49 protein-coding genes and 1 pseudogene (1 of these 50 running past the window's edge) are annotated in these 57671 nt (G+C 59.9%); 13 read left to right on the top strand and 37 right to left on the bottom strand.

All coding sequences use genetic code 11. The annotated features are described in order from the left end of the window. On the bottom strand, positions 1–470 hold the start of the coding sequence (locus BGE01nite_RS15730) for an excinuclease ABC subunit UvrA (RefSeq protein WP_146851439.1). Its footprint begins 2095 nt before the window's first position; only the first 470 of its 2565 coding nucleotides appear in the window; the start codon lies at positions 468–470; its stop codon lies beyond the left edge, outside the window. A 227-nt stretch (positions 471–697) separates the two neighbouring features. Here BGE01nite_RS15730 and BGE01nite_RS29815 point away from each other — a divergent pair, with 227 nt between their 5' ends. Beyond that, positions 698–895 (top strand): hypothetical protein, encoded by a 198-nt coding sequence (locus tag BGE01nite_RS29815; protein ID WP_146851438.1) that lies wholly within the window; start codon positions 698–700, stop codon positions 893–895. Here BGE01nite_RS29815 and BGE01nite_RS29015 read toward each other — a convergent pair. Beyond that, a complete protein-coding gene (locus BGE01nite_RS29015) occupies positions 815–1057 on the bottom strand; it encodes a hypothetical protein (protein ID WP_170266813.1) in 243 nt (80 codons plus the stop codon). The two genes, BGE01nite_RS29815 and BGE01nite_RS29015, sit on opposite strands and share 81 nt — an antisense overlap. A gap of 13 nt (positions 1058–1070) precedes the next feature. On the opposite strand from BGE01nite_RS29015, the gene BGE01nite_RS15720 reads away from it, so the two are divergent. Continuing rightward, positions 1071–1520 carry a PHP domain-containing protein gene (locus BGE01nite_RS15720; RefSeq protein WP_146851437.1) on the top strand — a complete coding sequence of 150 codons (450 nt, stop codon included), beginning with the start codon at positions 1071–1073 and terminating at the stop codon, positions 1518–1520. Here the strand turns inward: BGE01nite_RS15720 and BGE01nite_RS15715 are convergent. Then, the gene (locus tag BGE01nite_RS15715; RefSeq protein ID WP_246145734.1) at positions 1467–1781 is read right to left on the bottom strand and encodes an endonuclease/exonuclease/phosphatase family protein; all 315 of its coding nucleotides are present in this window, start codon (positions 1779–1781) and stop codon (positions 1467–1469) included. The genes BGE01nite_RS15720 and BGE01nite_RS15715 overlap by 54 nt on opposite strands. 2163 nt (positions 1782–3944) lie before the next feature. On the opposite strand from BGE01nite_RS15715, the gene BGE01nite_RS15710 reads away from it, so the two are divergent. After that, a complete protein-coding gene (locus BGE01nite_RS15710) occupies positions 3945–4175 on the top strand; it encodes a hypothetical protein (RefSeq protein WP_170266816.1) in 231 nt (76 codons plus the stop codon). A 4-nt stretch (positions 4176–4179) separates the two neighbouring features. Here BGE01nite_RS15710 and BGE01nite_RS15705 read toward each other — a convergent pair whose 3' ends face one another. From BGE01nite_RS15705 to BGE01nite_RS15675, 7 genes are all read right to left on the bottom strand, one after another. Continuing rightward, positions 4180–4581, bottom strand: a complete 402-nt coding sequence (locus BGE01nite_RS15705) for a hypothetical protein (RefSeq protein ID WP_146851435.1) — start codon at positions 4579–4581, stop codon at positions 4180–4182. A gap of 202 nt (positions 4582–4783) precedes the next feature. Continuing rightward, positions 4784–5578, bottom strand: coding sequence for a hypothetical protein (locus BGE01nite_RS15700; protein ID WP_146851434.1), 795 nt, complete (start codon positions 5576–5578; stop codon positions 4784–4786). Positions 5579–6224: 646 nt separating this feature from the next. Beyond that, positions 6225–7601, bottom strand: coding sequence for a 3-phosphoshikimate 1-carboxyvinyltransferase (gene aroA / locus BGE01nite_RS15695; protein WP_146851433.1), 1377 nt, complete (start codon positions 7599–7601; stop codon positions 6225–6227). A 337-nt stretch (positions 7602–7938) separates the two neighbouring features. Then, positions 7939–8223 (bottom strand): 30S ribosomal protein S6, encoded by a 285-nt coding sequence (locus BGE01nite_RS15690; RefSeq protein WP_146851432.1) that lies wholly within the window; start codon positions 8221–8223, stop codon positions 7939–7941. A 29-nt stretch (positions 8224–8252) separates the two neighbouring features. Beyond that, positions 8253–8849 carry an aminoacyl-tRNA hydrolase gene (pth, locus tag BGE01nite_RS15685; RefSeq protein WP_146851431.1) on the bottom strand — a complete coding sequence of 199 codons (597 nt, stop codon included), beginning with the start codon at positions 8847–8849 and terminating at the stop codon, positions 8253–8255. 45 nt (positions 8850–8894) lie between these two features. Continuing rightward, complete coding sequence (locus BGE01nite_RS15680; RefSeq protein WP_146851430.1) at positions 8895–9560, bottom strand: 50S ribosomal protein L25; 666 nt, start codon at positions 9558–9560, stop codon at positions 8895–8897. Between the two features lie 95 nt (positions 9561–9655). Next, entirely contained in the window at positions 9656–10588 is a 933-nt protein-coding gene (locus BGE01nite_RS15675) for a ribose-phosphate diphosphokinase (RefSeq protein ID WP_146851429.1), read from the bottom strand. A 210-nt stretch (positions 10589–10798) separates the two neighbouring features. On the opposite strand from BGE01nite_RS15675, the gene BGE01nite_RS15670 reads away from it, so the two are divergent. The 4 genes from BGE01nite_RS15670 to BGE01nite_RS15655 all read left to right on the top strand — a co-directional run bounded on the left by BGE01nite_RS15670 (position 10799) and on the right by BGE01nite_RS15655 (position 16277). Then, positions 10799–12895 carry a beta strand repeat-containing protein gene (locus BGE01nite_RS15670; RefSeq protein ID WP_146851428.1) on the top strand — a complete coding sequence of 699 codons (2097 nt, stop codon included), beginning with the start codon at positions 10799–10801 and terminating at the stop codon, positions 12893–12895. Positions 12896–13050: 155 nt separating this feature from the next. After that, positions 13051–15645: a glycosyltransferase gene (locus BGE01nite_RS15665; RefSeq protein ID WP_146851427.1), complete on the top strand. Its 2595-nt coding sequence runs from the start codon at positions 13051–13053 to the stop codon at positions 15643–15645. A 40-nt stretch (positions 15646–15685) separates the two neighbouring features. After that, positions 15686–15997 carry a hypothetical protein gene (locus tag BGE01nite_RS15660; RefSeq protein WP_146851426.1) on the top strand — a complete coding sequence of 104 codons (312 nt, stop codon included), beginning with the start codon at positions 15686–15688 and terminating at the stop codon, positions 15995–15997. A gap of 1 nt (position 15998) precedes the next feature. Beyond that, positions 15999–16277, top strand: coding sequence for a hypothetical protein (locus BGE01nite_RS15655; protein WP_146851425.1), 279 nt, complete (start codon positions 15999–16001; stop codon positions 16275–16277). A 163-nt stretch (positions 16278–16440) separates the two neighbouring features. Here the strand turns inward: BGE01nite_RS15655 and BGE01nite_RS15650 are convergent, their stop codons facing one another. After that, entirely contained in the window at positions 16441–19029 is a 2589-nt protein-coding gene (locus tag BGE01nite_RS15650; protein ID WP_170266815.1) for a M16 family metallopeptidase, read from the bottom strand. Between the two features lie 293 nt (positions 19030–19322). On the opposite strand from BGE01nite_RS15650, the gene BGE01nite_RS15645 reads away from it, so the two are divergent. Both BGE01nite_RS15645 and BGE01nite_RS29810 read left to right on the top strand, forming a co-directional pair. After that, positions 19323–22253, top strand: a complete 2931-nt coding sequence (locus tag BGE01nite_RS15645) for an FtsK/SpoIIIE family DNA translocase (RefSeq protein ID WP_146851423.1) — start codon at positions 19323–19325, stop codon at positions 22251–22253. A gap of 71 nt (positions 22254–22324) precedes the next feature. Beyond that, positions 22325–22660: a DUF2185 domain-containing protein gene (locus tag BGE01nite_RS29810; protein ID WP_146851422.1), complete on the top strand. Its 336-nt coding sequence runs from the start codon at positions 22325–22327 to the stop codon at positions 22658–22660. 384 nt (positions 22661–23044) lie between these two features. On the opposite strand, the gene BGE01nite_RS15635 is transcribed toward BGE01nite_RS29810, so the two are convergent. The 25 genes and pseudogenes from BGE01nite_RS15635 to BGE01nite_RS15515 all read right to left on the bottom strand — a co-directional run bounded on the left by BGE01nite_RS15635 (position 23045) and on the right by BGE01nite_RS15515 (position 49907). Next, positions 23045–23437 carry a hypothetical protein gene (locus BGE01nite_RS15635; RefSeq protein WP_146851421.1) on the bottom strand — a complete coding sequence of 131 codons (393 nt, stop codon included), beginning with the start codon at positions 23435–23437 and terminating at the stop codon, positions 23045–23047. A 62-nt stretch (positions 23438–23499) separates the two neighbouring features. Further along, positions 23500–24990, bottom strand: a complete 1491-nt coding sequence (locus BGE01nite_RS15630; RefSeq protein ID WP_146851420.1) for an Hsp70 family protein — start codon at positions 24988–24990, stop codon at positions 23500–23502. A gap of 77 nt (positions 24991–25067) precedes the next feature. Continuing rightward, a complete protein-coding gene (grpE, locus tag BGE01nite_RS15625; RefSeq protein ID WP_146851419.1) occupies positions 25068–31328 on the bottom strand; it encodes a nucleotide exchange factor GrpE in 6261 nt (2086 codons plus the stop codon). A gap of 285 nt (positions 31329–31613) precedes the next feature. Further along, positions 31614–32210 carry a bifunctional nicotinamidase/pyrazinamidase gene (gene pncA / locus BGE01nite_RS15620; protein ID WP_146851418.1) on the bottom strand — a complete coding sequence of 199 codons (597 nt, stop codon included), beginning with the start codon at positions 32208–32210 and terminating at the stop codon, positions 31614–31616. 61 nt (positions 32211–32271) lie between these two features. Further along, positions 32272–33129 carry a PIG-L deacetylase family protein gene (locus BGE01nite_RS15615; protein ID WP_146851417.1) on the bottom strand — a complete coding sequence of 286 codons (858 nt, stop codon included), beginning with the start codon at positions 33127–33129 and terminating at the stop codon, positions 32272–32274. Next, positions 33126–33932: an ROK family protein gene (locus BGE01nite_RS15610; RefSeq protein WP_146851416.1), complete on the bottom strand. Its 807-nt coding sequence runs from the start codon at positions 33930–33932 to the stop codon at positions 33126–33128. Before BGE01nite_RS15610 ends, BGE01nite_RS15615 begins: the two co-directional genes overlap by 4 nt. After that, positions 33929–34885 carry a glycosyltransferase family 2 protein gene (locus BGE01nite_RS15605; RefSeq protein WP_146851415.1) on the bottom strand — a complete coding sequence of 319 codons (957 nt, stop codon included), beginning with the start codon at positions 34883–34885 and terminating at the stop codon, positions 33929–33931. The genes BGE01nite_RS15610 and BGE01nite_RS15605 overlap by 4 nt, the downstream gene beginning before the upstream one ends. After that, a complete protein-coding gene (locus tag BGE01nite_RS15600) occupies positions 34882–36057 on the bottom strand; it encodes a glycosyltransferase (protein ID WP_146851414.1) in 1176 nt (391 codons plus the stop codon). The genes BGE01nite_RS15605 and BGE01nite_RS15600 overlap by 4 nt, the downstream gene beginning before the upstream one ends. Beyond that, entirely contained in the window at positions 36054–37835 is a 1782-nt protein-coding gene (asnB, locus tag BGE01nite_RS15595) for an asparagine synthase (glutamine-hydrolyzing) (RefSeq protein ID WP_146851413.1), read from the bottom strand. Before asnB ends, BGE01nite_RS15600 begins: the two co-directional genes overlap by 4 nt. Next, complete coding sequence (locus tag BGE01nite_RS15590; protein WP_146851412.1) at positions 37835–38803, bottom strand: asparagine synthase-related protein; 969 nt, start codon at positions 38801–38803, stop codon at positions 37835–37837. Before BGE01nite_RS15590 ends, asnB begins: the two co-directional genes overlap by 1 nt. Continuing rightward, positions 38800–39600 carry a radical SAM protein gene (locus tag BGE01nite_RS15585; protein ID WP_146851411.1) on the bottom strand — a complete coding sequence of 267 codons (801 nt, stop codon included), beginning with the start codon at positions 39598–39600 and terminating at the stop codon, positions 38800–38802. Before BGE01nite_RS15585 ends, BGE01nite_RS15590 begins: the two co-directional genes overlap by 4 nt. Next, positions 39597–41048 carry a nicotinate phosphoribosyltransferase gene (locus BGE01nite_RS15580; protein ID WP_146851410.1) on the bottom strand — a complete coding sequence of 484 codons (1452 nt, stop codon included), beginning with the start codon at positions 41046–41048 and terminating at the stop codon, positions 39597–39599. Before BGE01nite_RS15580 ends, BGE01nite_RS15585 begins: the two co-directional genes overlap by 4 nt. 6 nt (positions 41049–41054) lie before the next feature. After that, positions 41055–41450 carry a hypothetical protein gene (locus tag BGE01nite_RS15575; protein WP_146851409.1) on the bottom strand — a complete coding sequence of 132 codons (396 nt, stop codon included), beginning with the start codon at positions 41448–41450 and terminating at the stop codon, positions 41055–41057. Positions 41451–41454: 4 nt separating this feature from the next. Further along, positions 41455–42486, bottom strand: coding sequence for an ADP-ribosylglycohydrolase family protein (locus BGE01nite_RS15570; RefSeq protein WP_170266814.1), 1032 nt, complete (start codon positions 42484–42486; stop codon positions 41455–41457). Between the two features lie 5 nt (positions 42487–42491). Beyond that, the gene (locus BGE01nite_RS15565; RefSeq protein ID WP_146851407.1) at positions 42492–43013 is read right to left on the bottom strand and encodes an O-acetyl-ADP-ribose deacetylase; all 522 of its coding nucleotides are present in this window, start codon (positions 43011–43013) and stop codon (positions 42492–42494) included. A 34-nt stretch (positions 43014–43047) separates the two neighbouring features. Further along, complete coding sequence (locus BGE01nite_RS15560; protein ID WP_146851406.1) at positions 43048–43536, bottom strand: macro domain-containing protein; 489 nt, start codon at positions 43534–43536, stop codon at positions 43048–43050. A 2-nt stretch (positions 43537–43538) separates the two neighbouring features. Continuing rightward, positions 43539–44084: an RNA 2'-phosphotransferase gene (locus tag BGE01nite_RS15555; RefSeq protein WP_146851405.1), complete on the bottom strand. Its 546-nt coding sequence runs from the start codon at positions 44082–44084 to the stop codon at positions 43539–43541. A 49-nt stretch (positions 44085–44133) separates the two neighbouring features. Next, complete coding sequence (locus tag BGE01nite_RS15550) at positions 44134–45069, bottom strand: ADP-ribosylglycohydrolase family protein (protein ID WP_146851404.1); 936 nt, start codon at positions 45067–45069, stop codon at positions 44134–44136. 49 nt (positions 45070–45118) lie between these two features. Next, positions 45119–45754: a DUF4291 domain-containing protein gene (locus tag BGE01nite_RS15545; protein WP_146851403.1), complete on the bottom strand. Its 636-nt coding sequence runs from the start codon at positions 45752–45754 to the stop codon at positions 45119–45121. After that, complete coding sequence (locus BGE01nite_RS15540) at positions 45751–46098, bottom strand: hypothetical protein (protein ID WP_146851402.1); 348 nt, start codon at positions 46096–46098, stop codon at positions 45751–45753. Before BGE01nite_RS15540 ends, BGE01nite_RS15545 begins: the two co-directional genes overlap by 4 nt. A gap of 38 nt (positions 46099–46136) precedes the next feature. Next, on the bottom strand, positions 46137–46736 hold the full coding sequence (locus BGE01nite_RS15535) for a DUF4291 domain-containing protein (protein ID WP_146851401.1): 600 nt from the start codon (positions 46734–46736) through the stop codon (positions 46137–46139). 29 nt (positions 46737–46765) lie between these two features. Then, positions 46766–47602 (bottom strand): TIGR02452 family protein, encoded by an 837-nt coding sequence (locus BGE01nite_RS15530; RefSeq protein WP_146851400.1) that lies wholly within the window; start codon positions 47600–47602, stop codon positions 46766–46768. A 7-nt stretch (positions 47603–47609) separates the two neighbouring features. Continuing rightward, positions 47610–48133 (bottom strand): annotated as a pseudogene (gene ybiA / locus BGE01nite_RS15525) (riboflavin biosynthesis intermediates N-glycosidase). Then, on the bottom strand, positions 48130–48819 hold the full coding sequence (locus tag BGE01nite_RS15520; protein WP_146851399.1) for an NUDIX hydrolase: 690 nt from the start codon (positions 48817–48819) through the stop codon (positions 48130–48132). The pseudogene ybiA and the gene BGE01nite_RS15520 overlap by 4 nt, the downstream one beginning before the upstream one ends. 260 nt (positions 48820–49079) lie before the next feature. Next, positions 49080–49907 carry a zinc metalloprotease gene (locus BGE01nite_RS15515; RefSeq protein ID WP_146851398.1) on the bottom strand — a complete coding sequence of 276 codons (828 nt, stop codon included), beginning with the start codon at positions 49905–49907 and terminating at the stop codon, positions 49080–49082. Positions 49908–50732: 825 nt separating this feature from the next. Between BGE01nite_RS15515 and BGE01nite_RS15510 the strand changes: the two genes are divergently transcribed. The 4 genes from BGE01nite_RS15510 (at position 50733) to BGE01nite_RS15495 (ending at position 56374) form a co-directional block, all read left to right on the top strand. Then, a complete protein-coding gene (locus BGE01nite_RS15510) occupies positions 50733–52070 on the top strand; it encodes a tetratricopeptide repeat protein (protein WP_146851397.1) in 1338 nt (445 codons plus the stop codon). Between the two features lie 118 nt (positions 52071–52188). Further along, complete coding sequence (lptE, locus tag BGE01nite_RS15505) at positions 52189–52692, top strand: LPS assembly lipoprotein LptE (protein WP_146851396.1); 504 nt, start codon at positions 52189–52191, stop codon at positions 52690–52692. A 168-nt stretch (positions 52693–52860) separates the two neighbouring features. Continuing rightward, on the top strand, positions 52861–53652 hold the full coding sequence (rsmI, locus tag BGE01nite_RS15500; RefSeq protein ID WP_246145733.1) for a 16S rRNA (cytidine(1402)-2'-O)-methyltransferase: 792 nt from the start codon (positions 52861–52863) through the stop codon (positions 53650–53652). 259 nt (positions 53653–53911) lie between these two features. Then, the gene (locus tag BGE01nite_RS15495; RefSeq protein ID WP_146851395.1) at positions 53912–56374 is read left to right on the top strand and encodes a glycogen/starch/alpha-glucan phosphorylase; all 2463 of its coding nucleotides are present in this window, start codon (positions 53912–53914) and stop codon (positions 56372–56374) included. Between the two features lie 110 nt (positions 56375–56484). On the opposite strand, the gene BGE01nite_RS15490 is transcribed toward BGE01nite_RS15495, so the two are convergent. Then, positions 56485–57621: a lactonase family protein gene (locus BGE01nite_RS15490; protein ID WP_146851394.1), complete on the bottom strand. Its 1137-nt coding sequence runs from the start codon at positions 57619–57621 to the stop codon at positions 56485–56487. Positions 57622–57671: the final 50 nt, after the last annotated feature.

Raw genomic sequence — 57671 nt, 5'->3', positions numbered from 1 at the left:
GGGCATGCACCTTCCGGCGTGTTGGGTGAAAAGGATTCAGCGTAGAGCAGAGGTTGACCGAAAGGGTAATCGCCAGCCCGGGAATAAAGCATGCGCAACAGATTCGACAGGGTGGTCACGCTGCCAACTGAAGAGCGGGTGGTGGGTGAACTTCGTTGCTGTTGCAAAGCCACAGCGGGAGGCAGGCCATCAATCTCATCCACCTGGGGCGCGTTCATTTGGTGAAAGAGCCGTCGAGCGTAGGGTGCCACGGACTCCAGGTAACGGCGCTGTGCTTCCGCGTAGAGTGTGCCAAAAGCCAGTGAGGATTTGCCAGACCCTGAGACGCCCGTAAAAACCACGAGGGCATCGCGGGGCACATCAACATCCACGCTTTTTAGATTATGTTCGCGCGCACCACGCACACGAACGAATCCACCGCTGCCTTGAAGCGGTGTTGGTGGCTTGAGTTTTTGGACCTCTCCTTTCATGGTCACAGTTCGTGCACGTGACGGCCGGTGCGGCCCCACGATGCTCTCACAATCGGTTGCGGGGCGATTTCACGTTTGCTTTTGTCATTTTTCCCTCAAATACAGCAGCATAAGGCGGGAATGAAAGACACCGGCTACCTGCGTGATGCCATCTTAAAGCTCCAGTCTGGGAGGCTAAAAGGTAGATCTTTCCATCCAAACAACGTGTGGAACTCGATTCCAAGAGTATGAGCACTAACAAATCCGACAGCAAACGTGAGCTCATTGAGCCACATCCAGGAGACAAGCGCTTCGTCCGCCGTGATGATCAGGGCCAGTTCAAGGAAAGCGACGATGTCGGTCGATCACTCGCACAGGATCAACAGCAGCATTCCAAAACGGATGCGGGGAAAGGCCAAGGCGACAAAGGCGATAGGAAGAAATAGGCGCTTCAGTGCTATGGGAAGACCGTCGAAGCTAACAAACTCAGACATCTCCAGATTGCTGAGCCAAAGAGCTGACGAGGAAACCGGCCATCTTGCTCGAGCGTTCAGACGTGCGGCCAGAAGTGCCTTGAGATGGCCGGTGGAAGCCTCGACGTTGGTCAAGAGTCCTGGAGATATGACCCAGCTTGATTCTATCGGTCCCTATCTGGCCGGCGTGGTGGCAGACTGGCTTAAAACGCCACCAAAATTGGAGATGTCAGGGACACCACATGCGGAATTCCTCACACATGCGCAGGCAGCAGACGTGCTTTCTAAACATCCTACATGGGTCAAAATGGTCCGAGGCGACCTCCAGATGCATACCCAGTGGAGCGACGGTTCGGGCACGATCCTCGACATGGCCAGACAAGGAGCAAAGCGAGGCTACACTTACATCAGCATCACAGATCATACCAAAGACCTGAAGATTGCGAACGGTTTGGACGAGTGTCGGCTAGCCAGACAGGCAAAGGAAATTGCTGGGGTGAATGACACTCTTGGTGAAGAAGGTATCAAGCTAACTGTCCTTCGCTCAGCCGAGGTCAATCTGTCTCCACTTGGGCAGGTAGACATGGAACCCAGCTAGGAATCGGGAAAGAATGGCTATCTGCTGTTCTCCTTTTGCACCGTTGAAGCTGTCCTTGAAACGGCTGGTGACATGGACAGAGAAACCTGGAAGCAGTCTAGCCAAACGTTCCGCAGCATTAGCGTTCCGGACTTCCTGAAGAATAATGACATCTGCACGAAACTGAGGCAGAACCGCGGAAACCTCGGCCACATGAGCATCACGTTCAGCTTGTGTCGCACCTGGCTTTTTTCCTGGGTACCATTCAAGATTCCAGGTCACGACGCATACAACCTCCTCTGCAGCGACATGGCCAGCAGCGAACAAGCCAAGCGCCACTAACAGTGCCTTCAGAGGATCATGGCATGTTTCACATGCCACATATATTCAGCTTGGGCGACACGGTCCGAATTAGAAACTCCTCCGATGCAGGCGCTTCAAATGAAGAGTCGGCTGGGACCGCTATCGTTACGACATATCGAGGAAGAATTGCCCCCCCCCGAGAACATTAAAGATGCATAGATCCCCGCCTCCAAAATGGCAATACAGCCTCCTGCCCATCGTCTGTCCCATTGAAGCCTTTCCCACATACAAAAGGTCCTGTTCCGTATCGAAGACCAAATAGACGCCCGCTCTGTCACCGTAGGGCCAGGCATATGCCAAGCCGACATTCCTTCCAAATCTTGGCCACCCGCAATACCAGGGAAGAGGTATACTACGTCGCCTAACTCAAACCGTGGACGACCGGGATGAGGATGTTCAAGCTCATACTGCGTAATTGCTTGTGCAGCTCTAAATGCGAGGAAGTGGGCGTTGTTCACGGTTCAACCTGCGCATACCTTACATGCGATTCCATCTGTTGCTCCGCACGGCCGTCCAGAACCAAATAGCGGCAGCCAGAGTTGTGCCGCTTCCCCATTGAACTGATGACGTGACGAGCTCCTGGTGAAGATGGCTGTGGAGATGACGGCGTGAATGAATTTCCTCCTGAAGGTCGATAGGTGGGTGCAGGCGTCGATACCACCTGACGCCGGAGGGACTCATTTCTCCTGCTGAAGCTGAGAAACCTTGGCCTCCAGTTCGGCTATCCTTCTCAATAACGCACGGCTGAGGGAAAGAGTGAGAGCATGTTCTCCATGGATGTAGCCAGTAAGTATGCGACCGCTTGCGTCTTCAACATCAGTCTTGGGCATACCCATGAGCGGGCCCAACTCCATTGTCACCCTTTTCCAGGCAACACCGGCCAAACATTCCTCTTTTTGAGTTATCCCAATGACGAAACTTGGGGCGCTCAAGACCAATCGACATACGGGACTTTACCAGATTCTTGACAAGACACGAGAGCTAAACACGATGTGCGGCCACCCTATGAAGTTCATTCAATTCGATCAATCCGGACATTCCGTTTTCATCAACATTGACCACATCGTGCAAGCCAAGTGGGAGCCCAAGAAGAAGATACTGAGCCTCACACTCGCTAATCAGACCAGCATCCTCCATTTGACTGATCCTATCTCTTCATCTGTAAAACAGATTCTTGAAGGGCAAACGCTTGTTGCGAGCTAGTGATTTGACAGGCTGCCGAAGGTGCCACCAAGGGACCTATAAATATCAACATTCTCCTCATGACGGCCGCGCTCAAGCCCTAACGGCGCAAGCTCAGCGACTGCAATGGGCGAGGCAAGCGTGAACTTGGCGGAAGACTACAGCCGCCAAAAGCAGTCCGCTACAGCGCATGGTTAGGCATTGTTGTCGTTTGGATTCTTCCCTCGAAAGCTTTCATAAAGTTTGTCTCCTTCCGGACCTTCTGGGAAAATCTTCCTGAATTCTGAATAAAAGGGTTGTGGCTGGGTCGTTGTCTTATCCGAGGAGGTTGCTGCGGTTTTTCCACTACCATTACAGCGAGGACAAATTAGGCTTCCACGTGAGGTCTCGTTTGTAGTGAACAATTGTCCCCGTCCTTTGCAGTCGGGACAGGGCGTTGACTGAGTTTCAGATGGTGTGGTCGGGATGTCCGGTTCTGATTTTGTTCCCCTGAAATAAAGGATCATTCCGATAATTCCTCCGATCAAAGCGCCAGGAGCGGGAGAGAGCCAAACCAGGGGTTCGAGAGCAAGGTCGGGTTTGTCGCGGAAGATCCAACACCCAGCGCCAAGGCCCAATAAAGCACCGGCATATAAGCAAACTTGAATGAGTGGAGGAAGCCCGGTCGAAAGAGGGGGGCGGCTTTTGGACAAATCGCTCATGGTTATTCGAACTGGGTAGAAGGTGGCGGCATGGACGAAACCTGTCTTACCGATTCGCTGAAGGCAAGTGCCATTGACACCTGACCACGGTTGCCATGAGCATACGCAACCGCCTCTACTCCCTCGCGGCCCTGGTCGCTGCCGTCCTCACCTCCTGCACGGGGCCACCTTCCAGCAGCCCCCGGTGGATCTCGAGAGAATGGAGTATCCAGAGGAGATTGGAGCCAGCCTCCGCACCAGCCACTGGCTCACCAGCTGGTGGTCGGACATCCAGTCCGTCCGCGCCAGGCACAAAGCCGATACCGCCGGTGTGGAAGAGTGTGTGGCCACCGAGGCGGAGACCACCAGCAGGGTCCTCGGCCAGATGCAAGGCACCGTCCTCGGCCGCGGCAACGCTGATCAGGAAGCTCTTGAAGGGGCCCTGCCTTAGAATGTCAATAGCACAGCGCGGAACTGTTGGTAACCTGTGCTCTCTGTTCGCTGGCTGTCCGAGGAGGCCGACCGATAGGAAGCATTTCTGGCATGTAAGTTAGGCCTCGCAGAGAATCGATGCCGTGTTGCCGGAGAACGCTAGCAACCCGCTGGCACTGAGCATCCACATCCGCCAAGATCTTTTTCCAGCGCGCCTCTTTCGCGGCCGCCTTGGCACGGACCGACGGGCTTACCACAGCTTGACTACCCGGGTCGTAGCGAGGGTTGGAATTGTTGGGATCATAAACAGCTTTGATGCGGGCGGTGGCTGCTGCGGCCGCATTTGATTCGACGGACGTGGCCTGTGTGCTGATTTGACGGGCTTCCAACCGGGCCTGCTCTAACTCAAGCAGGACGCGTTTCATTTCGGGGACACGGGGGTCGGTGCTGCTACCCTTAAAAACGATAACCTGTTCACTATCCTTGTAGGTTAGCTTATGCTGGTCTCCACCGCCCCCGGAGGTGGCACACCCCATCAGGAAACAGGCGGTCAGTATTAAGAGGGGGCGGAATGAGAAAAGCATGATGAAAGCAGTTCTGTAAATATGAGGATTCAGGCCGGATGGCTCAGGGTTTAAATTTCTTTTCCAGCGCGTCCCTGTCGCGCTGCTTGCGCTCACCGATGGTCACAATTTCACCTGTGTCCAAAACCATTGGACGATCCTCCTGGGACTGGCCTGGGACATAGTTCTTTTCCCATTCCCGGATCTTTTGCGTCAATTTGCCCCAAGGGTCCTTGGTTTCAGGATTGGCGAGCCAGATCCGGTTCTGAGCCCGCTTCCAATACTCATCCTCTTCTTCTTGGAGCTCTTGTAACTCCTCAGAAGCGGCTTTATCAGCTTCGCGCTTCAAATCCGCAGCTTTTTCGCGTGCTGCTTTGAGTGCTTCAGCACTGAGCGGCGTTCCGCTGAAAACGGATGGCGCTGCGCCTCCGTAAGTGCCGCCCGCAGTATCACTTGATCCAGTCCCACCACTCACCGTTCCGTTGCTGTAATTTCCGCCCGTTCCGCTGTAGCCTCCGCTTCTACCTCCTCCGCTATAGCTAGGAGCACCACCGCTGTTATTTCCGCTACTGCCACTAGAACCAAAGTTGTTAAATGCCTTACCAGCGTTCTGGCTTGCCTTCATCCAACCCTGGTTTGACTGCTGCATATTGGCGCGGATGCTTGCATTCGACTGGCTGTAACTCGTGGATGAGCTCCCGCTGTAACTGGTGCCGGAAGACGGCGAGGCGGAAACGCCGTTTTGGCCGGGAAGGGTATGACCCCAAAAGGGTTGAGCCGCAGCGTTCTGAAAACAGGTTGAGACCGCAAGGGCGGTGATCAGACCTAGGACGTTGAGAAGGTTGTTTTTAGAGATCATAGCGCAAACAAAATATGAAAAAGGAAAAATGGGTCAAGACTGGAAAACGTTTCAAGCACGAACGAAACTTCAGTGCTGAGTGAATACCAATCGTGGGACGTTCCCAGATTGACATGACCAGTGAGGTGCCGCCAAGGCACCTATGAAACTCAAATCCATCCTAGCTGTCGCCGCTCTCGCGGCATCCACCCTGAGTCATCCTGCAACAGGCCGCTGGTGCAAACTGCCGCGCAGATCGGTCTCGCCTATGCTCAGAAACGGGGTCTTATCACCGAGGGAGACAGAGTCATCATCGGCAAGACCATCGCCCTGGTTGGGAGAGCGACGAATCGAACCAGGTCAAGGGGTTCAAGCTCTCGCACCTCGGTCTCCAGAACGCTGTCGACAAAAATTCCTGCAACCAGGCGATGCCATGCTGGTGCGCTCGCCGGGATAGGATCCACTTAACTGCCCCTTCGAAGATTGTCCAACCTGAAAAGTGGGTGCTCGAGATTAGAAGCAGCGCTGAGGCTCGGGGGAATGGAGCGGGCTTTTTCGACAGGATGAACAAGATGGCAGGATTTCAGGATTCAAACCTTGGTTTGAATCCTGTCATCTTGTTCATCCTGTAACAACGGCCTTAAAGCCGCTCATGAGCCTGCATCCATCAGCCCTCACGCAGTCTGCCAGCCACGGGACGTGGGACGCGGGTGAGGACAGGGATGGGGGCGGCGCCGTTGTCTCCGCGAAGGAAGAGGTTCAGGTCGTGCTCGAAGCCTGGGTAGCTGGTGTTGATGCACTCGCTGCCTTCGATGGTGGTCTCGCCCTCGGCGAACATGCCGGCGATGGCGAAGGCCATCGCGATGCGGTGATCGTGATAGGTGGTGATGGTGGCACCATGGAGCTTGGCTCCGCCGATGATCTCCATGCCGTCTTCATACTCGATGACGGTGACACCCATGCGGCGCAGGTTTTCAGCCACGGCGGCGATGCGGTCCGTCTCCTTCACGCGCAGCTCACGGGCATCCTTGATGAGGGTGTTCCCACGGGCCAGGGCTCCGGCCACGGCGAGGATGGGGAGTTCATCGATGACGTTCGGAATCTCGAGGCCGCCAATGACAGTGCCATTGAGATCGCCGCCTTTGATGATGACGTTGCCGCGAGGCTCGCCCTCGCTGTCGGTTTCAGAGCTGTTGATGTGCGCGCCCATGCGCAGGAGCACGGTGATGACACCGGTGCGGGTGGGGTTCAGGCCCACGTTCTTCAGGGTGATCTGCTGCCCCGGGCTGGCGGCGGCGGCGACCATCCAGAAGGCGGCGCTGGAGATGTCTCCTGGGACGACGAGGTCCTTGGCCTTCGGGGTCTGGCCGCCGTAGACGGAGATGGCATTGCCATCACGCAGCCATTTGACGCCGAAGTGGCTCATGATGCGCTCGGTATGATTGCGCGTGACGACGGGCTCGATGACGGTGGTCTTGCCGGGGGCAAACATGCCCGCGAGGAGCACGGCGCTCTTCACCTGGGCGCTGGCCATGGGCAGGGTGTAGGTGATGGGCTGGAGCTGGCCGCCCGTGATGTGCAGCGGGGCGCAGATCTTTTCCCCCTGCCCTTCCACCTTGGCGCCCATGAGCACCAGCGGATCCGCCACGCGCTTCATCGGGCGCTTCGAGAGGGAAGCGTCTCCGCCCATTTCAGCGGTAAAATCCTGACCGGCGAGGATGCCGGAGAGCAGACGGATGGTGGTGCCGGAATTTCCGCAATCAATGGGGCCTGCCGGGGCCTTGAGTTTCGGGCCGTGGCCGGTGATGGCCATCTTCACGAGGCCGACGCCTTCGAGCTCTTCGAGAGGCTCCACCACAGCGCCCATGGCCTCCATGGCCTTCACCGTGCAGAGGCAGTCCTCACTGGGCAGGAAACCTTCCACGATGGTGGTGCCGTCCGCCATGCCGGCAAACATGGCCGCGCGGTGGCTGATGCTTTTGTCTCCGGGGACGCTGATTTCAGCAGGAAAGGACTTCAGTTTGCGGACTTTGATCGTGGCCATGGGTGGGAAAGGAGCGCCGGGAATGGCGGGAAAGGTCCATCGTCCCGCTTGGGGGTGATTTCAAGAAGGTCTCGACGTCAGAACGGAGTTTGATGCGGTCGAGCATCCGTTCTTAAATGTAGAAATATTAAGGTAGAAATATTTTCTGAAATCTTTCTACCCTAATTTTTCTACCCTTGCCGGCATTGGAGGACACCAATGAGATCCGCAGCAAGGTGAGCCTAACCAAAAACACTCCAAAATAGCCATCACTCTGCAAAAAAAAGACCTCACCAGGCCCAACAAAGAGCGTGGTGAGGTCTGAAAATAAAAACGGCGTTCAACCGCGGGCCCGGACTCAGGCGCGCTGGTAGTACTGCTGGTAGACGCTGTCGTTCAGCTTCAGCTTGCCGCGGACGGCGTCCAGCGTGGCGTTGTCTGCGGAGACGTGATACTTCACGAAGAAGCCGCTGGTGACGTGGCGAGGGCTGTAAGGGAAGTTACGTTTGCCGAGCTGGTCGATCTGCTCGAGCTTGGCGCCGGCCTTCTCAAAATCTTTGCCGATGTTGGAGATGAGGGTGTCGACGGATTCTTCCTTGCCTTTGAGGTCGAGGACGATGAGGGCCTGGTAGTTGCGTTTCATGGTGCTTGCTTACTGGTTCTGGGGTTCTTTTAGAGAGAAAGGGTGCGGTTGAAGCGGTTCATGGCTGCATCAAGGCCGGTTTGCAAGGCATTGATGAGGGCATCCGCGGCGGTCTGGACGATGAGATTGAGCGTGGGCAGCTCCTCCTCACGAAATTTGCCGAGCACATGGCCGACGAGGCGGTCGCCTGCCGGACGTCCGGACTCAGCGGCGATGCCTAACTTTAAGCGTGGAAAAGCGTCCGTGCCGAGGCTGGCGATCATGGACTTGATGCCATTGTGCCCGCCTGCGGATCCGGCGAGGCGCATGCGTACGCGGCCCAGGGGCAGGTCGACGTCATCATAGACGGCGAGAGTCTCAGCAGGAGTGACTTTATAAAACTGGCCGACAGCGCGAGCGCTGCGGCCAGAGTCATTCATATAAGTCTGCGGCTTCAGGAGCCAGGCACCGGCGATCTTGGCCACGAGGCCATGCCAGCGCTTTTCCTCGGTGAAGGAAACTCCAAATCGGCGAGCCAGTTCGTCCACGACCATGAATCCGATGTTATGACGGGTGTCGCGGTATTCGAGTCCGGGGTTTCCGAGGCCGACGATGAGTTTCGGGATCACGCCGCCTGCGTCTGACATGGATGGAGCATCAGCAGGCACCGCAGGCGGCAGGGATCAGAAGGGTTACTTCTTGGCAGGAGCCTTGGCGGCGGCAGCGGCAGGAGCAGCGGCTTTGGCAGCAGGAGCGGCCTTGGCAGCAGCAGCGGCGGCGGCAGGCTCAGGCTCGGCCTCAACCTTGGGCTCCACGCACATGACGACGACGACGTCACCGGCGAGGGAAGGACGGACGCCTTCAGGGAACTTGATCTCACCCACGTGGATGGCTTTGCCGAGCTCAAGAGCGGACACGTCAATGGAGATGCGCTCTGGAAGGTCTTTCGGAAGGCAGCGAACTTCGATCTCGTGATGGATGGCTTCCACCAGACCGCCGAACTTCAGGCCAGGAGCCTCACCGACGACTTCGACCGGCACTTCAGCGTGGATCTCTTCGTCGAAAGCGATGGCGTGGAAGTCGATGTGGGTGATGCCGCCCTTGAGGTGGTCATGCTGCACTTCCTGCACGAGGGCGAGCTGCTCGCCGTTGTCCAGCTTCAGGCTGACCAGGATGTTGTCCGAGGAGCTGCCCTGAAGGATCTTCGTGAAGGTCTTGGTGTCCACCTGCACGTTCGCGGGAGCCACTTTGCGGCCATAAACCACTGCAGGGGTGCTGCCAGTCTTGCGGAGACGTTTGACTGCCGCAGTGCCGGAAATGCTGCGAGGTTGGGCGACGAGGTCGAGGATCTTGGCCATGGTGCTTAAGTTCTAGTGAACAGTTAGGGGTGGGGGAAAGGGGGCGCGAGACTACACGCCGGATCGGGGATGTCAAAGAGTTGTTAACAGCGCTACTAAATATCAAAAAGAGAGGTCACGGATTCATCTTTATGGATGCGCTGGATGGCCTGGGCCAGCAGCGGGGCGATATCGAGGGCGGTGACCTTTTCACCGTGGGCCTGGGGCACGGAGTTCGTGGCGAAGAGCTCAATGATGGAGGACTTGGCGATGCGGGAGCGGCCCTTTTCACCGAGGACGCCGTGAGAGACGCCGGCATAGATGTTTTTGGCGCCGTGCTTGCGGAGCAGCTCAGAGGCCGCGGTGAGGGTGCCGGCGGTTTCGGTGAGGTCGTCCACGAGGAGGACGTTTTTGCCTGCCACGTCACCGATCACATTCAGAGCTTCCACTTCATCAGCGCTGACGCGGTTTTTGGCGACGATGGCCATGGGTGCCTTCAGAGCCTTGGCATAGGCGTGGGTCATCTTGATGCCGCCCACGTCTGGAGAGACGACGACGAGGTCCTGGATGTTCCGCTCCTTGATGGCCTTGATGAGCACGGGACCGGCGTAGAGATGGTCCACCGGGATGTCAAAGAAGCCCTGAATCTGGCCGGCATGCAGGTCCATGGTGAGCACGCGGTTCACACCGGAGGCCACGAGGAGGTTTGCCACGAGCTTCGCGGTGATGGGCACACGGGGGCGGTCCTTGCGGTCCTGACGGGCATAACCAAAGAAGGGCAGCACGGCCGTGATGCGGGCGGCGCTGGCACGGCGGACGGCATCCACCATGATGAGGAGCTCCATCAGGTTCTGGTTCGTCGGCGGACAGGTGGGCTGGACGATGAAGATGTCACGGCCGCGGATGTTTTCCTGGATCTGAACAAAGGTCTCCCCGTCCGGAAAGGTGGTGAGCTCGGCAGCGCAGAGACTGATGCCGAGATTCTGGCAGATGAGTTTGGCCAGTTCGGGGTGCGAGCTGCCGCTGAGAACCTTGTAGGAGTCGATCATGAGGAGAAGGGGCCGCGAGATTGGCGAGACTGTCACAGAAATCAAGGGCCGGAGCCGATGGGGAGCGGATTACGGTCGTTTACCGTGATTTACGGCGGCTGGCGGTGGTTTGAAAACCCGGCCATCCGGAAAGGTTGAATGTAAGGAATTTGAAATGGACTTAAGGTTGTCTTGTTTACCGGGGGCATGGGCGGCAGCCTGATCCACCCTATGAAAAACCCACCCCCCTTCGTGAGCGTGCTGGAGTCTCTGGAGCCCAAGATCGCACCCGCAGGTGTCGTCTCCGTCGTCTACAATGCGGTGACGAACAGCATGATCATCAGTGGGAGTGCCGGGAATGACGACTTCATCATGACCCACACAGCGGGTGACACGTGGAAGTTCACCAGCACCAACGGAGACACCGCCTTCAGTCTGAACGGCGTCGCGGCGGGCTTCGAGATCAACAACATGCCGGTCACCCTGACCACGAAGATCAATCTGGGTGACGGAAACGACAAGCTCGTCATGACGTCCACGGCCGCCCCCGGCGCGGAACTGGTGATCCTGGAAGGCCTTTTTGAAGTCCTCGGCGGCAAGGGTGTGGATAACGTGAGCATCCATGATGAGCTCAACCCGGTCTTCAATGGCCTAACCAAATTTGACCTCGGAGATGGCTATGACTCCCTCCAGTTTGAAGGCACGGCCACCTTCGCCAACAAGACGCTCTTGTCCGCAGGCCTGGGTGGGGGGGACATCACCATCGGTCCTTTTGGCACCCAGACTTTCACCAAGGGGCTGACCGTGGATCTCGGCAGCGGCGGCGGCCTCTTCACTGGCGACCTGGACGTTTCTGGCGGCAAGTTGGAAATCAAGGCAGCCGGCACGGGTGGTTCCCTGCTTTACCTGGATGGTGGCCTGCGGGTGGAACAGGGCATGAGCATCAGCCTGGGAACCGGGAACAACACCGTGGCGCTGGGCGTCATCAACCCCGAAGACATTATGATCGGCGGCCCCCTGAGCATCACCACCGGTGGCGGTTCCGACTCAGTGATTGTGTTCACCGAGGTCAATGTGTCAGGGGCCTTCACCATCGACATGAAGGACGGGACAAACTCGTTTGCGCTGGCCCAGGATGCCTCCGTCAATGCCAACTCGGTGCTGCTGAAGGGCGGCAAGGCTGGCCTGGATGTGCAGTTTGGCAGCAATGCGGCGCTGACCACCAGCACCAGCTTCACCGTCGATGTGAAGGCGAACACGCTGGAAGACAATCTCTTCAACATAACCACAGGCAGCACCTTGAAAATCGGCAGTATTTTCAGCTACCTCGGCGGCACGCGCAATGATCAGCTCGACTTCGGCGCGAATGTGGATGTGGACATTCGCGGCGGCATGATCGCCAGCCTGGGTGCAGGTGCCAATGGTGTGAACTTTGGCAATGCCGATGTCACGATCGGCGGCAATCTCAGCGTCACCGGCCTCACTGGCAATGACAGTGTGAGCATGACCGGAGAGCTGAACGTCCTCGGCTCCATTCTCATGAACCTGGGGGCGGGCACGAACTTTTTCAACAACTCCGGCGGGGATGTACGTGTGGCCGGAGCTCTGTCCTACACCGGAGGAGCGGGGAATGACTCCATCGACTTCGGGGGTGTGGATCTTCTCGTCGGGCAGAGCCTGACCATCGCTGCTGGAGACGGAGACAATCAGGTGATGCTCCATGGCACCAACGGCCAGCTTAGCTCCATCATCTACACCGGCGGCAAGGGCCAGGATCAGGTGTATGTAGGCGTGAATGCTCAAGGTGATGCTGGCAGCACCTATCTGACGGGTGGAGTGACCGCCAAACTGGGCGCAGGACTGAACCGGCTGGTTCTCGCGCAAGCCGTGGTGAGGAGTGCCGTGAGCGTGCAGTCCCTAAGCGCCACGGCCGAGACTGATTTCCTGACGGTGCGTGACGCGACCGTGTTTGGCACCTTCACCAGTGCCCTGGGCAAGGGTGTCTCCACGCTGACGATCGATGATTCCACCTTCAACAATGCCGTGAATGTGACCACGGGTGATGGAAACGATGTCCTGAAGTTCGACAACCTCGCAGGGCCTGAATATAGCGGCGTGAACCGCTGGAACTCCGCCGTGAAGATCCTGAGCGGCACGGGGGATGACCAGTTCATCTTCGGCACCGGCAATGGCGCTCCGTCCGCCACAAACACGAACATCTTCAGAAACTTCAGCAGCATCTTCGATTCAGGCACGGGCGCGGACACCGTGCAGCAAAACGGCGGCCAGACTCTGAGTGGCAATGCCTACAACGTGCCGGTGAGCTGAGTTGATTTAAATGTCTTATGAAGGCCGGGATCTCACCTCCATGGGTGTGACTTCCCGGCCTTCGTCATTCGTCATTCTGGTTTCGTCATTCACCCGAGGGGCGCTTCTCAACTCTTGCGTCCTAAAATGCTCTGGGGCATGTCTGGTTCTCCCGCATGTCCTCTGTGTCTGTCTCCACAGCCCCCTCCCCTGCCCTGGCTGGTCAGGCAGGTGCGCTTGTGACCGCAGGGAAGTTTTTCCGGCTCGGGGCTGAAGGTGAGAAGGTCTTTCTCCGCGGAGTGAGCTATGGCCCCTTTCGACCCAACTCGCGCGGGGAGGAGTTTCCCGAGGATGCACGGATCGCCACGGATCTGGCGCAGATCCGTCAGATGGGGTTTGATACGGTCCGCATCTACACGCCGCCTTCAGAAGTGATTTTGACGGAAGCGCTGAAACTGGGACTGCGGCTCATCGTGGGCATCGCCTGGACGGATCATGTGGACTTCCTGCGCAGCAAGTCGCAGCAGGAGACCATCCTGGAAGATGTGCGCTTTGTGGCCACACGGCTGCGTGATCACCCCGCCGTGGCGGCTTTCCTCGTCGGCAATGAGATCGAGAAGACGCTCGTGCGGTGGATGGGCCCCAGCAAGGTGCAGCACTTTCTGGAGAAACTGATCGATGCCGGCCGTGAATGCGCGCCGAACCAACTATTCAGTTACGCCACCTATCCGAGCACGGAGTATCTCATCCCGAGAAACGCTGACTTCCTGGCGATGAATGTGTATCTGGAGGACCGGGAGAACTTCGCCCGCTACCTTCAGCGCCTGCATCATCTGGCGGGGAACAAGCCGCTGGTCATCACCGAGTTCGGGCTCGACACGGCCACACATGGCGCGGCTGCACAGGCGGAGACCTTTGCGTGGTTTGAAGAGGAGTGCCGGTGTGCGGCGGTGGCGGGCACGGTGTGGTTCAGCTACACGGATGAATGGTTTCGCGGTGGACAGGATGTGACGGAGTGGCGGTTTGGGATCGTCGACGCGGGAAGACAGTCGCGGCTTCAGGTTTCCAGCTCTCGGTTCGCGGTTCACGGTTCACGGTTGGAAGATAGCCAACCGGGAACGGAGAACCGAGAACAGCGAACTGAGAACCGCGAACTGATCTCCGTCATCGTCTGCACTTACAATGGTGGTGCGACTCTGCGGGCTTGCTTGGAGTCACTGCAGAGGCTGCGCCATCCGAACTACGAGGTGCTGGTGATCGATGATGGATCCACGGAGGACATTGACTCGATTGTGAGGCCTTTCGTCGCCGTGCGCTATGTGCATCAGGACCATGCGGGACTGAGCGTGGCGCGCAATCGAGGCATGAAGGCGGCTCGAGGAAGCATCCTCGCTTACACGGATGACGACTGCATCATGGATGAGGACTGGCTGGGCTATATCGCAGCCGGGTTTGACGATCCCAAGTGGGTCGCTTGCGGTGGCCCGAACATCCCGCCGGCCCCGCGAAACAATGTGGAGGCCGTGGTGGCCGCAGCACCTGGTGCTCCGGCGCATGTGATGCTGAATGACAGCGAGGCGGAGCATCTGCCAGGCTGCAATCTGGCCATCCGCAAGAGCGCGCTGGAGGCCATCCATGGATTCCGCGAGCACTACCGCACCGCCGGTGACGATGTGGATGTCTGCTGGCGACTGCGTGAAGCTGGTGGACACCTCCGCTTCATACCGGGTGCCATGGTCTGGCATCATCGGCGGAGGACTCTCAAGGCCTACTTCGGGCAGCAACGTGGTTATGGTCATGCCGAGGCGCTGCTGATGAAGGATCATCCGGAAAAATTCGGCCTGCGCGGTGGTGCCCGCTGGCGCGGCTCCATCTATGGCGACTCCACGCCTGCCGAGGATCTGGCGGAAGGCAGCATCTTTCACGGTCCGCTGGGCAATGGTCTCTTCCAGGGCATCTACCAGCACTCCCGGCGCTGCTCGCTGGACTGGTTCAGCGGAGTGCTGTGGATTCCTCTTGTCGTTGTCACGGCCCTGGCAGGCTGGTGGTTTCTAGCTAACTTTTTGTTAGCCCTCACCTTCGCCGCCACGCTTTGCTACCGTTTTTCCCTCCCAAGACCTCCACATCCTCTGTCCTGGAGAGACGATCTGACGTTGCTGGCTCTCTGCTGGCGGCAGCCCGTCACGCGGGAGTGGGCGCGGCTGCGCGGCATGATGAAGCTGGGGGCTTTCCCGAGCTGTCATCCGACCTTCAAGGAAGTCTTTGAACCATCGCTGACAGGCATGATCAGCATACCACTGACTGGATGCAGCTTTTGGAGTGACGAGGGTGTCGGGCGCGAGGAGCTCCTCAAGGCTGCCGAACCTATTTTGCACCAAAATCCCTCCCAGGATGGCTGGCAGCGGCTCGACCTGGAGAACCGGAAGTCCAGGCATCTCACGCTGGGCTTGCTGACCGTCACCGAATACCACGGCGGGAACCGGCGCCTGACCCGCGCGAGCTACCATGTGCGCACCCCGCTGTGGCTGGCGGTCTCGCTGCCCCTGGTGGTGATGCTGCTCATCGCCAGCCTGCTCATGCTTGTCACGATGACTCTGCCGCATTCGCTGGACTGGCTGATCGATCTTGTGTGGAGACTTGGCTATCCATTGATTCTTCTCTGGCTGTTCTTCCACGTCCTGCTGCGCATCCGCCGGGGCATCCTGGCGGCGGCGGAGAAGTGTGGGTTGAAGCCTTGCATCCACGAGGGTGGTGCGCCGCTTCAGTCTTGACGCTTGTCCGCCTGCCGTTGTCTCATTCAAGAGCGAACGCATGTCCAAGGCTCGTTATCCTAGAAACACCCAGGAATTTATCATCCTGCCGTGGGCCTATGCCCTGTTTTCGTTTTACTTGCTGCATGTGTCAGACCTGGATGTTCGTCACGAAGCCGTGCTGGTGATGAGCTTCATCATCACCCCGTTTATTCTGTTTCTAAACACGTTGGGAACAGGCATGGCGCTCGTCACCTCACGCAAGCATTACAAGAACCTGGGATCGAGTTTCTTGATCAACGTCGTGACGTTCCTCTTTTCAATTGGACAGTTTCTGCTGTGGCTCCGTCAAAAACCAGATCCGTTTGAATAGGATGAACTCATTCCGCACCAGTCGTCCGGCATTGGCCCTGATGGCACTGCCTGCCGTCTATCTCTTTCTGGCGGTGTGCGTCAGTGCAACCCTGGGTCTGGTGGCTTTGTCCGTTCTTTGGTTCTTTCCTTGGGTCCTAGCGATCAACACCGTGGTGGCGTGTTGGATGTATATCGTCAAGCCCACCACAGAGCGACTTGAACTTCCCTTCGCGGTCTCATTGCTTGTTATGCTAGGCGCCTTCTATCTCGCATGGATGCTGCCTTTGATGAGGAGGTGATAGCGTCGTGGGAAGAGATCGGGCACGACACCGCCTTGCGCGCATAAAACGTGTTCTTTGTTAGGTGACGCTGGGTGCGAACGAGAGCGGTGTCGACGAGGCAAGGATTGCTCCTTGCCTCTCTGCCACCGCACTCCGGGACGCTTCGCGACTTCGGTGCTGTTTATCCGGCCACGGCCTGCTCCGGCATGACGCGGACGATGGTGGCACTGGCGACATCGAGGTAGGCTTTGGCGGCGCGCTTGATGTCTTTGTCGGTCACGGCGGCGATCTTGGCAGGCAGGCTCTGGAAGTGGGCGTAGCCGAGGCCGTTGATCTCGTTCCAGGCGTAGGAGTCCGCCATGCTGCCATTCCCCTGCTGGGCACGCAGCCACTGGGAACGCCAGGCAGTCTTGGCACGGGTGATCTCGGCTTTCGTCAGGCCGTTTTTGGCAAGGTCGGCAATCAGTCGAAGCATTTCTTGTTGGGCCATATCGACCTTCTTCGGGTCGGTGCCCACATAGAAATAGAAGGCTCCGGCGCCGAGCGCGGCGAACTGCTGCGCGCCGACATAGTAAGCCAGGCCGAGCTCCTCGCGGATGCGATTGAAGAGGCGGCTGCCCATGTCGCTGCAGGCTTCATCGATGAGGGTGAGCGCGAGCACGTCCTCGCTATGCAGGCCGACGGTGCGGAAGCCGATGACGAGGATGGCCTGCTCTTTTTCCATCGGGATCACCGGCTGCACGGGCTTGCGCTTCGTGGCAGGGAACTGTGTGATCTCACGGCGTTTGCCTCGTGGAAGCCTGGCGAAGGCGGACTCGACCTGCTTGCGGATAACGGAAGCCTTCACATCACCGACAATGCTCAGCACGCCGTTCTCGCCGACGATCGACTCGCGCAGCATGGCGCGGCAATCCGCCACGGTGAGGGCTTTGACAGTCGTTTCAGTGCCCAGCGCAGTGCGGGCAAAGGGCTGGCCGGCGAAGATCTCCGCACGGGCACGACGCATGGCGACGGTGAGCGGGTCTTCCTTTTCCTCCTGGATCTGCGCGAGCTGCAGCTTGCGCACTTTTTCCAGGCCATCTGCCGGAAGCGTGGCATTCAGAAGCAGGTCGCTGATCAAATCGAGACCGGTGGACTCATCACCCCGCATGACATCCGCGCCGACGAGGTAGCGATGCGCGTCTGACTGGCAGATGAGCGCGCCGCCACGGTTTTCGAGTTCCGCCGAGATCTGGGCGGTCGTGCGTGTCTTCGTGCCCTTCAGCAGCAGGCTTGCGGACACCTGGGTCACACCGGCCTTGTCATGGGTCTCCACCGGCACACCGGCGAGGAAGGAGCCGCGGATGGAGATGAGCGGCAGACGTGGATTTTCCTGCACGAGGAGGGTGAGGCCGTTCTTCAGCGTGAAGCGCTGCACGTCATCCGAGGTGGAGGTGGCGGCCAGGGCACCCTGCTTCTCCGGCACATGAGATCCCACACTGACGACGCTGCAGGTTTCATCCAAGAGATACTTCTGCGCGGCGCTGCGGATGTCCTCTGGGGTGAGGCGGCTGAGCTTGCCGAGATACTGCTGCGGATACTCGAGGCTGCCGGTGGTGAGCCAGCCATGACCGAGGATGGCGGCCTGCCCCTTGGTGGTGGCGAGGCTGCGCAGCTGATAGCCCAGGGTGGCACGCAGAGCTTTCGCCAGCTCGTCTTTGCGCGGGCCTTTGGCCTTCATGTCGCGGATGACTTCCAGCATGGCCTTCTGGCAGATGGCGGTGTTCTCGGGATCACACTCGACATCGGTATTGAAGACGCCGCACTCCTGCGAGCCCCAGGCTCCGGCCCAGGTGCTGTGGGCGATGCCGCGCTTCTCACGCAGTTCCTGATTCAACCGGGAGCTGCGGCCACTGCCTAACAAGAAGGCTAGCACATCGAGCGCTGGTTTGTCCGCATGACCGTCTCCCGGGATCTGCCAGCCGAGGGCGACGTGGCTCAGCTCGGTGGCGAAATCTTTGTGCGCGAAGCGCTGGCCGAGCTGGCGCGCCTCCTGAGGCTGGATCACAGGCTCGTAGGGCTTGCGCTCCCAATCACCAAGCACGCGCTCCACGGCAACCAGGGTGGCCTCTGCATCCACGGCACCGGCGATGACGACGAAGCAGTTGTTCGGCACGTAGTGACGCTGCACGAAGCCGAAGACGTCGTCACGCTTCACCTGGTCAAACACGGCGCGGTGACCGATGATGGGGTGCTGCAGCGGGTGAGTGCGGAAGCTGGTGCGCTGCACGAGATGCTGGAGCTGCGAGCCTGGCTCGTCATTGCCCATGGCCATCTCACGGCGGATCACGTCCTGCTCCTTTGCCAGTTCAGCGGCATCAAACCGCGAGTGGCGCACCATGTCCGCGAGGATGTCCAGGTAGCCCTCAGTGTTCTCCGCGAGGCCATCGATCCAATAGACGGTGCGGTTAAAGGTGGTGTAGGCATTCACATAACCACCGAGCTGCTGGATGCCGACGGAGATCTCCTGGGCGGTGCGGCGGGTGGTGCCCTTGAAAAGCATGTGCTCCACACAGTGGGCCAGGCCCGCGCCGGTCCATTTCTCCTCATGGATGCTGCCTGCCTTCACCCAGATCTGCACGCTGACTAGGGGATGCTGGTGGTCCTCACGGACAATGACCTCGAGCCCGTTATCCAAAGTCCGCAACTGGGCGCTCATGGGTGGCACGACGAGGTCCGGTGAAGCCTGGGAACGAGCAGGGAAACGGGGGGAAGAGGAGCGAGCGGGCATGGAAGAGAAGCGTCGAGGCATGGCACGGAGCCCTGCCTCCGGCAAGGGAATGAGGAAGCACGAATGACGAATGTCGAATGTCGAAGGGAAGACGGCAGATCACCCCAAAGCCGAATCGTCCCGCACAAGACTGACAATCAGCATCTTACAATAAAAACAGGCCTCAAAATTCGTCATTCCTCATTCGGATTTCGTCATTCTATCTCGGGGGTCTTTTCTTGATTGAGTTTTCCGTATATTTTGGCTTATTTAACTAATTCCTGCTTTTCTAACTCTCTTAACTCCCATTGCCCATGCCTCAGGTCCCCCCTGCTGCCCGTCCCCAGCGCGCCCGTGATCAAAAGCAGGCCAGCGCCTGGAATGATCCTATCGGCATCGGCATGCTGGTGATCTCCGCCATGCTGCTGCTGGCGCTGATCTCCTATGATCCACGGGATCTGCCGAGCTGGATCCCCGGCAGCCTGGCGCTGGAAGAAGACACCGTGACGCGGAACTTCATCGGCGTGGTGGGGGCCATCCTGGCCTGGGCAGGTCTGTGGCTCGCGGGCTGGGCCATTTACCTGGTGCCGGTGAGCATGACCTGGTTCGGTGTGTGCAAGCTGGCCTCCAACATCAAGGTCTCCGGCCGCTCCTGGCTGGGGGTGGCGCTCATGGTGATCAGCGCGGCGGCCATCCTGGCCGTGCAGGGCATCCTGAGCTCGCGGGACGACATCACCCCGCATGGCGGTGGTGGTGGCCTGGGCTACCTCATCGGCGGCAGCATCTTTGCGAACCTGCTCGGCACCCTGGGCTCGACCATTTTGTTCATCGCCATCTATGGCGTGGGTTTCTTCCTGGCCAGCGGCCTGCACCCGATGATGGTCATCGAGGAAGTGCGCGGAGAGATCGAGCGCTGGATTGAGCAGAACCGAGTCCGCCGTGAGATGGCGGCCCGTCTTGCGGAAGAAGAAGAGATCGCCGCGGCGCGTGCTGCTGCCGCAGGCTCCCCTGCCCCGGCCCGCCGCCGGAAGCCGCAGGAAGTCAGCCCTGACATCGCCACGCCGATCAGCACTCCTGCTGGAAAGTTGGTTACGCCAGAGCTTGGCCTGACCTTTGAACCGAAGATCATTGATGCCTCCGTCTCTCGCACGCACAACGATGAAGACGACAGCAAGCCGAAGCTTTCCGAGGTGTGGCAGAAGAAGCGCGCGCAGAAGATGGAGCAGGCTCCGCATGGCACTCTGGGCAGCCTGACGGTGCTTTTCAAAGACTACAAACTGCCTGAGCTGGATCTGCTGCACTGGCCTGAAGAGGCCGCGAAGCCGGTGGACAAGAAAGAGATGCTCGCCGTGCAGGAAACCATCGTGCGTGCGCTGGCCTCCTTTGGTGTGAAGGTGGAGGCGGGAGACATCACGCGTGGTCCTGCGATCACCCGCTATGAAGTGCGTCCGGTGGATGGTCTGCGTGTGGCCCGCATCGCCGCACTGGATGACGACATCGCCCGCGCCACCTGTGCGGAGCGCATCAACATCCTGGCGCCGATTCCAGGCAAGGACACCGTGGGCATCGAGCTCGCGAACCGTGACAAGGTGGTGGTGCCGATCCGTGAGCTGCTGGAAGATGACATCTTCCTCAACGGCAAGGCGAAGATCCCGATCGCTCTCGGCAAGGACGTGTATGGCAAGACCATCATCGGTGACCTTGCTGCGATGCCGCATTTGCTCGTCGCGGGTTCCACGGGTTCCGGTAAATCGGTGTGCATCAATGGCATCATCACCAGCCTGCTGTGCCGCTTTGCGCCGGATGAGCTGCGCTTCATCATGATCGACCCGAAGGTCGTGGAAATGCAGAACTACGCCAAGCTGCCGCATCTGGCGCTGCCGGTGGTCACGGATCCGAAGAAGGCGCTGATGGCGCTGCGCTGGGTGGTGAAGGAGATGGAAGGCCGCTACCAGATGTTTGCCAGCGAGGCCTGCCGTAACTTCGAGGCGTTTAACAACCGCAATCGCAAACGCATCGTCCCTGGTGGTGCTGCTGCCGTGGCTGCGGCCACGGCAGGTGCTGGTGGAGCGGTGACTGCACCTGCTGCCGCTTCACGCGGTGGGATGAATCCACGCCCAGGTCCGGCGATGGCTGCGAATGAGATGGCTGCGCCGACCGGTGCTCCTGTGCGCAAAGCGAACATCGTGGCGAAGTCGGCCGCGGCTCCGAAGATCACCGCCATCGTTCCGGATGTGCCGTTTGGCAGCAGCATCGCGGCTCTCGATGAATACGCGGCTGAGATCACCAAGCCCGTGCGCAAGTCCAATGCCTTTGCCCAGGCGGCGGCGATGGCTGATGCCGCGCAGGATGGCATGCATCCAGAACAGGTGCGCCTGGACTACATCGCCGACACCGACTCCGCTCCATGGGGATCCTCTGACGATGATGAAGACGAGGACACCACGCATGAGGTGAACATGTCTGACGACGAAGACGAGGACAGCCTGCCCATCGATGACAGCGGCACCTGGACCGGTGACTCCGTGCCACCGCCACCACGCCGTCATGAGGTCGTCATTCCAGATACCCTGCCCTACATCGTGGTGATCATTGATGAGCTGGCCGACCTCATGCAGACCGCGCCTGCGGACATCGAAGGCGCGATCGCGCGTATCACGCAGATGGCTCGTGCGGCTGGCATTCATCTCATTGTCGCCACGCAGACTCCGCGTGCGGACGTGATCACCGGTGTGATCAAGGCGAACATCCCCACGCGCATCGCCTTCCAGGTCGCCTCTGCTCTCGACAGCCGAGTCATCCTTGATCGCAAAGGCGCTGAGAACCTCGTGGGTAAAGGGGACATGCTCTATGTGCCACCGGGCGGAGCTCAGCCGATCCGCAGCCAGGGCGCGCTCGTCACGGATGACGAGATCCACGCCATCGTCAGTCATTGCAGCGATCAAGGTCGCCCAGTCTACGACGTCCGCGTCGAGAGCGATGCCGACGGCGGCGATTTCATGAGCGATGATGAGGACGGCGATGAATCCAACGGCGTGAGCAGCGAGGAAGAAGAGACGTTGGAGAAGTGCCTCGAAGTCATGCGCCAGGAAAAGAAAGCCTCCACCAGTCTCTTCCAACGACGCTTGCGGTTAGGCTATGGTCGCGCCGCCCGCATGATGGACATCCTCGAAATGCGCGGCATCATCGGCCCCGGAGATGGCGCGAAGCCACGGGAGATTCTGGTGTCGCTAGATATGATTTGAGGCCCTTTCAGAGCCCTCACGGGCCCATTTACCTGGCTCTTTCAGGGTTTATCCCGTAAGACATCTCTACCATGGATCCTACCCAAAAGGCTTTCAAGATTCCCGGGGTTCAAATTCAGCAATTGATCCCCCAGATGGGTGGGTGCTTCGCGAGTGATAGGATCATGGTGGATGGCCTCTTGGTTGGATACATGTATCGTGATGAGCCCTACAACGATGTTGATAGCGGTTGGAGATTTCTTTCGGGCGACGAATCCCAAGATTACATGGATGATCCCGACCATCTTGGGATCTATGCGGTAAACACTGTATGCAATTACGCTCCGGCCATCATTCCATATTTGGATTCACCACCAGGTTCTGCCTTTGGGAGAATCGGGGACACTGACAAGTTTCAGTCAGAGTAGGTGCTCCTTACAACGGCGTGTAACAGCCATTGATGAGGGAGTCGCGACAGCGTCCTTGTGCTCCAGTCCTCTGGAGCTTTGGGGTGGGAGGCGGGTGATGTCGTGCGCGCAGAAGGGTGGGATGACCTTTTGAGGACTTCGCCAGCCCGCTTCGCGAAGTTTTTCGTTAGGCCTTCGAGAGCGCCGGAGGGCCGGCGCAGTCCAGGACGCTTCGCGACTTTGGCGTCATTGTTGGTTACGCCCCCGGCAGACTTCAAATTGCGTACAGGGAACTGTGCGGACCCCTTTGGGGAGCTTGAAACTTTAGACCTTTAACTTTTCTCAGAATGCTTGAGCCGGGCGGGAAGCCCGGAACACACGGGAACAGGCAGGATGCCTGTTCTACTAGAGCTCGCCGAAATGCTTTTCGCGGACGAGGACGATGGCGTTGAGCATCTTTTCGGCTTCGGCGCGGATCTTGGGGTCCAGGCTGGAGGCGCTGCGGTTGAAGCGGCGGTAGAGGAGTTTCAGGCGGGCGCTGATCTGCTCCTTGGACATTTTAGGGGTCAGTTCACACAATTCCTCGGGCGTGCGCGGTTTGGAGGAGGAGGTGGTGGGGTAGTCTTTCTGCGGGGTGCCGATGACGACGCGCTCAAGCACGTTGGGCTTGGGGGTCACGCTGCTGGCGGACGCTCCCACGGGAGCCACAGGCAGGGGGCCGGAAGGCTTGGCAGGCACAGGAGCCTGGCTCTTGGCCTGCTGGGACTTGGAGAGGGACTGGAGGATCTTTTTAAACATGGCCGGACAAAGGTTGAGGTTTCAGTTTCAAGCGGCGGGCATTCACGCAGCGGGGTTCACGATCACTCGATGCGCATCTGGCGGAGGCTGACGCTCTTCTTCTTGAGCTCTTCATCAGAAAGGACTCCGGCACCCTTGTAGCTGACGGCGACTTCGCGACTGCGGCCGGACTGCTTGTCCACGACGAGGGCGCGGACACGCTGGTTCTCATCATAACTGAAAGTCACGGCGATCTCACATCCTTTCGGACGATTCGGCGGCACCTCCAGGGTGATGCGGCCGATGATGTCGACATAGCGCGGGTCATCATCCTCACCCTGGGTGATGTCCACCTCGATCACGCGCTCGTTGTCCTCACTGGTCTGGTAGACCTGGGTGCGGGAGCACGGGATGGGGGTGTTCTTCGGAATGACGATGGAGTTCATCAGCTTCTCCTCGCCGGTCTTGGCATTGTAGATCATGGCCAGCGTGCCGTAGCTGGCATTGCAGACTTCCTGGATGCGGGCGGATTTCTTGGCGAAGAGAGCGGCGCCGAGGGCGACGCACTCGTCCACGTTGCCGCAGGATTTCGGAGTCTTGTTAAAGAGCTTCTCGAGGATCTGCTTCACCTTCGGGATGCGGGTGGAACCACCGACGAGCACGACATGATCGATATCGCTGGGCTTGAGCTTGGCGGAATCCAGCGCCTGCTCCACGAGCATGACTGTGCGGGTCAGCATCTGGCGCACCATCTTCTCAAAGCCATCACGAGTCAGGTCGATACGGGCGATGCCGTTGCTCTGATCATTGGAGACGGTGTCATTCACACGCTGAAGCTTGGAAAGCATCTTCTTCGCGTCTTCCGTGGCCTGCAGGATGCGGCGGCGGTGGCGCTCATCCGAGTAAAGCTGGGCTCCGGTCTGCTTCTGATACTGCTCGGTGTAGGCATCGAGCAGGAGCTCGTCAAAATTGCTGCCGCCGAGGTGGCGCGCGCCTTCGCTGGTGAGAATGCGGATGTTGTCCCCCTGCACTTCCAGGATGGTGGTGTCCAGCGTGCCGCCGCCCAGGTCATAGACGAGGATGCGGCCCTGCACGCCCTGATTGTGCGCGTAATACACAGCCGCGGCGGTGGGCTCATTCACCAGACGCTTCACCTTCATGCCGGCCATCTCAGCGGCGGCGATGGTGCTTTTGCGGGCGAGCTCGTTGAAGTTCGCCGGCACGGTGATGACGACCTCATTGATCTCGCCGATGATCTTGGAGCACTCACGCTTCAGCTTGGCCAGGATGAGCGCGGAGACCTCGGAGGGCGTCCATTTTTTGCCATCGATGTCCACGAGATATTCGGGGTCATCCATGTGGCGCTTGATCTGGAAGACGGTGCGGTCGGGCTCACCACCATCACGGGCGGCGCTGCCGACGAGCTTCACATCCTCATGCGTGTCAAAGAAGACCACGGAGGGGGTGAGGCGCTCGCCATCGGCATTCGGAACGATCTCCGGATTACCGTCGGATTTCAAATAAGCCAGGCCCGAGAGCGTGGTGCCAAGATCGATGCCAACGAATTCTGCCATGGTGGAAGGAGGGTGAGAGGTGAGAGAGGGAAGTGAAAGAGGAAAAAATGACGAATGACGAGGTCAGGCGGAGCAGGTCATTGGCTGGAGGTCTTCACCTCGACTTTACGCAGGATGATCTCGTGGCCGTCCTCGCGGGAGAAGACGAAGCCGGAACGGCAGGTTTCGACGACGCGGGGCTTTTCCTTGCCAGGAACGCTGTCGACGACGGCGATGCGCTTGCGCAGGTCGGTGTCCACCTCGGTGCCGAGGGCCACGTCCACCTCGGTGACACCGTGCTGGAGCAGGATGTCCTCAAAGGAGGCGCGGAGGGTCTGGAGCTGCATGACCACGTCTCCCCCATTATGCCCGGCATAACGAGAAGTGAGGGCATCAATGAGGTCGATGCGCTTGATGAGGTCATTGGCGAACATGATGACCGTGGACTCGTCCGTGGAGAGGCCGCGGCGCATGATCTCGTGCTTCTCCTCCAGCTCGAGGAGCTGGGCGCGGAGACGTGCCTCGATGTCTTTCCAGTGCTTCAGCTGGGCCTCTGCCTGGGCATAGTGCGCACGCTTGTCCTGCATGCTGGTGATCTCGCCCTTCATGCGCTCGGTCTGCGCGAGCTGGTCCTGAAGCAGGCGGTCCATGTCCATGAGGCGTTTGCGCTGCTCACCCTCGAGCGCCAGCAGGCTGGCCTTTTGCTTCTGGGTCTGGTCACTAAAGGTGGCAAACTCTCTCTCCACGCGTGCGCGCTCGGCCTTCACCTCTTCCGCACGCGCGGTCTCGCGGTGGAAAGCTTCCTGAAGGGCATTGATCTTGACCTGGACGGCGAGCTCGCGCTCGGAGGCATCTCGCAGCGCTTTGGTGGCCTCGGCCTGGCGGGTCTCCAGACTGGCAAGAGCCGCGCCGAGACTGAGGATCTGGCCGCCCACGTGGGTGTATTCGCCCACACGCTTTTCTTCCTGGTGAGTCTTGTCCGTGAGCTCGGCGAGCTTGCTGCGGCCGGCCTCGATCTCGTCACGACAGCCGCTGAGTTCCTTGTTAAGGCGGGCTTCCTCAAGCTTCAGCGCCTCGATGCGGTCAAGACGTGACTTGAGATCATTCTCCAGGGTGGAAAGCTGGGTGCGGGTGGTCTCGCTGCGGATCTTAAACTCCTTCACCTCGCGGTCGATGTCCTGCAAGGAGCTCTCGGCGGACCGGGTCTTCTCCTGCGCGGCTTTCAGGCGCGCGGCCTCGGCATCCACATCCGCCTGGGCCTTCATCACACGTTCCTCACGGACGCGATAGGCCTCCTCTAGCTGCTGGACCTGCTGCTGCAGGGTGCTGATCTTCTTCTGGGATTCGTCCGTGGAGACATTCAGACGCGTGACGTATTGCGAGGCTTCATCACGATCACGCGTGAGCTTGGTGAGCGTGGCCTGGAGACCGGCGAGCTCAGTGTTGAGCGCCGGGATGGTTTTGCGCAGCGTCTTCTCCTCTTCGCGTGTTTTGTTCGCCGCGGCTTCGGTCTCGACGCGCTTGGCCTCGATGGCCTGGAGCGCGGCGGTGGCCTTCTCCAGACGCGCATTCGCATCCGCGGCGCGGGCTTCCTCCGCCTTGATCTTCTTGGCGAGTTCATTCATCTGCTCGGAGCCGGCCTTGATGCCTTCCTCCAGCGTCAGCAGATCCTTGCGGGTTTTGTCGTGCTGTTTGACGAGCTCTCCCAGCGTCTTCTCCTCGGCCAGGCGGCGCTTCTCAGCCTCAGCATGCGCGGCCTGCGCCTCGGTGAGCTGGCGCTGCGCCTCGGCGAGTTCGCCGACACGTTTCTCCGCAGCAGACACCTTGGCATTGAGCTCGCGTAGCTTGGCCTCGGCCTCATTGGCATCGGCAAGACGGGCTTTGATCTCGCCCTCGCTCTGCTTGCGCTTCTCAGCGAGCACTTTCTCAAAGTTGGTTACCTCGACACGCAGTGCCGCGGCCTGCTCAGAGGCATTCCGGCGCTCGGCCTGGGCGGCTTCCAGCGCCGCCATGGTGGCCTGCTTGTCCTGCATGAGGGTCTGGAGCTCCGTCTTGAGCACCTGCACGTCCGCACGCAGGGCGGGCAGCTGTTTCTCATGCTCCTCACGCTGGACGCCCAACGCCTTCAGCCCGGCCAAAACATCATTCCGCTCAGACTGCAGGCGCTGCGTCTCGGCGCGCGCCTTTTCCACTTCCTGGCCGGAGGCGAGCTGCGCGGCCTTGGCCTCCGCGAGCTTCTTCTCAGCGGTGGTGAGCTCCGCGAGACGAGCCTCAAAGCTGGCCGTCTGGGACCTGAGCTCCACCAGCTTTGTCTCGGTGGCGGCCACCTCTTGAGAGCGGACCTTCAGCATGTCTGAAGCGCCGCGCTGCTGGCTCTCCAGCGCGCTGAGCTGGGACTGGCGTTCTTTTTGTGAAGACAGCAGAGTTTCCAGCATGGCCTCCAGACCGCTGACCTGCGCCTGCATGCTGGCGGCCTGGGTGCGGTTCTTCTCATGGATGGTCATGGCCTCCTGGGCGGACTTCTTCGTCGTCTCCGCCTCGGTGCGGGCTTTCTGCAATTCAGCGCGGCCCTTGATGAGATCATCACGAAGGGCCGTCATGTCCTGCTGGAGCTGGTCGTGCTGCTTCTGGGCTTCGTCGACATGCTGGCGCAGTTCCGTGACGCGGGCCCCGACCTCGGCGCTCTCCGCCTTCTTCGCTTCCAGGGCGGTTTCGACGGTGCGGAGTTCCTCGCGCACCTTGCCGAGTTCAATGGACATGCGTGACTTCTCCTCGTCCGCGAAACGTGTCTCGGCCTCGGCCTTTTCACGATCACCGGAAAGGGTCTGGATGAGGGTGTGCTGCGCGCGGCCTTTCTCCTGGGCAGCCAGCAGATCGCGGGTCAGACTGTCACGATCAATCTCCATCTGGGCGATGGCGGCGGTGAGCTCGGCCTTGTGAGATTCGACCGCTTTCAGCGCGGTGTTGGCATCTCCCAGCTTCGCATCCGTGCTGGCCAGATCATCCAGCTTGTTGGTTAGGTCAGCAGCCTTGGTTTCCAGCTGCGAGACCTCTGCTTTAAGCCCGGCCAGCTTCTCCTCCGTCTCGGCGATTTCCGAGGTGCGTCCGGCGATCCTGGACTCAAGCCCGGCCAGCGCTGCCTGCTTTTCTTTCTGTGAGGCTGACAGCGAGGCATCCAGCTCGCTGCGATCCGCCGTCAACTGAGCCACAAGAGCTGAAAGCTCGCTCTGCTGGGTCTGCAGGCCAGTGAGGGACTTCGTGGTTTCAGCCAGCTTGCCTTCCGTATCAGCGAGGGTCTTGGCATGAGCCTCCAGCTCAGCGATCTTTTCCTCAAGGTGCGTGGCTTTCGTGCTCAGGCCGGAGAGCAGGTCCTCAGCTTTCGCGATGTCTGCCTTGCGGGCTTCATGCTCGGCATTGAGCGCGGTGATCTCGTCCTGCTTCTGCTTTTGAATGGCTGAAAGAGAGGCATCAAGCTCACCACGTTGCGTGGTGAGATTAACCAACAGTGCGGAAAGATCTGTCTGCTCGTTTTGCAGGCCCGTGAGGGACTTGGTGACGTCCGCGAGCTTTGTCTCAGTTTCAGCGAGAGTCTTCGCCTTGGTGGTGAGATCCGCCGTGCTGGCTTCAAGCTGCTTCTGCTGCGCCTGAAGAGCGCTCACTGACTGCTCGACCTTGCCCAGGTCTGCCTGACGTGCGGCCAGCTGTGACTCGAGTGCGGCAAGATCAGCCTGCTTCTGTTTCTGAGTGGCAGAGAGCGTGGCATCCAACTCGCCGCGCTGGGTGGTGAGCGCGGTCACGAGTGCGGAAAGCTCACCCTGCTGAGTTTGCAGACCGGCGAGTGACTTCGTGGCTTCCGCGAGCTTCTTCTCAGTCTCAGCAAGGGTCTTCGACTTGACCTTGAGCTCGGCGGTGCTGGTCTCAAGCTGCTTTTGCTGTGCTTGAAGTTCGGCCACGGTTTGCTCGACTTTTCCGAGGTCCTGCTGGCGTGCGCTCAACTGAGCCTCGAGCGACTCGATGTCTGCTTGCTTCTGCTTTTGCGTGGCGGAAAGGGTGGAGTCCAACTCACCGCGCTGCGTGGTGAGTGCGGCGACCAGTGCAGAAAGTTCACTCTGCTGGCCCTGGAGTCCGGCGAGGGACTTCGTAACGTCCGCGAGCTTTGCTTCCGTCTCGGCGAGGTCCTTCGACCTCGCGGCGAGATCTGCCGTGGTGGACTCAAGCTGCTTCTCCTGCTGTTGAAGGGCGCTGATTGATTGCTCGACCTTGCCGAGTTCCGACTGACGTGTGCTCAACTGCGCTTCGAGCGCGGCGATCTCCTCCTGCTTCTGCTTTTGCGTGGCAGAAAGGGTGGAGTCAAGCTCACCGCGCTGCGTGGTGAGGGCGGCGACGAGTGCGGAAAGCTCTGTCTGCTGGCCTTGAAGGCCGGTGAGAGATTGCGTGACCTCGGCGAACTTCGATTCAGTCTCCGCGAGAGTCTGGGATTTCGCGGTGAGATCTGCCGTGCTGGCTTCAAGCTGCCTCTGCTGAGCCTGCAAGCCACTGACGGTCTGCTCGAGCCTGCTGAGTTCGGTCTGACGATCACTGAGCTGTGCTTCGAGCGCGGTGATGTCTGCCTGCTTCTGCTTTTGCGTGGCGGAGAGCGTGCTGTCCAGCTCGCCACGCTGCGTGGTGAGAGTGGCGACGAGGGCGGAGAGCTCGCTCTGCTGAGATTGCAGGCCGGTGAGGGACTTTGTGGCCTCGGCGATCTTCGCTTCGGTCTCAGCCAGTGCTTGCGACTTCGCGGCGAGATCAGCGGTGCTCGTTTCCAGCTTCGCCAGTTCTGCGGTCTTTCCGGCGATGGTGGCCTGCAGAAGAGCGAGCTTCTGAGCAGCGCTTGTGTGCTGGCCTTCCAGGGCGGTGAGTGCCTCCTGGGCCTGCCTCTGCTGCGCCAGCGTGGACTCATGCTGCTCGCGGGCCTGGACAAGGCTCTCCGTGAGGCTGCCGGACTCCGTCTCGCTGCTCTGCTTGCTAACCAAAAGCGTGGCAATGATGGTGTCCAGGGTGCCGCGCTGCTGCTGCAGGCTGGCCAGGGATTCGTGACTCTCCGTGACCTGGGAACGGAGCGCGCCAAGCTGCTTCTCGACAGCGGCCTTCTCCGAGTTCAGGCCTTCCAGGGCGGTGGCGGACTCTGCCTGCGCTTCCGTCACGGCCTTCTGCACAGCGGCGAGGCTGACCTCGGCCTGGCTGACTTCCAACTGGCGCGCCTTCAACTGGGAGTCCAGGTCATGGAGCTCACCGGTGTAGCGCTGCTTCAGCTCAGTCTCGGACTTCTGTGAATCCGCGGCTGCGGTGCGGAGCTGGGCTGCCTTGGCCTCGAGTTCCTGCACGCTGTCAGCAATCTCTTTTTGACGTGCCTCGTGCTGCTGGATCTGGTTGCGCAGATCCTCCAGCTGCTTCGCGGCTTCCACTCGATCAGCGCGCGCCTTGTCCGCATCTTTATGCAGAGACTGGAAGGCGGTGTTCGCGGTGTCGATGTCTGCCTGGACTTTGTTGAGCTGGCTGCGGGTGGACTCGAGCTGGCTGTCGAGGTTCGCGGCATCGCGGCGCTTGGCGCTCAGTCTTTCCACCTCGGCCTTGGCAGCGGTGACACTGGCCCTGGCTTCCGTCAGACTGGCATCCGCTGTTTGCAGTTCCTTCTGGCGCTCCTCGATGTTCTTTTCGAGGGCGCGGATCTCATCCCGGCGCTGGGCTTCTTTCTCATTCTCGGAGCGCAGGAGATCACGCTCCTGGCGCAGGCGCGAAACTTCAGCCTTGAGCTCGTCCTCCTGCTTTTGCAGTGCCGGGTCTAGTTTCGCCGGTGCGGCCTGGACAGGTGGCTTGGTGATGGTGGTGACCGAGGGGATGACACCGGAAGGCACGGGCGGATCTGCACGCGGCACGGGAGCCCGCATGGGAGCGATGGGGCTGGTCTCCTCCTTCGGCACATCACGCGCTGGAATCGTCTCCGTGTCACCGCGCTTTCCGTCTGCAGGCACATGGGCTTTGGGCGCGGTGGATTTTCCGCCTGAAGCTGGTGCGGTGCCCTTCGGCGCTTTTTCGCGATAGCGGGCATCCAGCTGGCCGAAGCGAATCCTGTCTCCACCTTTGACGACGGAGCGCTCGATGCGCTTGCCATTCACAAAGGTGCCGTTCGAGGACTTCAGATCGACGAGCTCATACAACACACCATCCGGCTGGCGGACAAACTCCGCGTGAAAGCCGGAGATGTAGGTGTTGTCGATGACGATGTCATTCTTCGCGTCCCTTCCGATAGAGAGACGCTCTTCGAGGATATCGAAGACGAACTCATTTCCATCATTGAGGTTGAAGGCCAGATACGGCATGGGGCAGACAGCGGAGGCAAAAAACGAAGCGGGTCAGAAAATTAATTTTGGATGATCATTGAATCAATCTTAATAAACCCGAACTGCAAAGGTGTATGAAGAGCCGGGCTCATCAGGCAAGCACTGAGTAGAAATGCCACAAAAGAGCGGCTATTTCAGACAAATCTGTGTAGCGCCGCCCTCCCTAGGCAGAACAGGAAAATTTCCTTTTTCGCTCCCAGATGGGCGCAGCTTTTGCGTATTCCGGGAAATCCCGGCGCCCGGCAGACGCCTATTTAGATAAGATTAGATCAGACGGGCACCGGCTTTTTGCATCTCCTGGAGGGCTGAGCCGACATCCTGCGGAGCCAAATTCACCCCACGGCAAGCGGCTGTGTACACGTCCACGGCGAAGCCTTCCGCCAAAGCATCCAGCACGCTGAACTTCACGCAGTAGTCCGTGGCCACGCCGACGACGGTGAGATGGGTCACGCCCTGCTCTTTGAGCCACTCACCCATGCCTGTGCTAGCGCGGTGACCATTGTCATAGAGGCCGCTGTAGCTATCGATGCGGGGATTCATGCCCTTTGTGAACACGCGATGGATGCGAGGGGAGTCGAGACCAGGAGCGAAGAGAGCGCCGCCGGTATTTTGCACGCAGTGGACCGGCCAGAGGGTCTGGGGGAGGCCATCGAGCTCGCCCTGCTGGAAGACTTCCCTGCCCGGATGATTCGCGGCAAAGCTGCCGTGATCCGCTGGATGCCAGTCCTGGGTGGCGACGACCAGCCCGAACTGCGGCATGAGATCATTCACGATGGGGATGATCTCATCACCTCCGGGGACGGCGAGAGCACCGCCGGGCATGAAGTCGTTTTGGATGTCGATGAGGAGGAGGGCCTTCATGAAATGGGGGACTGAAAGTTGAAAGCTGGGAACTGAAAATTTTTAAAATGACGGAGGGATGCTAGGCCGAGCGCGGCGGCGTGATGGACCAGTAGCGCTCACAGCGGGGTGCGAGGGTTCCTGATGCCTGGGCGTGCCGGGCATCCAGGGATGCGTGGAGGGCATCACCGCCGCAGAAGCTTTGATACTGGGTGGCGTAGCACCGGGCAGCCTCATGACATAGGATGGTCTCGGCTTCGTTCAGTTCCACGGTTTCGGTGATGGTCGCGTGAGAGACATCGATGCAGCGCACGCTGACGGTGGAGGCATTCTGTAAGAGAAGCTGCTCGCACAAGGTGGCTTCATCGCCAGGAGGCAGGTATTGCTTCACGAAAGGCAGATCACGCCACTGGGAGAGATAGAGTGCTGATGCGTCAGAGGACAAGGCTTTGCCAAGCCGGCGCTCCACAGCGCCCGGCGCGTAGATGTAAGGGCGGTCTTCGTAAAGACTGACCTCGCACCCCCAGCCGACAGCGAGCGCGGCCTCATGCACGATGCGGTGATCCACATGCGTGCCCGCTGCCATGGGCGCAAACACGGCCTCAGGCCTGCGGCCAACCCGCAAGGCCAGCAGGGCATCTGCCACGACACGCTCAGTGACATGATCCTCCATACGCCAGCCGAACAAAAGATCACGCAAGCCTAGGTAACCCGGCTCGCGAAAAGGCGCATCACGAAAGCCCAGGTGCACGATCTCAAAGCCAAGCAGCTCCGCAGCGGCAGTGTCCTCGGCACGGCGCAGTTCATGCTCATCACCGCCCTCGGTGAACACGGAGACGACCACGGTCTGCCAGCCATCGCGCTCCAGGCGGCTGATCATGCCCGCGCAGGAGAAGACGGCATCATCGAGATGCGGAGAGATGAAGAGGGCCGTTTTCATGAAGGACGAATGAAAGCGCCTCCCACGCCAAAGCCAATGGTCAATACGAGGGTGGGCCCAGGCAGATCAAACTCGGCCTGCGCGGAGACAGCAGCCAGCTCGGCATCATTGAGCACGAACAAAGGCACCTCAGGCACGCCTGCGAGCTTCATGGCATCTGGGATGAGGTGGATATCTCCCTCCATGCCTGCATAAGAGCTGCCTTCAGGCAGGCCCTGGTCATCGAGACGGCTGGGCAAGGCGGTCACGATGGCTTCGGGCCAGGTGCCTGTGGCTTCGTGCATCTGCCTGAGGAGGCCGGCGAGGCTTTGTCGCAAGGCGATGCGCTGTTCGTTGATGTCTAGGGTGAGGACATCCTCGCGCAGAGGCAGGAGGTTCCAGTCTCGTGCTGACTGGAGGCGGGTGGAATCATCAGAGATCTTGAAGCCGCTTTGACCGACATCCAGCACCCAGCCTCTGAGGTCGTGCGCATTGAGCAAGTGCTGCCCCCCTGCGACGGCACCGAAGGTGGTGTCTTTGGCGAGAATGTTTTGCTGCCAGGGGCCTTGTTTCATGGCCTCCAGCACGGCAGGTGCTCCGCCACCGGTGAGATACAGCGTGTGAAAGTGGCGGATGGTTTCGCTGACCTTGCCTTCTGACTGAGTCATGGCGGTGCCATGCCAGGTCTGGGAGATGACCGCATGGAGCAGATCACCGAACTGCGACGACTGCATGTAGTCCCAGAGGATGCTGCCATCAGGCAGGAGCAAATCCCAGAGTTCGAGCGGCAGGATGCCGGGTGGTCGCACGCGCTTCATGGTCATGAAAGCACCTTCGTCTCCTCCACGGGACGCCAGGCATCCAGCGGCGCGGAGGCGATGTTTTGATAGTAATACTTCTCCACCTTATAGCGCACGCGGCAGAGGCTGAGCGCGATGCGAAACACGCGCCAGAGGAGGCGGTCACGCCACGGTGCGGCACGCTCGACGGCACGATCATAACCGCGATGCTGGTGCACGGGGATGGTCTCGGGGAACATGACGTTCAGGCGCTCGATCTCCCGGGTCATGCGCAGATACATGCGATACATGCCCGTGAAGGTCTCCGGTGGATGATAACGAATGTGCGCTGCATCGATTTCGCGAATGGCGTGATCCCCATGACGTTTCAGGATGTCACGGCTGAGCCAGATGTCATCCACACGCAGTCCTGCGTGGTAGTCATAGAAGGCATCCTGCGGAAGGGATTGCAGACGCGGCTGCAACTCAGCCAGCGTGGGCACCTGCCAGTCACGGATGGCGAAGAACTTGCCGCTGAAATAACGGCGCGCTGTCTGGAAGCCGTTCACGCGATTGTAGCAATACAAGGCCGCTGCCATCAGGGTGTAGCGCTCAGGCGGAAGAGGGCTCTTAGATGCATAGGCCACCTGAAGCGCGGGATCTTCCAGCATGGCATGCGTGAGCGCGGCGACTGCGGCTTCATCGACCAGCACATCGGCGTCACAGAAGATGACGAAGGGCCGCTCATGGGCGACGAGGCGCTGGGCCTCGACCAAGCCGCCGCTGGCGAGCATGACCTCCACCTGCGGGAAATATTTCCTAACAATGTTTTGCGTATTGTCCGTGCAGTCATCCAGGATGGCAACGAGGCGCATGACCACCCTGCCCTGCCCGTTTGCAACCTCCGCAGCACGCACCAGAGACCGCAGGGTGGCTGCGATGCAGCGCTCCTCATTGCGGGCGGTGACGGCCAGGGTGATGCGCACGGGTTCGGTCATAGGGCAGCGATGAGTTCAGCGGCACGTCTGGCGCCATCGACCGCATAGGAGGCCTGCAAAGCCTTCACACGCTCTTTGAGATGAGGATTGAAGAGCAGGCGCGAAATACGGATGGTGATGTCTTCCTCGGCGGCGGTGCTGAGATCGAGCACCTGACCAGCCCGGGTTCGCTCGAGGAAATGAGCCTGATGGAACTGGTCATTGCAGACAGGTGAGATGAGCATGGGAACGCCGAAGTGCAGCGCCTCCATGACACTGTTTGCCCCGCCATGGGTGATGAAGGCATCCATGTGCGGCAGCAGACGAAGCTGCGGCACATACGGCAGCGCCAGCACATGGGGAGGCAGTTCTCCAAGCTCCGGCGTGCCTAACAAGGCATTCACCGAGAGGATCAACTGCACACCCATGGGCTCCGTGACGCGGATGACCTTTCGAAACAGCTCTGGCTGATGGTAGATCTGGCTGCCGAAGGACATGAAGACCTTTTTGCGAGTGGTCGACAGCAGAGACTCGTCCAGAGGCACTTCATCACCACGAGCCGCTGGAGGCAGTGAAGGGCCGACCATCTGCACACCAGGGACATCACGGCCAATGAACTCGCGTGTGGCAAAGGCGATGGTGAGATGAGGCGAGATCATGTCACAACCGCTAAAGCGCAACTTCATGCCATGCGCGGTGAAGAGTGCCTCACGATCGGCGCTGAGGCTTGCCACGGTGTCGAGCAGGTCGCTCGTCACGCTGTCATCCAGCACGGGATTCAATGAGTTTGAAAGAGCTACCCATGGCACCCTGGCTTCATGAGCCGCGATGGCCGCGGGATAGATCATCGGATCGGTGACGATGAGATGCGGCTGAAAGCGTGCGATGGCATCTGCATAACCTTCAATCTGCGCCGGGGCTTCCTCAATGAGCAGGCGATGGATCCACTGACGCAGCCAGACGCTGTCACGCACCTTCTCGGCGAAGAAAGCGCCGCGGTTCGCCTCGGGTGGAGGTGCGGCGAGAACGTTAGCATCGAGTGGCTGCAGGCCAGCGGCGTGGAGTTGCGATGAGATGTCATGCGGCGCGTGGAAGCGCACCTCGTGACCGAGCTTCTGCAGCCACACGGCGGGACCGATCATGGGATTGATGTGGCCCTTTTCAGGAATGGTGAAAAACAGAATGCGCTTCATGGCAGACGAACGTGATACGCGGCAGCCCAGTGGTGCAGACAGATGATGCGAAACAGGAGGGCGCGCTGCATCTCGGCAAGCTCATAGTGTGGAGAGCACATCTGGCGCAAGGCAGGAAGATCGAGCCAATGGAAGAGAAAATCAGCGGAGGCATCCAGTGCGTGCAGGGCCTCGCTCTTGAGCACGGTGGCACTGCCATCATCTTTGGAGAGGCTGGACTTCCGCCGCACGCGAGCGGCTTCAGGCATGAGGCCGCGCGCAGCTTCGCGCAGCAGGCTTTTTTCCACACCATCCTTCAAGGCGAGCTCCGGATGCACACGCACGGCGAGATCCAGCAAGTCTGTATCCGCCAAGGGCACGCGGGCTTCCACGCCATGAGCCATCATATGGATGTCACCATTGTGCAGGAGTCGTGGAAGCCAGAGACGTGTGATGAGATGGGTGATGCCGCGAAGGCGATCCGCACGCGTTTGATCAGCATGACCGGCCTCACGCATCATAGAGGTTAGATCATGAGGGATATGCGCGGCCCTCTGCTGCATCTCAGCATTCAGCGGTGGAGAACCGAAGCGGGCCAGCAACTTGCCCGGATGACTGATGCTCTGGTCATCCAGCATGAAGCCGTAACCATAGTGAGTTTCATCCGCCGCATCTCCGACGAGCACCGCGCGATGACCATCAGCCGCGAGCGCTTTGGCGAGATGATGCTGCGCGAGCTCCTGCTCCCAGGCGGGAAGTGCATCGTTTTGCAGCGCGAGAGTGCGCATGTCATCAGCCAGCGAAGCTCGACTCACGGGCACGATGCGATGCTGAAGGCCAATATCAGAGGCGGCCTCGATGGAGCACGGAAGATCGTCTGACTTCACCATGAGTGCTTTGGCATAGTCAAAAGCGTCCTGTCCTTCAAAGGAGATGGTGTAGGCCTGGGTGACACCGTGCTGCTTTGCCAAGGCTGCGACGAGCGTGCTGTCCAATCCACCGCTGAGAAGCACGGCAGCGGGAGCATCGGCATCGAGCGTGCGCTCGATGGCTTTGGGCAGCAGATCATGCATGGCCGGGACAAGCTCGTCTGCGCTTAGCTCCGTGGCACGATGCAAATCATAGCGCGACCACTCGCCTTGCTGAATGCCATGCCTATCAACACTGAGCCAGTGCCCCGGCTGCAAGTGATGCATTCCCGCGAACATGGAAGTGCGCACGCCGCTGAAGCATGGGGCGACGAGGTGCTCGAGAATGGCCTCTTCATTCGCGACCGGACTCGAAGGCAGGAGATGGAGCAAGGCTTTGGCCTCGGAGGCAAAGGCGAAACCACCCTGAGGCTGAGGCATCCAGACGAAGGGCTTCACGCCGAGGCAGTCACGGGCTGCAAAGCCGCGATGTGTCTGTGCATCCCAGATGAAGAAGGCAAACATGCCGTTCAAGCGGCGCAGAGCTTCCCTGCCCCAAGTGGCGAAGGCGGCAAGAAGCACCTCCGTGTCTGAGCGTGTGGTGAAATGCCAATGCAAACTTAGTTCGGCACGGAGGGCGCGGTGATTGTGGATCTCGCCATTTAAGACGATGGCATAACGGTCATCAGGAGAGCGCATGGGCTGCGCGCCACCCGCCCGATCAATCTGGGCGAGACGAGCTGCGCCGAGGGTGCATGGGCCGCTTTGAATGTAGCCCTCATCATCAGGGCCGCGATGGCGCAAACGACTGATCATGTGGCGCACCTTGCCGGCCGAGGCCGAAGGATCTGCGGTCGATGAGAAGTCGAGAATGCCAGCGATGGCGCACATCAGTGAAGAAGGTCCGAGAGGATTCCGAGCGAGGTCCACAGCACACTTTCAGGTGCGGATCCTGGTTGCGGTGCAGTTGGGTGAAGTCTGCCCGACAGAGTGGTGATGGCGTCGGCGCGCCAATGAGCGGACACGTCCAGAGGTGGGGTGTAGGTGCCCTTCTTGGGGCCCTGCGAGCTCGTTGCGGGCAGATAGTCCTGCGCGATGTCGCGCAATGCTGCCTTGTCCGATGTGGGTGGTGGAGCGGAACTGAGCACGGCTTCATACAGGAAGGGTGAGCACAGTTCCAAGCCTGCAGCGCGGGTGAGGGCTCCGACGATGGGGAGGTAGTTTCGAGGATCACTGCCTGCAAAGACCTGATCCGCGCCATCACCGGTGATGAGGACTTCGACGCCTTGAGCACGCAGTTGGTTAGCCAGAAGCCAGCGGCTGACAGGGTGCAGGTTGAAGAGAGGGCACTCGGCGCTGGTGATGGCCTGAGGAAAGGCCGTGATGAAGTCAGCGGCACTCACCTCGATGGCTTGAAGATCATGCACGCCGAGTGTGCTTGCTGTCCCCTTTGTGGCCTGCCATTCGCAGTAGCCGGGGAGGCTGCTAACGAGTGTGACGACGGGAATGTCGTCACGACCTCGGGCCCGCAGCATAGCAAGCACGAGGGCGCTATCCAGCCCACCGCTGAGTGCGATGGCGGCGCGACGTTTTTCTTGAGCAAGGTCATCCATGGCCTGCTCCAAAGCAGTGGCTGCGGTGAGATGCTTGGAAGGTTGGACATGCGCAGGCGCAACTGTGCGGACTTGATCGAAACAGGTGCGATGGCCGTCCGGACTACGCTTTAAATAGGAGCGCACGCCGTCTTCATCCCAATCACGATGCGGCATGTGGGTGAGCACGCTGCGGATGGTGGGGCCATGCGCCGTGCCGCCTTCATGATGATAGTGAGGCAGGATGCCGAGAGGCGATGGCTTCATGTGGTGACGAGCGTTCTCCCCTCTCCGGGCATTAGCTGACGATGCGGTGCTTCGCGTGCGCTTCCTCCCAGGCAATGAGCACAGGAGGAAAGAGGCTCAGGCCGCTCGAGATAGGTTTTAATCTCTCCAGCAAGGCTCAAGTCCTCATGCAGACGCACGCCATTCTCACGCGGATCTTGATCGAAGAAGCTGCCGAAGTGCGCGGGGCGTGTGCAGGCGTAGAAGTGACCATCGCGGATCATGTGGCAGCGGTGACGCAGCCAGCAGGTGTCCCAGACGGTGGTGTTCTCAGCTTCATCGGTGCAGGGTTCATCACGATCCATCTGCACAAAGGAGTCCTGCTTCTTCCAGTTCAGGCGCACGTTAAACTGCTCCGCCTTGGCCATGATGTGATCAATGGTGGCCCGAGGCAAGGCGGGCTGCGGATAGAGCGAGATGGTCATGGCATCCAGCGCCTCCCAGAACTCATCCGGCTGGCGTGGGAGCAGGAAACCATTCGTGGTTAGGGAAACGATCTCGGCGATATCTGCCGCCTTGGCGACGGCGATGCATTCAAGCAAGCGAGAATGCAGTAGCGGCTCACCACCGACGAGCTTCAGCCAAGTGGGAGCGAGTGCTGGACGTGCAAGACGAAGCTCTTCCGCGAGTGCGGCGGGATCGACCTCCCACTTGGGCAGATGAGGCGAGAGCGAGCAGCAGGCAGCACAGCGGAGGTTGCAATGATCCACGATGTGCGACTCCAGTGACCGCGTGCGCACGCGGCCATCCACCAACGAATAGAGGTGCTTGTCATTCATGGCGTTGTCTCCTTGGCAGCTTTGATCATGGCGAGCTTGCGCTCATGCAGGGTTTGTTCCACTCCGGCAGGATATTCGTGCGGATGCTGGAGCCGCTTGATGGTCGCGTGCAGGTGGGTGAGTTGCTCGCGGCAGCGGCTTTGGATGTCTTGAAGAGATGGCAGCGAGGTGATGAGCTTTCCGGCGCGATGCACGGGCTTCAAGAGGTCCTCGTGAGTGGCGCCTTCTGGCATCTGCTTGGTGCGCTGGACATCGCCTGGATGGATGATGTGGGTTGGCTCGGGGCAGCCGTGATCTTCATCGAAGATGGCATCGCCACGGAACTCGCCATCCAAAGTGAAGCGGCGCACTTGCTGGATGCCGGGATTGCTCACTTTCGCCGCTTGCTCGCTGAGTTTGATCTTGGGATCCCAGGCTCCGTTTTCATCACGGATGGCACCGAGCTTGTAGACACCGCCGAGTGCGGCCTGCTCACCACCTGTGACGAGCTTGGTGCCGACGCCCCAGACGCTGATGGCGGCGTTTTGATGCTTAAGGCTTTCGATCAAGTGCTCGTCGAGATCATTGCTGGCGACGATGGCTGCTTTTGGGAAACCTGCTTCATCGAGGATGCGGCGGGCTTCGATGCTGAGCCAGGCGAGGTCGCCTGAGTCGAGACGAATGCCGGCGAGTTCGTGGCCGCTTTCGCGCAGCTTCTTGCCGACGGTGACGGCATGCTTCACACCTTCGAGTGTGTCGTAGGTATCGACGAGGAAGATGCAATTGTTAGGCATGGCCTGGGCATAGGCCTCGAAGGATTCGAGTTCCGAATCAAACGACATGACCCACGAGTGGGCATGGGTGCCGCGCACGGGGATGCCGTGGGTCATGCCCGCGAGCACATTGGATGTGGCCACGCATCCGCCAATGAAAGCAGCGCGGCTGGCCATGATAGCGCCATCGGGACCTTGCGCGCGGCGCAGGCCGTATTCGAGCACGGGCTCGCCCTGAGCGGCGAGGCAGACACGCGCGGCCTTGGTGGCGATGAGGGTTTGGAAATTCACGATGTTCAGCAAGGCGGTCTCGACGAGCTGGGCCTGGATGAGCGGGCCTTTGATACGCAGCAGCGGTTCGTGTGGAAAGACGACGGTGCCTTCCGGGATGGCATCGATATCGCAGCGCCATTCCATGGTGGCGAGGTAGTCGAGGAAGCCGCGCTCAAAGAGAGGCTTGCCATCGCGGCCTGGGAGTGTGGCGAGGTAGTCGAGCTCAGCTTTGCCGAACTGAAAGCCTTCCAGCCACTTCACCACGTCTCCGAGTCCAGCGGCGATGGCGTAACCACCACTGAAGGGCAGTTTGCGGAAGAAGAGATGGAACACGGCCTCCTGCTCCGCTTTTCCAGACTTCCAGTAGCCGGCGGCCATGGTGAGCTGGTAGAGATCGGTGAGGAGCGGGGTGTTAGTGTTCATGAAAAGCTAGAGGGTATGATGGAGATAGTCGTTCAGTCGAGGATTCAAGCGCGGTGCCCAGATTCCGTGATACCAAGGCGAGCGGATTTGCAGGACCATGACGAGGATAGTCATGGGCACCTGCCACAGGAGCACCGACAGCGCAGGCAGAGAACCGAGTGCCACGTGGATCATCACATTGCCGATGAATGTTGCAGCCCAAAGCAGCTCCCATCGGCGCCAGACGAGGAAGACATTGCAAAACAGAAAGAAGTGCCCCAGCGCGATGGCTGCCATCCACCCCAGTGGATTTTCATTTCGCCAAAGCCAGGTGATGCCAAGACCACCGGCGACGAGGATCAGCAGATCCAGCGCGGAGATGCGGAAGCCGTGGCAGCGGGGTGGATGTGGGGTGTGGGGCATGGCGTCAGCGAGGAAGGAGGAGGCGACGGAAGCCATGCACAATCACCACGAGAAGGAAAAAGAGATTCCGCAATGGAAGGGCCTGCCAGCAGAGTTTTGGAGCTTTCGCTTTTTCATGAGTCAGAGCCTCTGCCATGCCGCGAATGTAGTCCGCGGACCGTGGCCAGTCACAGATGCCGTCCAGCCATACGCGAGGGATGCCGGCTTCGCCGACTTCAGCACCGCTGATGCCGCCGAGGATGGCCGCCACAGTGTCTGTATCACCACCGCATGCTATGACTTCACGCACCTGGGTTTCAAACTGGCCGCGATGGCGAAGCCAGGCGTAGGTGGCCACGGCGATGGTGTTCGGTGCAAAGCCAGTGACTCCACGACCACAGCCGATGAGTTCGGCATATTCGGGAACCGTTTTTTTATCCTTTAAAGCGGCCTGCAAAGAGGAGAATCGTGAGCGCATTTCATCGCTTATGATCAAGGTCTCGAGCCGGGTGAGCACGTCCGATGTGGCGATGTCATTTGAGGCCATCGCAGCCGCCTCGGCGACCCACAGCGCGGATTCTTCTGCTCGCATGTCCGTGTGTGTCACGCGGCAAGCGGCGAGAGTCAGTTCACGACGAGCCGTTTCATCATGACGATGCAGGACGCCGATGATGGCACTGCGCATGGCGGCACCATTGCCTGCCGAGCGAACGCCTGAACGCGTGGATGGAAAGCCTAACCATAGGCGTAGAATGGCTTTCGCCGTGCTGAGTCCGACTCCGGCCGGCAGGGCGAGGAGCCACCAGCGGAGTTTACGACCGAAGGCGGCCTGGAAGGCCTGGATGTCATGCCTGTTCTCGATCCAGGCCGATGCCAGCATCAGAGTGTGTTCGGTGTCGTCACTGAACATGCCACGCCCAAAAACCAATTGATGACGGACCTCCCCCAACGCCGCGACACGACGCCGCGACATTCCCTCAAACGGCAGTCCGATGGAATCACCGACGGCGGTGCCGAGAAGCGTTCCGAGGATGGGTTGGTGGGTATCGTGTTTCATGGGGGTCATGCCACACCATGGTTAGCGAGCAATGCCTGATAGCGGCGCAGGTCGTCGGGGCCGAAGCAGCAGAAGATGATGTGTTGGAGGGAGGTGGGTGTTTGGAGAAATGTGCGGGCGGTTTCGATGGCGATCTCGGCGGCTTTGTCGGGTGGGAAGCGGTAGACGCCGGTGGAGATGCAGGGGAAGGCGATGCTTTGCAGGCCTTGCTCGGCGGCGAGGCGTAGCGAGTTGGCGTAGCAGGCGCGGAGCTTCTCGGGCTCGCCGCTGCGGCCGCCGTTCCAGACGGGACCGACGGTGTGGATGATGTGGCGGGCTTTGAGCTTGTAGCCTTGGGTGATCTTGGCTTCGCCGGTGCGGCAGCCATTGAGCATGCGGCATTCGGCGAGGAGATCAGAGCCCGCGGCTCGATGGATGGCGCCATCGACTCCACCGCCGCCTAACAAGGAGGAGTTGGCGGCATTCACGATGGCATCGACATCGAGCTTGGTGATATCGCCTTGGAGGGTTTCGAGTTTGGCGGTCATGAGTTTGAAAGTGGGGATGAAGAGTGCGTGAAGGTCACACGGGGCTGAAGTCGTAGACGGTGACCTGCACATCGCGCTGCGAGAGGTGAGATAGCAGCATGGGTTCGACCTTGGACCAGGTGCCACCGGCGAGTCCGCAACCGATGCGAGGCATGTGGACGCTGGTGCCGAGATGGAGAGCGTGAGTGCCTAGCTTTTCCAAGGCTTTGTCGAGAGCGTCGTAACGGATGGGTGGCAGGCCGCAGTCGCTGCGGATGTCATGCTGGGCGACCATGTTGGCCACGGTGATGGTTTCATCGACCGGCACGAACTGGACTTCACCGAGCGCAAAGGGTGGGGCGCTTTCGATCTGACCACGTGCCCATTGGCGATAGTGCTTTTCCGGTGACTTCCAGCACCGACTGATGGCCAGCACGAAGCCTGCGCCCCAAGCACCGATATCATTGCACACATGGGCAATGATGAGCGGGCCGGATGCTTGAGGACGAGTGGCGTCGCCCTCAGTGTAGATGATGGGTTTCATGGTCACGAAAATCTGAGGAAGGTTACCGGCACGTGCTCGACGAGCCATACTCCATTGGTGCTGCGGAAGAAGATGTGGCCAGCGGCCTGCATCTCGGCAGCGAGGATGGTGAGAAGGACAGGTTTGCCGTGACGTGCGCCGACATCCATGGTCATCTTGGTATCCTCCGCGAGATGCACGTGATGGCGCTGCATTTTCAAGAGGCCTTGGGCGCGGATGGAATCGAGGAAACGAGTGGCGGTGCCGTGGTAGAGAATGGCGGGAGGTGCCTGCGGTGTGTAGTCGAGATCGACCTCGACGGAGTGGCCCTGACAGGCACGGATGCGAGCGCCGTCCTCGCTGAACTCGAAGCGCTTCTTCGCATTGGTGGTGACGATGTGATCGAGGTCCTCGCGCGAGAGTCGTTTGCCGGCTCTGGCGCAGCCTGCGAGCAGGGCGCTGACGTCAACCCATCCAGCAGGATCGAGGGTGACGTAGGCGGAGTGAGGTTGATGCCGCAGGACCAGGCTGAGGAACTTGCTGGTGGCGGTGGTTTGGGAAGGAGTCATGGGACTTGGGAACAGGAGTCTTGGAGATGTGGAGTGATGCGGAAGTAGATCACTGCAAGTGTGGTTGGAGATCGAGACGCTCTCTGGATTTGAGCCACTCGGTGGGGATGCCTTCTCTTCCAACGCGGAGAGCGACAATGCCGCCGACGATGGCGCAGTTGGTGTCGCAATCGCCATCTCCCTCGAGGGTGCTGAGGAGGGCTTCATGGTAGTTATCCAGATGTCTGATGGCGCACCAGATGGCGAATGGGACGGTGTCTGGGGCTGTGACTAGAAATCCGGAGCCGAGAAATCTCGCGGCGTTTTCGGGCTCCATAGAGGGCGGCACTAACTTGGCTTTGCGAATGCCATCCAGGGTCTCACCTGGTGGTGTGTTTGATGAGAGCACGGCATCCCAGATGGCATTTCGAGCTTCATCCAGAGCCGAGGACCTTGAACGCCAGGCGGCGGCAGCGGCCAACGAGATAGCCACGCTGCCAGCGATGCCTTCATGGTGCATGTGAGTCACGATGGATGACTGAGTGCTCTGTGAAGTGACCTTTGTCAGGTCATCGGCAAACCAAGCCCCCAGAGGTGCTGCGCGCATGGCACTACCATTACCCTTGGAGCCACGACCGCTGAATGCAGCTGCGGATGTCTGCCGCCAGTCAGCGCCTCGACTGATCTCCTCGAGTTGCATGCGCACACCTTTGCCATAGCCACGGCCAGGGTCCGCTTGAAAACGTTCCGCGAAACGCTTTGCGAGTGAATCTGTGGCGATGGCTCCATGGGCTGCCAACTCCTCCACAATGGCCATGGCCATCTGTGTATCGTCGGTGTGCCACCAGGGGCCAGACGATAGTCCACCGCGTTGCACCACCGAGCGAGCGCTGCGGGCACAGGTGGACATCATTTGTCCAAATGCATCGCCGACCGAGAGGCCGTCGAGTGAAAGCAGAGCGCGCTCAAGACGCTCTGAATGATCGGTGGAAAGACCGGCTTTCATGGGAGGTTGATTGTGGTGATGAACTGAGTGAAGATGCTCGATCTGGAGGTCATGGATCGAGATTCACGGCCGCTGCGACCGCAGGGTTGGAGGGTTGATAGACATACTCGGTCGGTGTTTGCAGGTCTGACAGGTCACCGGAGAGATGCTGGCGTTGGGTGATGACGAAGTCGGTGATGTCTTCGATGCCGAGGAGTTCGGTTTCGGCATAGCGGCGGAGCATTTCTCCACGGAGGCCGAGCTGGACGGCGCGGCGAGCCAGGGGGCCGCCACGCGGGCTGTGATCAGGGTCCCATTGCAGGCGCACTTCGGAACGCTCAACGGCTGCTTGCCATTCTTCATGGGTGGTTAGGCCGCTCGCACCGAAGGATGAGGCGACGCTGGTGAGGAGGAGATCATCAAACAAGGTGCGAGGAATGCGCACGGCGAGGATGCGCTCCTGGCTTTCTTTGGCAGCCCATCCGGAGCGATACATCATCCAAAGGAAGTTCGGTTTGATCCAGCTCATGCGGTTGAAGCTGAACTCTCCGCCGAAGCGTTTATTCTCGACGGCGTATTGAGCGATGGCGGGACGGTAGGCCTGATAGACGATGATGGAGGTGTCATCGAACTGCGCGAGGATGTGCTTTCCCGAGGTGGGCCAGCGGGTTTGTTGATTGAGATAGGACTGAATGGAAAGAGTCATGGGAATGACTGGGTGACCTCGATGAGGCCGTGGATGTGTTGATTGAACTCTTCGAGTTCCTCGGCGGGCACCCAGAGTTCACGGTGCATGCTGCCGCCGACGACTTGCTCGGTGAAGCGGCTGAGGTAGGCGGCATCGACTTCGAAGCATGTGACGAAGCCGGAACCGGAGGCCGGGACATTCCAGTCGCGGGCGATCTGGATGGCGTAGTCCTCGTTCATCACGGGATAGAAGATCGGCTGCTCAGGCAGGCGTGGAGGAAAGGCTTTCCAACCGCTCTGCTCAATCAAGGCGAGTTCTTTGGGACCGACGGGACGGTAGAGGGTGATGGTGTTTGGAGGCATGAAACCGAAAGAGGGTGAGGTATTGAAGCGAGCTTGATTCAGCTTGTGCCCAGGAGGAGATGGCGGCCCAGAGCGGAGGTGACGGGGTAAGGCTTCTCGGGAGGCAGATGGCGGGAGGCAGCCTGGACTTCGCCACGGCGAATGAGGTCACGCATCTTGGCCACGAGAGGGGTGAGATCGCGGATCTCGACGATCCAGTTTTCGTTGTAGTCGCGGATGAGATCACGACTGATGCCGACCTGGATGCTGCCGTGAGGAAGTGCGGCGCCACGGATGTTGCGCTCAGGGTCCCACTGCACATGGACGGGAGCCTTGGCGAAGGCATCTGCCCATTCTGGTTTTGATCGATGAGCCTGCGCTGAATAGACGCTGAGCACGGCACTGGCGAGCGCCTGCTCCCAGCCACGGCGGGTGATGCGGATGGCGAGGATGTGTTCCTGGCCGCTCTTCTGCGCCCACTGGCTCCGGTGCATGAGCCAGAGGAAGGAGGGCTTAATCCAGGTCATGCGCTGGAAGGAAAACGGCTCCACAAAACGACCGTGCGCGAGTGCCGGAACGGCGATGTTCCGCGAGTAGGCCTGATAGACGACCAAGGTGTCTCGGTCGTAGTCAGCGCGGATCTCGTGTTCGGGTTTCATGGGTTAACCAAGTATTTAGAATGAAGGCATCAGGCGAACTTGCGGCGGAAGGCTGCGAGGTTGTCACCGGTCTGGGTGGGGTCGAAGATGGCGAAGGTGATGTGGGTGAAGTGGCGGGCGTAGGGGCCTTCAGCGGTCAGGAGATCACGGAAGGTGCGGGCGACCATGGCGGGATCATTACGGAAGACGCCGCAGCCCCAGGCACCGAGCACAAGATGAGTGACACCGTGCAGTGAGGCGATGCGGAGGACGAGCTCGGCACGACGACGCAGGGTCGGCTCGATTTCGGGAACTCGGGCGGGCTCATTGTGAGTGACCGCACCTGCATTAGGGGCTGGTGCGGTGATGACGGTCGCGGACACGGGTTCGTCCAAGAGGGTGCCTTCATCATCACGGAAGAAGAGCACGTCTGGGGAGGCGATCAGCAGATCGAGATAGAGCGAACTGTGCTGGTTTCGGTTGGCTTCGTAGTATTCGCGGGCAGCGAGTAGCGACTCATAGAGGGCGCTGGCACGAGCCAGAGCTTCCTCCTGGGCTTCCGCGCCATTGAGGAAGCCGCCGCCAGGATTGCGGGCCGAGGCGAAGTTCAAGCAGCCAACCTTGGCAGCGCCCGATTTTTTCAGACGCTGCAAGGCTACGAAGGAACTCTCCGGAGTGACCTCGATGGTCGCTGGCTGAGCGGCAGCAGGTGGTGCTGGTGCTGGTGCGGGTGGGATGGGATCACGTCCGTAAAGCTTTGTGCCTTTGACCAATGACTTCACGGCTTCAGCGATGGAGACACGCTGGCCTGCTGGGCTGACGTAGTAGCCTTGCTCGATGATCTCGACGGTTTGTTTCGCCATTTCGGCGCGATGACTGCGTTTCACGATCTGATTATTCTGTTTGAAGTTGGTTGCGGACTTCCATGAGGGCGAAGCCGAGGAGGTTGAGGCCTTGCCAGTTTTGGGGGCGCTCGGCATCGGGGTGGGTGGCGGCCATGCCGATGCCCCAGATGCGGTCGAAGGGACTGGCTTCGACGAGGATGCGGTCGCCGGTTTGAAGGAGGAAGGTCTTCAATTCGGTGTGCTGGGCGAACTTGGCGGCATTGCCACGGACGACGATGTCCCAGCGATGGCGGGGCTTTTTGCGGCGATGATTTCGGCGAGGGTGGCTTTGTCACGAAACAGGCGGGCTTTTTCAGCCATCATGTAGTGCTCGGCGGTGGCGTAGGTGATGCCTTCGCTCTCAAAGGGATGACCGTCCCACCACTGGCTGAAGCAGGATTTGGTGATGGAGCCGTCTTTGGAAGGTGTGTGGCCCCAGAAGAAGGCCCATTTGGGTTTGAGGCCGTCTTCGATGGCTTGGGCGAGGTCATCGCGGGACAGAGGAAGTGCGGTGGTGATGGTGGTGGTCTTCATATTTCGAAAAGGAAGCCCTTTTTCTTGAGGCGCTCATACTTGACGGGGTCGAAGCGGAAGAGCTGGGCAGGGCGATGGGGGCCATCGCGGAGTTGTTCTTTGAGGGGGATGAGGAGGTCGAAGCTGAGGACTTTTTTGCGGAAGTTGCGCTTGTCGATCTCGGTGCCGAGGACGGCTTCGTAGAGGCGCTGGAGTTGCGTGAGGGTGAACTTGGCGGGGAGGAGCTCGAAGCCGACGGGCTGGTAGGTGAGCTTTCCGCGGAGTCGTTTGAGGGCGATGTCGAGGATGGTGGCGTGGTCGAAGGCGAGCGGTGGGATGCCGGTGATGGGATACCAGCGGGCCTCGGCGGCATCTGTGGAGGCGGCGGTGGTGTGGTCGGCAGGTTTCACCAAGGCGTAGTAGGCGATGCTGACGACGCGCTCGCGCGGGTCGCGGTCGATGGTGCCGAAGGTGTAGAGCTGCTCGAGAAACACGTCCTTGAGGCCGGTCTCCTCGACGAGCTCGCGGCGGGCGGCTTCATCGAGCGTTTCCTCGACCCGGACGAAGCCGCCTGGGAGTGCCCAGTGGTCTTTGAAGGGCGGGATGGCGCGGCGGATGAGGAGCACCTGGAGGTCACCGCCATCAAAGCCAAAGACCACGCAGTCAACGGTGAGGGCGGCGCGCGGGTATTGGTAAGTGTGTTTCATACACTATCATTGGTGTATGATGGACACTAAGTCAAGGGGGCGGATTTTTGATTTTTGATTTGTTAGAGACGGGATGCCGCGAGGTGCGGGCAGGACACGAGATGACCTTTGTCGACAGCGAGCTTTTTGCTTCTCAGCGTGGCGATGGCTTTGCCTCGAAGGGCGCCATGCTGGCAACGACGTCGGGAGGGAGTGGCAGGGAGGTGGACAGGAATGTCCACGTTACCCTCGGATGGTGCTGCGACTTTACCTTGTTACGATCAGGCGAAGACTTGGCGGATCAGGGAGAAGGCCCAGGCGACGGTGCCGAGCCAGCAGCGGCCGAGCTCGATGAACTCGTGGGCGGGGGCTGGGGAGGCGCAGAGATAGAGGGCGGTGATGAGCAGGATGTTGATCAGGAAGATCAGGCTCATGGAGAAGAACTCGCCATTGCGCTCGAGGTCGCTTTGATGGGTGAGGACGGTCTTGACGGTGTAGGTGGCGTGGAACCACCAGGTGAGGCCGAGGGCGGCGTAGAAGAGCCAGACGGGACGCAGCGTGACGCCCTTTCCGATGGGCAGCGCGAGAGGATCATGCAGGTTCCAGAACATGCCGAGCAGGCCGAACACGATCATGACGATCATGGAGTAAAACGGGATCAAGTAGGGAGCCAAAGTGATCCAGGTGTTCGACTTGTTGGTCTCGACGTAGCCGCCGTTTGGGGAGGCGCTCCAGCCGAAGATTTCGCCGCCGAAGGCACGGGCGACGATGAGGTGGCTGAGCTCGTGACCGAGGACGTAGGCGTGGATGGGGCGCCAGCCAGCAAGGTAGGAAACGGCCCAGGCGACGCCGCCGGTGGTGAAGAAGATGAACTGGTCCGAACGCCAGAACTCCGCCCGGGTCATGGCGCGGAAGAAGACCTCCACCAGGGTGAAGGCGGTGATGAGGCCGAGAGGGAGGAGGAGGAAGGCTCCAAGCAGCCCCTTATATGTACGCACTTTCTTCTGAAGCTTGGCCTTGGGGTGGTTACGCACGTTCGCGGGCTTGGAGCGTTCGAGCTTCTGCTCGGCACGCTCGCGGGCACTGAGGCGATAGGTGTTGGCGGACATTTTAGAAAAGCGGAAGTTATTTAGCAGATCTTAACATTTTAACAATCTTAGATGTTCATAGGTTCAATAAGTTTGTGGAGTAATTGGGGATTTCTCGAGTAGTTCGGAGGGCGGTGGGCGGAGTTCGGAGTTGGGAAGAGGGTGCCTCTAGGGGCGAAAGCGGTGGACGGTGGGCGCGGTGTCCAAAGGATCCGCTTGGGTCACTTTGAAGGGAGGCGGAGATGGTGGAGGGTGCGGGGCTATGAGTGACTTTTTTCGCCGGAGATTTGGAGTGGGGGAGAGGGAGGACACGGGAGCCGTTTACGGTTGTTTACCGTGGTTGACGGTTGTTTACGGTGGTTTCTCGGAGGGGATGCCAATCCGAGTCAATCCGACTGTATCCGACCTTGCGGAACAGGCGGATAGCGCGAGTCGTGGGCTCGTCACAGGGAGTATGAGGGCTGCTTTGCTGGCGCTTTGCCTGGGGGCGATAAGAGTCAATCCGACTGGATCCGACCTTGTGGAGGGGGTGGCCTGCCAAGATGGCAGGCTGACGCATCTTCTTCGCCAGGGCTTCGAAGATCGTGGGCTGCCGCTCCATTGGGATCCAGGCAGATCCAACCTTATCCAGGTGGAGAAGACGTGGGAGGAGCGAATCTGTGGCAATTTTTAGCCGACATTTGATGAAAACTGGTATATACAGGCATCCCTTTTGCTCCCTGAGGGTGTTTGCCAACCTTTCCCCAGCCCAGCCTGCCCTTTTGGGCATTCGTCTGTCAGGGGTTGATTTCCGACTAGGAAGCCGCCTTGACGCCTCTTTTACACTCCTTTAGTATCACCATCCTGATGAGAGACTTCACCCTCCCACGCCTTTCCTTCTGCGCCCTCGCCGCAGCGACTCTTTGCGCGCTGCCTTCCCCTGCCCCGGCCTTTCTCGGTCTGTTCGAAAAGAAGGACAAAGTGGCCCCGGCCACGGATGAGCGCCAGCGCCAGGAGTCTGAGGCCACGGCCCTGCTGATGCAGGCACGCCAGGCCCAGAACGAAGGCCGCACCGGCCGCGCCCAGAGCACTTACCAGCAGATCGCGAAGGACTATCCGTTCACGGTGGCTGCTTCAGAAGCCTCCTATGCAAACGCGCTGATTGTGAAACAGACTGGTGGCTCGCTGCAATCGTCCTTTGATGCGTTTCAGACCTTCATCGACCAGCACCGCTCCAGCGCCCGCTTTGAAGACGCGATCCAGCAGCAGTATGAGATCGCGGAGACGGCGAAGGGTGGCAAAAAGGAGCGCAGCCTGATCCTGCTGAAGGTCAAGATGGGCGGTGAGGATGTGGTGAAGATGTATCAGAAGATCATCTCCAACGCGCCTTTCGGCAAACTGGCTCCGGTGGCGCAGTTCAGCATCGGTGAGATCTACCAGGACATGGGTGAGAAGGACAAGGCTGTGGCCGGCTACCAAATTGTGGTGGAAAACTACCCGAACACGAAGCAGGCCAGCGAGGCGCAGTTCCGCATCGGCTCCATCAGCAGCGTGGCGGCCAGCCGCAGCGAGGACAAGTCCAACATCGTGGCAGCCCGTGATGCGCTGACGACCTACATGGCCACACACCCGAAGGGTGACCGCGCGGGCGAGGCTGAGCAGGGTCTGCGCCAGATCAATGCGGTGGAAGCCACCCAGTCCCTCACGGTCGCGAAATTCTACATGCGCATCAACAAGCCCAAGGCGGCTGCGATCTACCTGAATGAGGCGCTGAAATATGGCTCACCAGAAGCTTCCTCCGAGGCCCGTGAACTGCTGGCCGAACTGGCTGCCACGGATCCAGATGCGGTGTCTGATGCCCGCAAAGGACAGCCTGACCAGGACTACACGGTGGCGGGTGCGAAGAACCTGAAGAACCGGGATGATTACGTGGGCCCGCTGGCTCCTGAACTGGCCAAGCTGAGCCAAAAGTCCCGCATGCGTGCTGGCAGTGACAACTTCCTGCCGATCCCGCTGACCGAGCCTACACTGCCGACGAAGCCGGGCGCGGCCCCTGCTCCTGGTGCGCTGCTGCCTCCGGCAGCTCCCCCAGCCACGGAAGAGAAGCCTGCGCTCCTGCCTGTGCCAGCGCCACCGGTGCTGAACCCTACGGTGCCAGCGCCGGCCGACGGCCTGCCAGTGCCCCCGAAGCCACCAGCACCCTGAGGCACCCTCCGGACGTGACGCAGAGAAGGAAGTTCTTTCTTTACTCTGCCACTGCCAAACGCCCTGATAGTGCTGCCGATTTCCCGATCCCGCTCCACGCTCCCTGCTCCCCTCCCGGATGAAAACCCTGTGCTTGCTCGCCCTCTCTCTCGTTCTCTCCAGCTGCGCCGGCTACCACCTCGGTGGCCAGAAGCCTGCCCATCTGGCGAATATCACCAAGCTGGCGGTGCCGACCTTTGAAAACCAGACCCTGGAGCCGCGCCTGTCCTCCGTGGTGACGAATTCACTGATCAAGCAGATCCAGATGGACGGCTCCTACCAGATCGTCCGCAAGGAAGATGCGGATGCTGTGCTGGAAGGAGTCATCAGCCGGGTGGACCGCTCCCAGTTCCGCTCCGTGCGCCGGAACGTGCTGCGCACCTCCCAGCTGCAGATGCGCCTGGTGGTCAGCTATGCGGTCAAAGACGCGGCATCTGGACGCGCGATTCATGTGGGCGGAACCTCCGGCATGTCCTACGTGATCCTTGACTCCAACGTGCAGAACTCCGAAGCGCAGGCGCTGGATGATGCCGCGCAGCGAGTCGCCACCACCATCGCCAACGAAATCTCCGAGGGCTGGTGAACGAGCCCCTTCGGGGCCAATGACGAATGACTAAAACCGATCCATTCTCCGTAGCAAGACTGCGAAGGACGAAATGACGAACGGGGCTGAGCGCAGCGTGTTAGTCACCTTGGGCATCCGGGTTCAGCCCGTGTCATTTCGTCGAATCATTTGTTATTCCTAAAAGGCTTGAATACTGAGGACACAGAACACGCTGAAGAGGCACCGCCCGAGACGGAGGAGGCCTATGAGCCGATTGAGCCTTTTGAAAGCGGGTCACGGGTCTTCGATCCTGCGCTTTACCTGATCGCCACACCGATTGGCAATCTGGCGGACATCACTTTGCGGGCGCTGGAAGCGCTGAAGACGGTGGACCTCATTGCCTGCGAGGACACGCGGCACTCGGGCCGTCTGCTGAGTCATCACGGCATCCGCGGGCGGCTGGTGAGCCTGAATGAGCACAATGAGGCGCGGCGTATTCCGGAGCTTCTGGCGCATATCCAAAAGGGTGGCAGCGTGGCGCTGATCTCTGATGCTGGCATGCCCACGGTTTCAGATCCTGGTCAGAGGCTGGTGCAGAGCACCGTGGCCGCAGGACTGAAGGTGGAGAGCCTGCCCGGCCCGAGCGCGGTGCTCACGGCGCTGGCTGCGAGTGGTCTGCCCACGGTGCCCTTTTACTTCGGCGGCTTTCTGCCTCATAAGAAAGGCCAGCGTGAGAAGGAACTGCTGGCCGCCCTGCAGCGTGAGGCCACCAGCGTCTACTTCGAGAGTCCGTATCGCCTGGTGGACACGCTGGGCATGGTCGCAGCGGCCAGGCCTGAGCATCGGGTGGTCGTGGCACGAGAGCTGACAAAGAAGTTTGAAGAATTCCAGCGCGGACCGGCACAGCAAGTGCTCATGCATTACCAAACCCGACCGCCCAAAGGTGAAATCACTCTCGTCCTCGCTCCCGCCGAACTGCCCAAGTGGATCACGTGGTGAGGTACGTCTGTGCAGCAGGAATGACGAAGTGAGAGGAGGCCGGACGCATGAGCGGGACGATGCCTCAGGGCCTCTCATTCGCGGCCCATCTCAGACGTCTGCATTTTGTCATTCATCCGCTAGCCATCCGCCCACAGCTTGACACCATGACTTCCCTGCCCGCCCTTTCTGCCCCTCGGGCTCCTGCCTTTCTCCGTCATCCGTCCTTTTGATCTCCGACCTGTCCATCCCCTTGAGCTCCCTTTCCCCCGCAACCCCCATGACACCTGCCCCCTGTGACCTCGGCAACTCCACGGAGGCGATCAAGTCCTCCATCGTCAATCATGTGCGCTTCACGCTCGGAGCCTATGTGGACTCGGCCAGTCCAAACGACTGGTGGGTGGCCACCTGCCTGGCCGTGCGGGATCGTGTGATGGACAGCGCCACGAAGTCACGCACGCTGCATCGCAAATCCGGTGTGCGCCGCATCCACTACCTCTCCCTGGAGTATCTCATGGGCCGTCTGCTGGAGAACAATCTGCGCAACTCCGGCCTCTATGATTCTGTGAAGCAGGCGCTCAGCGAGATGGGCAAGGACCTGGATGCCCTGCTGCAGAGCGAGCCTGACATGGGCCTGGGCAATGGCGGTCTCGGCCGTCTGGCGGCGTGCTTCATGGACAGCCTGAGCACGATGAATCTGCCCGCGATCGGCTACGGCATTCACTATGAGTTCGGCCTGTTCCGCCAGGAGTTTGTGAATGGCCGTCAGGTGGAGCATCCGGATGCCTGGATGCGTGATGGCTCACCGTGGAAGATCGCGCGCCCCAGCTACCGCCAGCGTGTGCAGCTTTATGGACGTGTGACGCAGCGGTTTGATGAAAATGGCAATCCGCATGCGCAGTGGGTGGACACGAAGTGCCTCCTGGGCCTGCCATGGGACATCCCGATCGTGGGATATGACAGCCACACCGTGAACGTGCTGCGCCTCTGGCAGGCGCAGGCGGATGAGGACTTTAACTTCAAGATCTTCAACGAAGGCAGCTACATCGAGGCGCTGCGTGAGAAGGCCATCGCGGAGACGGTTTCGAAGGTGCTGTATCCGAATGATGCCACGGAGTCCGGCAAGGAGCTGCGCCTGGTGCAGCAGTATTTCTTCGTGGCCTGCTCGCTGGCAGACATCGTGCGTCGTTTTAAAAATGGTTATTCCCTGCCGTGGAGCGAATTTCCCTCCAAGGCGGCGATCCAGCTCAATGACACGCACCCTGCGGTGGCCATCCCTGAGCTCATGCGCATCCTCCTGGATGAGGAGAACCTGGACTGGGGCAGCGCCTGGAAGATCTGCCAGGAGACTTTTAGTTATACCAATCACACGCTTCTGCCTGAGGCGCTGGAGATGTGGTCCGTGGGCCTCTTTGAGCGCGTGCTGCCGCGCCATCTGCAGATCATCTACCGCATCAATGCGCAGTTCCTGGACGGTCCGGTGGAAGCACGCTGGCCCGGTGACGCGGCGAAGAAGCGTGTGCTCTCCCTCATCGATGAGCGCGGCGGCAAATATGTGCGCATGGCGCATATGTCCGTGCTCGGTGGTCATGCCACGAACGGTGTGGCCGCGCTGCACACACGCCTGCTGTGCGAGCGTCTCTTCCCGGAGTTCCATGAACTGTTTCCGGAACGCTTCGTCAACATCACGAACGGTGTCACCTTCCGCCGCTGGCTGGATGTGTGCAATCCGCAGCTCTCCTCCCTCATCACCGAGACGATCGGCGAAGGCTGGAAGAAGGATGCGTCCAAACTCCGCGGCCTGGATGCCTCTGCGGATGATGCAGGCTTCCGCGACCGTTACCGCGCCATCAAGCGCCATCACAAGGTGGTGCTGGCGAAGATCATCCAGGACAGCTGTGGTGTGTGCGTGAGCCCGGATGCGCTCTTTGATGTGCAGATCAAGCGTCTGCATGAATACAAGCGCCAGCACCTGAACCTGCTGAACATCGTCACGCTGTATCGCCAGATCCTGAACAATCCGAAGGCTGACTTCCACCCGCGTGTGTTCATCTTTGGTGCCAAAGCGGCACCGGGCTACTTCCTGGCGAAGAACATCATCCACGCCATCAACTCCCTGGCGAACAAGGTGAACAACGATCCGCGTGTGGGAGACAAGCTGAAGGTGGTGTTCCTGCCTAACTATGGTGTGTCTCTGGCGGAGAAGATCATCCCTGCGGCGGACCTGAGCGAGCAGATCTCCACGGCGGGCAAGGAAGCCTCCGGCACGGGGAACATGAAGCTGGCGCTCAATGGCGCGCTCACCATCGGCACGCTGGACGGCGCGAATGTGGAGATCGCGGAAGAGGTGGGTGATGATAACATCTTCATCTTCGGCCTCACCGTGGAGCAGGTCACGGATCTCAAGGCGCGCGGCTACAACCCGTGGGAGTATTACTGGAACAACGAGGCTCTGCGTGACACGATCGACTGGATCGGCAGTGACTATTTCACGGGTCACGCGCATGACTTCAAGCCGCTGCGTGACAGCTTCCTTGAGCATGGTGATCCCTACCTCTGCCTCGCCGACTACCAGATGTATGTGGATGCGCAGGCCAAGGTGGACGCGGCCTACAAGCAGCCCGAGCTGTGGACGAAGATGGCGGTGCTCAACACGGCGCGCGTGGGCTTCTTCAGTTCTGACCGCACCATCCAGGACTATGCGGACAAGGTGTGGAAACTGCCGCAGGTGGCGGTGCCTTGATCGGCTTGACGAAATCTGAATGACGAATGACGAAAAAAGCGCACCCAGAAATGGGTGCGCTTTTTGTTAGACTTGATTGTGATAGAGTGCGGTTTCGACGCCACCTCTGATCACTCGACGGCCAGGAAGCGCACGCAGACGGAACCGCCGACGTTGATCTTCTTGCCGGTGAAGGTGAGCTTGCCGGTCTCCTGATCGACTTTGAAGAGGGCGGCGGTGTTGCTGTTCTGGTGGGCCACGATCATCCACTTGCCAGAGGGATCGAGACTGAAATTACGCGGGATCTGGCCCTCGGCGGGAGCGTTCTGGATCAATGCAAGCTTTCCGGTGGCGGGATCACAGGTGAAGACGGCGATGGTGTCGTGCGTGCGATTGGACACGTAGACAAACTTGCCGTTAGGGTAAACGACGGTCTCTGCGGTGCTGAAGCCTTCCTTGCCACGATCTGCCTCAGGCAGGGTGGAGACGGTGGCCACCTCGGTCAGAGTGCCTTTGTCCGCGTCATAGGCAAAGGTGGTCTCGGTCATGAGCATTTCGTTGTTCACGAAGGCGAACTTGCCGTTCGGATGAAAGGCGAAGTGACGCGGGCCGCTGCCGGGAGACACGGTGCCGTGACCATGGAGCTTCATGGTGCCGGTGGCGGGGTCGATGGCGTAGATGAGCACCTTGTCCAAACCTAGGTCACAGGCGAAGGCGAAGCGATTGTCGGGACTGCGGTTCATGCTGTGCGCATGCGGACCGGCCTGGCGCTTCTTGTTCACGCTGCCGCCTTCGTGCTGCACGAAGGTCTTGGCGTCACTGAGGGAGCCGTCATCGGCAATGGAATAGCTGGCGATGCTGCCGCCGCCATAGTTTGCCACCATGGCCATCTTGCCGGTTTGATCGAGAGACACATGACAAGGTCCTGCCCCCACGGACGACACCTGGTTGATGAGCTTCAGTTTGCCATCTGCGCCGATGCTGAAGGCGCTGACTCCGCCGCCAACCTGCCCTGGCGTGCCAGCCTCACCCACAGCGTAGAGATACTTCTTCGAAGGATGGATGGCGAGGAAGCTGGGGCTGCCCGTTTCCACGGCGAGGGCGGGATCGCCGAGCTCGCCAGAGGCTGCGTCAAACTTGGACATGTAGATGCCTTTGCTACCGGACTTCGGCGTGGTGTAGCAGCCGAAGTAGACATGGTAGTTCTCAGCGGCGAAGGCGGCGCTGGAGATGAGGGCGGCAAGAAGTGTGGTGGCGAGGATTCTCATGGATTGGATGCAGGGTGACAAAGAACGCCGCCCGAGGTCAATCCTTCTTG

This window comes from Prosthecobacter gellanilyticus, assembly GCF_007992435.1.
GTDB lineage: Bacteria > Verrucomicrobiota > Verrucomicrobiia > Verrucomicrobiales > Verrucomicrobiaceae > Prosthecobacter > Prosthecobacter gellanilyticus.
Note: the sequence above shows the minus strand (reverse complement) of the source record. Positions and strands in the feature narration are given on the sequence as shown.

Coding starts and splice junctions, on each gene's coding strand:
- BGE01nite_RS15490 (WP_146851394.1), bottom strand. CDS start 57,621: ATGAGAATCCTCGCCACCACACTTCTTGCCGCCCTCATCTCCAGCGCC.
- BGE01nite_RS15705 (WP_146851435.1), bottom strand. CDS start 4,581: ATGAAACGCGTCCTGCTTGAGTTAGAGCAGGCCCGGTTGGAAGCCCGT.
- pth (WP_146851431.1), bottom strand. CDS start 8,849: ATGTCAGACGCAGGCGGCGTGATCCCGAAACTCATCGTCGGCCTCGGA.
- BGE01nite_RS15570 (WP_170266814.1), bottom strand. CDS start 42,486: ATGAAACACGATACCCACCAACCCATCCTCGGAACGCTTCTCGGCACC.
- BGE01nite_RS15585 (WP_146851411.1), bottom strand. CDS start 39,600: ATGAATGACAAGCACCTCTATTCGTTGGTGGATGGCCGCGTGCGCACG.
- BGE01nite_RS15700 (WP_146851434.1), bottom strand. CDS start 5,578: ATGATCTCTAAAAACAACCTTCTCAACGTCCTAGGTCTGATCACCGCC.
- BGE01nite_RS15560 (WP_146851406.1), bottom strand. CDS start 43,536: ATGAAACCCATCATCTACACTGAGGGCGACGCCACTCGTCCTCAAGCA.
- BGE01nite_RS15495 (WP_146851395.1), top strand. CDS start 53,912: ATGACACCTGCCCCCTGTGACCTCGGCAACTCCACGGAGGCGATCAAG.
- BGE01nite_RS15675 (WP_146851429.1), bottom strand. CDS start 10,588: ATGATCGACTCCTACAAGGTTCTCAGCGGCAGCTCGCACCCCGAACTG.
- BGE01nite_RS15520 (WP_146851399.1), bottom strand. CDS start 48,819: ATGAAACACACTTACCAATACCCGCGCGCCGCCCTCACCGTTGACTGC.
- BGE01nite_RS15680 (WP_146851430.1), bottom strand. CDS start 9,560: ATGGCCAAGATCCTCGACCTCGTCGCCCAACCTCGCAGCATTTCCGGC.
- BGE01nite_RS15510 (WP_146851397.1), top strand. CDS start 50,733: ATGAGAGACTTCACCCTCCCACGCCTTTCCTTCTGCGCCCTCGCCGCA.
- BGE01nite_RS15545 (WP_146851403.1), bottom strand. CDS start 45,754: ATGACTCTTTCCATTCAGTCCTATCTCAATCAACAAACCCGCTGGCCC.
- BGE01nite_RS15645 (WP_146851423.1), top strand. CDS start 19,323: ATGCCTCAGGTCCCCCCTGCTGCCCGTCCCCAGCGCGCCCGTGATCAA.
- BGE01nite_RS15535 (WP_146851401.1), bottom strand. CDS start 46,736: ATGAAACCCGAACACGAGATCCGCGCTGACTACGACCGAGACACCTTG.
- BGE01nite_RS15565 (WP_146851407.1), bottom strand. CDS start 43,013: ATGACCGCCAAACTCGAAACCCTCCAAGGCGATATCACCAAGCTCGAT.
- BGE01nite_RS15600 (WP_146851414.1), bottom strand. CDS start 36,057: ATGAAGCGCATTCTGTTTTTCACCATTCCTGAAAAGGGCCACATCAAT.
- aroA (WP_146851433.1), bottom strand. CDS start 7,601: ATGGCCACGATCAAAGTCCGCAAACTGAAGTCCTTTCCTGCTGAAATC.
- BGE01nite_RS15515 (WP_146851398.1), bottom strand. CDS start 49,907: ATGTCCGCCAACACCTATCGCCTCAGTGCCCGCGAGCGTGCCGAGCAG.
- BGE01nite_RS15610 (WP_146851416.1), bottom strand. CDS start 33,932: ATGACCATGAAGCGCGTGCGACCACCCGGCATCCTGCCGCTCGAACTC.
- BGE01nite_RS15630 (WP_146851420.1), bottom strand. CDS start 24,990: ATGGCAGAATTCGTTGGCATCGATCTTGGCACCACGCTCTCGGGCCTG.
- BGE01nite_RS15605 (WP_146851415.1), bottom strand. CDS start 34,885: ATGACCGAACCCGTGCGCATCACCCTGGCCGTCACCGCCCGCAATGAG.
- BGE01nite_RS15615 (WP_146851417.1), bottom strand. CDS start 33,129: ATGAAAACGGCCCTCTTCATCTCTCCGCATCTCGATGATGCCGTCTTC.
- BGE01nite_RS15710 (WP_170266816.1), top strand. CDS start 3,945: ATGGAGTATCCAGAGGAGATTGGAGCCAGCCTCCGCACCAGCCACTGG.
- BGE01nite_RS15665 (WP_146851427.1), top strand. CDS start 13,051: ATGTCCTCTGTGTCTGTCTCCACAGCCCCCTCCCCTGCCCTGGCTGGT.
- BGE01nite_RS15660 (WP_146851426.1), top strand. CDS start 15,686: ATGTCCAAGGCTCGTTATCCTAGAAACACCCAGGAATTTATCATCCTG.
- BGE01nite_RS15655 (WP_146851425.1), top strand. CDS start 15,999: ATGAACTCATTCCGCACCAGTCGTCCGGCATTGGCCCTGATGGCACTG.
- BGE01nite_RS29810 (WP_146851422.1), top strand. CDS start 22,325: ATGGATCCTACCCAAAAGGCTTTCAAGATTCCCGGGGTTCAAATTCAG.
- BGE01nite_RS15580 (WP_146851410.1), bottom strand. CDS start 41,048: ATGAACACTAACACCCCGCTCCTCACCGATCTCTACCAGCTCACCATG.
- BGE01nite_RS29815 (WP_146851438.1), top strand. CDS start 698: ATGAGCACTAACAAATCCGACAGCAAACGTGAGCTCATTGAGCCACAT.
- BGE01nite_RS15720 (WP_146851437.1), top strand. CDS start 1,071: ATGACCCAGCTTGATTCTATCGGTCCCTATCTGGCCGGCGTGGTGGCA.
- BGE01nite_RS15550 (WP_146851404.1), bottom strand. CDS start 45,069: ATGAAAGCCGGTCTTTCCACCGATCATTCAGAGCGTCTTGAGCGCGCT.
- grpE (WP_146851419.1), bottom strand. CDS start 31,328: ATGCCGTATCTGGCCTTCAACCTCAATGATGGAAATGAGTTCGTCTTC.
- BGE01nite_RS15540 (WP_146851402.1), bottom strand. CDS start 46,098: ATGCCTCCAAACACCATCACCCTCTACCGTCCCGTCGGTCCCAAAGAA.
- BGE01nite_RS15575 (WP_146851409.1), bottom strand. CDS start 41,450: ATGCCCCACACCCCACATCCACCCCGCTGCCACGGCTTCCGCATCTCC.
- BGE01nite_RS15555 (WP_146851405.1), bottom strand. CDS start 44,084: ATGACTCCTTCCCAAACCACCGCCACCAGCAAGTTCCTCAGCCTGGTC.
- BGE01nite_RS15590 (WP_146851412.1), bottom strand. CDS start 38,803: ATGAAGCCATCGCCTCTCGGCATCCTGCCTCACTATCATCATGAAGGC.
- BGE01nite_RS15650 (WP_170266815.1), bottom strand. CDS start 19,029: ATGCCCGCTCGCTCCTCTTCCCCCCGTTTCCCTGCTCGTTCCCAGGCT.
- pncA (WP_146851418.1), bottom strand. CDS start 32,210: ATGAAGGCCCTCCTCCTCATCGACATCCAAAACGACTTCATGCCCGGC.
- BGE01nite_RS15635 (WP_146851421.1), bottom strand. CDS start 23,437: ATGTTTAAAAAGATCCTCCAGTCCCTCTCCAAGTCCCAGCAGGCCAAG.
- BGE01nite_RS15690 (WP_146851432.1), bottom strand. CDS start 8,223: ATGAAACGCAACTACCAGGCCCTCATCGTCCTCGACCTCAAAGGCAAG.
- lptE (WP_146851396.1), top strand. CDS start 52,189: ATGAAAACCCTGTGCTTGCTCGCCCTCTCTCTCGTTCTCTCCAGCTGC.
- BGE01nite_RS15670 (WP_146851428.1), top strand. CDS start 10,799: ATGAAAAACCCACCCCCCTTCGTGAGCGTGCTGGAGTCTCTGGAGCCC.
- asnB (WP_146851413.1), bottom strand. CDS start 37,835: ATGTGCGCCATCGCTGGCATTCTCGACTTCTCATCGACCGCAGATCCT.